The sequence below is a fragment of the Polaromonas jejuensis NBRC 106434 genome (assembly GCF_001598235.1).
Lineage (GTDB): Bacteria > Pseudomonadota > Gammaproteobacteria > Burkholderiales > Burkholderiaceae_C > Polaromonas > Polaromonas jejuensis.
On record NZ_BCYO01000031.1, the window covers coordinates 1 to 42,278 of the forward strand.

Consider the following 42,278-nt stretch of genomic DNA (forward strand, 5'->3'; position numbering starts at 1 on the left):
AGTAGCTGAAATGGGTCGAGAAGAGCAGCTAGCAATCGTGAAATGCAGACGTTCAAGATGCCGCCCCGCTGCGAGGTGACGCCAACGGCGGCTGTAACTCCGAAAGCAGTCATGGGTCGGCTGAGGGCGTGGGCTTCCGCATGACCGCTAATGGAAAGAGACCGTGAGTTCATGCTGCCGCTCCGACCGGCAGCAACCGTTTAGGTTTGTTCACGCTGCGAAGCCGACGTCACAATGGACGCCTCTTTCAGGCTGACTGCGGCCAGTCAGTTGCGGAATCTGGCTGACAGCAACGGCTAATCGCAGACATTCAACGCAAAGGTAACCGGTGCTTTGTACCAGAAGCCGACAACACCGGTGGACACCGCGTGCTAGCTGACCGGTATGTATGCGGTATTTTCATCGCCGATCGAAGCGTCTGGAGGCCGCAAGTACGTCAAGGCCCACTTCAACACGCGACCGACACCAAGAAGCATCCTCGGCTGACCATCCAAGCTCTTCCATCAATAGCACCTGGAAAGAATCGAGATCAAAGCTCTTTCTCGTGTACCGTGAGATTGCGCAGGTAAAGGCATCCAGGCGCTGAATATCCAAGGGATGATGACTGAGCGGATGTAATGCCAGGTAGCGTTGCAAAAGCTTCCATGTAACCTTACCTGTCACTACATCCGCGAGACGAATATCAGCTTTTGATAGCACAACCTTGATACGGGTACCGTGAAGTCGACTACGCGCACGAAGAGCACGAGCGAACGACACCAGCACAGCGTTATATTCAGCAACGCTGAGGCGGGAGGCAGAGAGCGGGATGATGTTGGCGACCGTGAGTGACCGTTTGCCTTCTCTTGGAACAGTCAAGTGAATGGCAGCATGAGGAAGAGCGCTGGAGGCAGTAACAATGCAGCACGACGGCGCGCCGCACAATTTCTCGTATTCGGCACTTTTTTCGGCCAGAAGTGCCCACTTAGAGGATGCCTCCGCAAAGGACTCGATGTAGCGAGCGAGTGCCGAAGCATCGTGCGTTTCGGAAGCTACGGTGGCGTCACGGTAGCGGTTCATGTGGCATAAAACTTAATGTAGGAAGTGGCTTGCGCGGTGGCGCAAGATGTCTCCTCAACCGATAGGGTGGAATCACATGTTTGTTTACGCGAGATTGGCGCACTGGTCTTCATTGCCGTAGGGATCAGGTCTTCATTTAGTTGAGCGTCTGCCTCGCAAACGGCGATCCCCAATCGAAATCCGCAGTGTTTATTGCTGCGCTGGAACGGCTCGGAGTCGGGAGTGCGAGTCCAGAATTTTGGCAAGCGGTCATGGGCATAGTCTTTTGAATCCGCCGCGCCTGTACGCGAAGAGCAGGCTCAAAGAGAAAATTATGACTTCGAAGGCCTTGATATTCTGTAGCGGCCTTTCCCAGCTTTCGTAAGAAGCTCTTGGGTATAGCTACGGCCCAACGCGAGAGCAATTCTGTTGCGCCACAAGGCAGCTGTCACGCCAGGTGGCAAGACATACCGCCCAGTGGCTTCCGCGAGCCGGTCAAGAACTAGCAGCGTTCCCTCGCTCAAAAGGCTTATGCGCGCGTATACGAAAGCCATTGCAGCACGAAAGACTATAGTCCCGGTTGGAAGCATTTCTAGTTGGGTACATTGGTAGCCAGCGTTTTTTCGCGCCAACCGGCGCGCGCCAAGCGCGGCCAGACTCAAGGGCAAACGTACCAGTTCATCCTTGTTCTCTGTCGTCCCGGAACACAGCAACTGGTCGTATTCACGCAGTAGATCAAAGAGCTGGGACGTCGGCTCACCTCGATCCTCACTCTTCGCTACGCAGGCCTGGCAATGCCACGTGTCTGAAAGCGCCTCACGCTGAAATGGCACTACTGCATCGCAATCCTCACAAGATCCGAGTCTGTGAGGAGAGCCGCCATTTCCGCGATCTGCATCATCAACAGGCATTGAGAACTGAACCTCTCGGCGCGACTTGTCGGTCCAAGCGTATACAGGCCAGCGATGATGGCACACCAAGTAGTCGATCCAAAGTTCAGCAGCCTCATCATTATCTTGACGGTCTACGAGCCAGGCCCCCCAGTCTGGGCACCAGCGTATGCTTGCGGACTGCAGCGAAAGCGGTACAGACTGCACGTGATTCGCCATGATGAATCGTGTCGAAGCCTGCTCGCTCGTTTCCTGGGCCAGTTCAGCATTGCGAGGCTCTGCAAGTATCAATTCATGAAAGCGGCCACTGGGAGCCCGAAATCCGAGACTCTCCGCGTCATATAGGGCCACGCACACCGTGGTGGCACGGGAGTACGCACAAAACAACTCCACGTCATCCATCGTTTCGGCCCAAGCGATAACTATGGCTGGCGACTCCAAGCCTCTGAAGCGAGATACTGTTTCATATCGCTCATGGCCTTGGTATTCAGCTACAGCAGCATACTTCGACAGAACAACGACATCTTCACGGCGAAGGCCCTGTGCCTCGAGTTCCGCGAGCACCAAATCGACCGCTTTGCCGACGTCGGTAACGACCCTCTCTTGAAGTGCCTCTGGCTCCAAATCTCGCGGACTGAACACTTGATAAGTGGGCGTTTTGATCCTCAATAGGTGATCCGTGACGACCTTTGGAGAGCGCAATGGAATTGTTAGAGAGAAAGGTTCCTTCGTGCCAAAACACTTACAAAGATCCTGGACCGAAACACGCTCCTTCTCGAATGCGAAAAGCTGGGTTTCGTCACAGAAGGCCACGATCTTTTTTGCCTCAAAGTGACGCGCCAGCCAATCGCACCACATCGGCTTGAGGGTCTGTGCTTCATCGATGATCAACACGTCGAATTGGGGCACAAGCCCCTGGCGATCTGCCGCCAGAAGATCGTCCAAGCACCCTGTATCCATCCATTCCTGATTGCGTACAACATCGCCATGCAGTTTGCGCGAAGCAGCCGCACAGAAGCTGTGCCAAGTAGAAACCACACCACCGGTTATTTCGATCTCGGCTCGCCAATGTTTGGCAAGTAAGTTATTAAGTGTGAGACCCAGAACTCTTTGGCCGCCCATCGCAAGCCGTCGGGCGAGCTCTATTCCAATGAGCGTCTTCCCTGTCCCCGGCCATCCACTGACAACAAGCCGAGCGCTTGACACTGCGGTGTCGACGACTCTTGATTGTTCTTGGGTCAAGCGAAGCCACATGCGGTTGTCATACTCGACACGTGACGCCCAGTTCGGTGTACCATCGAATTCAGGGCAAAGCGTTTGAACAAGCTTGGCCTTCCTCGCGCTGCCCAGTGGGCTAGAACTATTTGCAGCCCGCCAAAACCGCATGATGCGTTGAATGTGTAGGCCCAAGTCGGCCATGCCACTCCTGTCAACGAAGATTGACTCCCGCGGAGACACGGACGCATCGACCATAGCAGCGTCGATCACTTGATCGCCGAAGCTGCTGTCCGGAAAGATGAACCCGTAGCCGATGCGAAAACGCAGGCTGGGATCGTGGCCAAGCCATCGAGCAAGCCCGTGAGCATTTTTTCGTGCTTGCCTGACGGGATGACTACTGCGACCTGATTTAACGTGCACAAAGGTCGCCCCTTCCGTGCGATGCACTCCACCCTTAACTTCCACGGCCAGAATGCCGAGAGCCTCATGCACGATGAGGAAGTCGATTTCGCCAGTGGGGGGGTAGTCGCGGTCGATTGCCCTCACTGATGAGCACAACCAGGGAAGGCTGTGAATGACGACGAAATCGTTAGACAACCCCTTCTTGAGCAAATGGTAGATACGTCGCTCAGCCGCGCTGTCAGTCTCGGCTGGTCCAACTGACGGAATCATCTGTGCCACTGAAGTCCTCTCACACGCGGTATATGCCTCTGCATCGCGACGCAGAAAAAATTACCCACTGCTCATTGTCCCCCGGCGTCTAGATGTGTAAATCTAGTGAAAGAGTTTCGAGAGCGGATACTTTCAGTGTAGCTATCGTTCCAAGGGGGCGTGCGTCCACTGTCCTCAGCAACTGACGTTCGGCCGGCAGAACAAGTGACACGATGCAACCGCGTTTGCTAATCTCTGCAATTCATCCAAGATCAGCCGTCAATGCGGTCAACGCCTTCGCATGGAATGTCTGATATGTGCTCAAAAGCGTGAATACGGCACGTGGTTCGACTGACAGAACTCGCTGCGAAGCCGTCGTCCCAAGTCAAAAATTGACCACCAATTTGTGCTGAGAAGTGGCTCGCCTTGACCAGAAAAAGCATTTCGAAGAACGTCAGCAGGCATTTCTTTCAGGCCATCAACGTGCTCAGTACGGTGGTCAAAAGAAAAACCTCGCAAGATCTGTGATTTGCAAGGTTTCTTAGATTCAGGAACCGCCTTTTTAAGCGACGCGCAGATGTCGGAGGTGAGGGCGATCAAGCTGCAGCCGAGTGCTTGTTCATCGCCGCGATGCATGCTTCGATGTCCTCCTCCCTCCAGGCGACCGTCCGCTTTCCGATGCGCACCGGCTGGGGATAGAGCCCTGTTTGCATGCCCGCGTAGAGTGATGATCGACTGATGGGAAGGCGCTGAAGCACTTCTTGGATACGGAGGAGGATCGAGCGCTTCGATTTGGCGGGTGCATTGCTGCTCATCGGATTTCCTTTCATAGAGATGACACATCTGCGTTCTTGCATCCACCACGGGCCGCGGTGGACTTCTGACGAGATGAAAGGATTCTTCCGAAAAAAAGCCCCTTTGTGGGCCGAGGGACCGAGTTAACACCCAGTTCATTTTGGCGTTTTTGGAGCCGCCCCTGATTCGCCAAATTCGTTCGTTTCGTTGGCTTCGTTTATGTTGGTAAAGTGGTTTTTGAGGCGCGCTGCTTGCGCTCAAGAGTCACTACTTTGCAGCCCCAAGAAAGGCAGTTAAACTGCCTCCACGACCGGCTTTTGGAACTGAAAAATTGGCAAAGTGTTACTTACGCAGTGCCTTTTTTCCGGAGAACGGAATTTGTAGATGGAAAGCGGCTTTTTCGGGGTGGTGTTTTCCGCCCCAGGCCACCAATTAAGCCCTTACAGGCATAAAAACCCTGCTATTTAAAAGATAGCGGGGTTTTTTGTTTTGGGCTCGCGGGATCGTCTGTGGGCAATGGCGTCGTCCCTGCCGGGCGAAAGACGTTTCGTTAGAGACTTGCGCCATGAAAAAAACAGAAATCCTTGATGTTCAAACCGGTCTGTCGTTTGTCTCGATGAAAACCTGTGGCAAAATATTGGCAGTGGGTTCTTAGCTCAGTTGGTAGAGCAGCGGACTCTTAATCCGTAGGTCGAGTGTTCGAGTCACTCAGGACCCACCACCAACAAGCCTTGTAGGCACTGGCTCCGTCGCTATCAAATAGATAGTGCGGGGCTTTTTTCTTTGGCCTGGGGTTACGCGGGGGTTACATTTCCCTCGGAATCACGCCCCGCCATCACGCTACCTGTTCAATGCGCTTCATCGCCACGATAGCGCCGGACCTGCACAAGCACATCGCAGCAGTGGGGCTCTTTCTTGGCAGTCGTCTGTTCCCTCATGGATGGGCGTAGCACCCTTGTGCTTGTGCCGGACTACGTCAAGGAGTTTCGCGGGAAAGCGCTCCAAACTGCACCGACAGTACGGATACCCCAATTTAGACTTGGCCCTCAATCTCAAGCCCCAAAAACTAGCGCTTCTTGGTGGGGGGCGGTCTTGGTGGCGTTCACAGCGGTGGCGGCAACAGTGTTGAAGTTGGCATCGGCGACTTCGCCGGCCTGCTTCACGGCCTTTTGCACGGACTCGACAGCGGTGTTGGCGGCGGTGACAGCGCTTTTCCACGCAGCCACGACCGCTTCAGAACCGGCGGGAGCATTCTTGGCGGCGTTGTCCACCATGTTAATCAAGGTCTTCTGGCCGTCAGCGACCTCAGGCTCATAATCCTTGCCGAACTCGGCACCCGTGCCCGAAGCGATCTCATACACGTGACGGCTGTAGGCGGCGGTTTTCTCAACCAGCAGCTGGAACAGGCCGGCTTGCAGGGCCAGCAGATCTTGTGCATCCTTCGCGCTCAGCAGGGCTTGCGTGTGGGCTTCGGACAGGGAGGCCTTGGTCGCGGTCACGTTCAGTTCAACCAGTTTCGCAACGTCTTCAAACGCCTTATTGGTCAGACCAAACAGGGTTTCGATATTGGCTTTCTGGGCGGCCAGGATTTGTTCTGCAGTCAGCATTGCTCTATCTCCAGTCAAGATGGCGCGCTAAAAGAATCCATCCCAGACCGTGGCAGAAGCCGGTTGATGGCTGGGTGGTTGCTCTCAATGCGGTAGTCGGCGGAAACCGTGCTAAGCCTTTTCACGTCAAGGCACTGAGGCGATGTTGGAGCGCGACCGTTGCAACCCAATGACTGTCGGTGGTTTTTATGAGGAATTCGGCGTCTTGCTTTGCAACATCGCTCACTCCGTCCGGGCAACCAAAGATACCTCAGTAATCGCCTCTTTTTCCCCCATGGAAAACCCTAGCTGATTACCACCATTTTGTAGGTCACTGTGACCTTGCCCATGTTGTCCGCACTCCATACTTGCTCATGCCCTAATAATTTCATTTCCCGTTGTACTGGCATCTACGCCTGAACAGGGGGTGGGGGGCGGGAAAATCGATGCGCTTGGGCGATGACATAATGCGGTCCATTAAGCCGCTATTTCGCCTACAGTGCTTGTAAGTGATCTCTGCCGCAGAGGTGGGCAGGCCTTGGTTGCCAAGGGCCTGTGTGCCCGAATGAGGCAGAAAAATGGAGAACCGAAATGGATGACGAAACTTTCAATCTCAGCATTCGCAAGTTCTTGAAAACGGTCGGCGTCAAATCACAGCACGAAATCGAGCAAGCCGTGGCTCGCGCCATCGCGGCAGGCAGTATCGCAGGCACGGAGTCTTTCCCGGCAACCATGACGCTGGACATCGCCGGAGTGACTTTGAACGTCAAGTTTGAAGGGCAAATCAGCCTGCAGTAATGTATCAGCTGTCGCGTGCGCTGAACAGGCGCTCAAGCAGTCTTGATTGAGTAGTCCCACATAGCATCTGATTGTCAGGCGCAGAGGAAACCGGTGTTGCTCTGGCGGTGCCCTCCTACTGTGCCAGTGCCCCCGCTTCAGCGGCACCACGTCCACCTTGGGCGCCAGCCCTGCCGCCGCAAGCATTGCGGTAGTCGCCCGCTCGACCGATTGGCGCACCGGGTCCTGATCCAGCCGCGCATAGATCGCGGTCGTCTGAGGGCTCTTGTGGCTCAGTGATTTGCCAATGATCGCCATCGATGCGCCGGTCTTGGCCTGCCAGCTCCCGAGCGTGCGACGCAGGTCGTGAATGCGCAGATCGCCCAACTCGAAATGGGCGGCCTCAATGCCAAGCGCCTTCGCCTGCGCTGCGTACCGTTCAATGGTTTCGTTTGGACAGGCAATTGCTGCCCCTCGCGCTTCCTCAATGGTGCTGGCGTCCCACCAGGCTGCCTGGCCAAGAGCGTTGATGAAACCGATGGCCTTGGCGCGCTCCAGAACGCGCTTCCAGCCTTTTTTCGGCTCGACCAGATGCCCTGCCTTGCCCTCGCCGGGAAAAACAAATTCAGCCGATTTCGTGGGCTTGCGGCTCCGCAAAATCTCGACCGCTTCGGGACTCAGGGTCACGGTCTGCGGATCGTCATTCTTGGTCCGGGTGATGCGCCACTCGGCCCGCTCGAAGGAAATCTCGCTCCAGCGCATGACAAGCACATTCGCCCGGCGCGCACCCGTCAGCAGCGACAGCAGTATGTAATCCTGGATGGTCTCATTGGGCTCCGCTGCCAGGGCAGAGAAGAAGCGGGGGAGCTCGTCAGACTGGATGAATCGGTCCCTGCTTTTCTCTGCGTTGCGTCTGATGCCCTTCACTGGATTGGACTCCCACAGCCCGCAGAGATTGCCCAGCCGTACACGCTGGATACCAGGGCCAGTACGCGATTGACGGTGGTTGGATGCCTGGCACTGGAGATGCTGCTATGGATCGCCGCCACTTCGCGCCGGGTGATGGCGGATAGCTTCTTGGTTGCCAGCGGCCTGGCAAGATACTGGCGGTATTTGACTTGATCTTCCGGCCATGTCCGCTTGCGCATCTGCGCCGCAATTTCTTTTTAGGCCAGCCATAGGTCATCTGCCGAATATTTGTGCGCCCGATAGCTGTCAACCGCAAGTTGAACATAGGCGCGGCAGTTTATGGGCGCCCCGCTTTCTTTTGCATCAACAGGCTTGTCGTTGCCATGCGGTACTTTTCGTCATTATTCGTCCATACGGAGGTCTTCCTGGGCCGGGCTGACAAGAACAAGCTCCCTCGGAGGTGGGGAAATCCATGGCAGGAACTTCCGGAAAAAAGTTCGCCGGCAGGCATGGCCAAAAGCCTGCTCGACCGTCTTGATGTCAGCAGCGAAATACCAGACGGGGACTCCGTCCAGCGTTGCTGTGACCAGATAGCCACTTCCTTGCCTGGACCGCCAGCCCGTCTGAAATCCCCACAGACTAAATATTTTGGTCACCATGGCGCATACCTCTTGATAGATAAAACGAGTTCAGTTTTGACAAAACCAAGCCTGTCGTTTTTCAATCTTGGAACTGCTGATGGGTAGATGCAATAAATAGGAGCGTTTGCGCCGGGCTTCCGTTGCGTGGTTGCACAAGGCCAAGTCTTTTCAGTAATGAGTTGTGTGCGGACTCGGTGTTTGCGTAAATTGAGTGGTGCCGTAGTAATGTCTGTGGCCATTGCTGCCCATCACCAAAAGGCGTTCATGGACGGAGTTGCCGTGCCGGAACCTGACGTACTGCTCGCCGACATCACGGCCCTGGAAACTTGGCGTGCGCAGGTCGAGAAGCGCAGCGAAGAGACGGCCAAGAAGCGCAAAGCTGGAGTGAGGGGTCTTCCCTTGCGACAAGGCAAGAGGTCACTGCTGCGATCCCAACGGCCTGCTCGCCTTGAACCACGCAAGCAGGCACTCCAAGGTAGAGGGGGCGCTCAATATCGCCTGAGCGCTGCACGGTAGGTGTTGCCGATGTTCACGGTGTAGCCCTCGCGCTGCGCTTGCTGCAGTTCGGCACGCACTTGCGCACGTGTTTTCGTGCTGGTCACGTTCAGCTGGTCCGACAGGCCGGGGCGGGGATGTAGCCCTCGGCAAAGCTGCTTGCAGAGCCGAGCGCGGCGATGGCAAGAATGGAGGCCGAGCAATTGATAAATATCCGGCCGGACAAGCTTGATGGCCCGTGGGTCCTTCGTCGGTGAGCCGCCGTGGTGTCAGCCCCGCGGCGTTTCCATTTTTTTGATCACGGCCCGCGTGTGCTCGGTCATGAACTCCAGGAAGACGCTGGTTCTTGCGGGAATGAACTTGCGGCTGGGCAGCGCCGCATACAGCGTGTTTCTTCCCGTGATCCAGGGCGACAGAACCCGCTGCAGGTCGCCGTTCTGGAGGTATTTCGCCACCAGGTCGATCGGTAGGTTGCTGATGCCGGCGCTGTCGACGCAGGCCCGTATCAGCGTGACCGTGTTGTTGACCAGCAGGGCAGGTTCGATCTGCACTTCCAGTTCGCGCTGCTGCTCTTCCGGGTTGATAAGGCGCCAGCTGCGGTGCCGGTTCGCCGGGAGCTTGATGCGCAGGCAGCGGTGCTGGGCGAGATCTTCGGGCTGCTGCGGGATGCCGTGCTCGCGCAGGTAGTCGGGCGAGGCGCACAGGATGCCGTCCGAAGAGGCAATGGGCCGCGCGATGATGTTGGCATCGAAGGTGTCGGCGGCACCCAGCAAGGTCAGGTCGTAGTCTTCAATGGGCGGCACCAGCGGCGAGTCCGCATGAATGTCGAGCACGACCTTGGGGTAGCGCCGTCCAAACTCGGCCACCAGCGGCGCCAGCACATGCGTAGCGAACACCGGCGGCGTCAGTATGCGGATGACGCCCGACATTTCCTGGGCATGCGCCTGCGCCGCCGCATGGGCTTCGTCAATGTCATTGAGGATGTGGCGCACGCGGGCCAAGTAAGCCTCGCCGGCATCCGTCAGGGCCAGGCGCCGGGTGGTGCGCTGCAGCAGCCGCACGCCCAGGTGGTCTTCCAGGTCGCCGACCAGCCGGGTCACCACGGCCGCCGACATGTCGAATTTGCGCGCGGCGGCGGCAAAACTGCCGTCATCCACCACCTGCTGAAACACGCGCATTGATTGAAGCCGGTCCATGGTTTACCCCTGTATAACGGCCATATTATTGCTGTTTTAGCAGCAATGCATTGTTTGATTTGCTGTTTTTTGTTTGATTTGATTGGAATAAAGTTCATACATCGATGAGCCGAAGCCCCTGCAAGGCGACTCACCGAGGCTGGACAGACGGGAGACGATGAGCCCGCCATGCCCGGAATGTCACTTTAACTTTGAGAGGATATTCATCATGAAATCGAACCTGATCGCCGCTGCCGTTGTTGCCGTCGCCGCCCTGACTTCCGTGGCTGCATCCGCCGAAACCTTCAATTCCTACCTTTTCGACCAGATGCAGGCGCCGGCCACCCGGACCCGCGCCGAAGTCAAGGCCGAAGTGCTGCAGGCCCAGCGTGAAGGCAGCGTGGCCGGTGCCGGTTATCTGGGCGCCACGGGCCAGCAAAAGGCCAGCGCTCCGCGTGTCGAAAAGGCCGGTGTCGCCCCCCAGGCCGCGGCCGAGCTCGTGAAAACCAGCCAGCAATAAGTGCCCGGGCGGCCACGCTGGCGTCAGGCCGGCCGCGCCGCAGCCAGCGCTGCAAAAGCCAACGCCCCAGCGCCCTTTCGGGTTCTGGGGCGTTGGCGTAGGGCCACTTCCCCTTTTAGGGCCGCAGTTTCACCCGTTCCCACGCGCCTTGCTGTGGGCCAATCGCTCAAGAAGGAAAGGCTCAGGCGGTTTCGGCCAGCGCATCGCCCAGCGCGTTGATCAGCCGGTCGATCTCGGCCTTCTCGCTGATGAAGGGCGGCGCTAGCTGGATGGTGTCGCCGCCGTAGCGCACGTAAAAACCCTTGTTCCAGCAGTTCATGGCGATCTCGTAGGGCCGGCGTGCCGGCTCGCCTGGCAGTGCGGCAATCGTGAAGCCGGCGGCGAGGCCGTAGTTGCGGATGTCGGTCACATGCTTGCTGCCCTTGAGGCTGTGCACGGCGTTTTCGAAATACGGCGCCAGCGCCTTGACGCGGCCGGGCATGTCTTCCTTTTGCAGCACCTCGAGCGCGGCCACGCCGGCGGCGCAGGCCACCGGATGCGCCGAATAGGTGTAGCCGTGCGGGAATTCGATCATGTAGTCGGGGCCGCCGGCATCCATGAAGGTGTCGTAGATGTCTTTTTTCGCGACCACGGCGCCCAGCGGCTGCGCGCCATTGGTCACCTGCTTGGCGATGTTCATGATGTCGGGCACCACGCCAAAGGCCTCGGCGCCGGTCCAGGCACCGCAGCGGCCAAAGCCGGTGATGACCTCGTCAAAAATCAGCAGGATGTTGTGGGCAGTGCAGATCTCGCGCAGGCGCTGCAAATAGCCCTGCGGCGGAATCACCACGCCGGCCGAGCCCGAGAAGGGCTCGACGATGACGGCGGCGATGTTGGAGGCGTCGTGCAGCGCGATCACATCCAGCAGGCGGTCGGCCAACTCTGCACCGGTGGGCGGCATGCCGCGGTGAAAGGCGCCGGACGGCGGCTGGGTATGCGGCAGGTGGTCGGCCTCGACACCCTGGCCAAACAGCTTGCGGTTGGCCGCAATGCCGCCCACCGAAATGCCGCCGAAGTTGACGCCGTGGTAGCCCTTTTCGCGGCCTATCAGGCGCGTCTTGCCGGCCTGGCCCTTGGCGCGCCAGTAAGCCCGCGCCATCTTGAGCGAGGTGTCGGCCGCCTCGGAGCCGGAGCCGGTGAAGAACACGTAGTCGAGCCCGTCCGGCGTCAGTTCCTTGATCTTGTTGGCCAGCTCAAAGGCCAGCGGGTGGCCGAACTGGAAGGCCGGTGCGTAGTCGAGCTTGCCGACCTGGCGGCTCACGGCCTCGGTGATTTCGCGCCGGCCATGGCCCAGGCCAGAGCACCACAGGCCCGACAGGCCATCAAAAATCTTGCGGCCCCCGGCATCCGTCAGGTAGGCGCCGCTGGCCTCCACGACCATGCGCGGCTTGGCCTTGAAGTTGCGGTTGGCGGTGTAGGGCATCCAGTGGGCGTCCAGCCAGGCGGCATCCAGGCGAGGGCCGGTGGCTGTTGTAGCTTGGTCAAGGTCAGCGAAGCGCATGGGCTTTCTCCGGAGTGGGGGATCAGGAAAGGTGGTGATGGCATTCTGGAGCCTTCTGTTAACCTCTAAAAGTATGCGATATCAATGTTTACTTGAGGTTTTATGCAAGTGAATCCACCCGATGCCCTGAATGCCAAAAAGCGCGCCGTGCTGGGGCAGTTGAGCGACATGGACCTGCGGTTGCTGCAGGTGTTCAAGAGCGTGGTCGATTGCGGCGGCATGGCAGCGGCTGAGCTGGAACTCAATATTGGCACTTCCACGGTGAGCCGCCACGTGAAGGACCTGGAAACGCGGCTGGGCCTGGTGCTGTGCCGCCGCGGCCGGGCCGGTTTCGCCCTCACGCCCGAGGGGCAGCGGGTCTATGAAGAGACCTTGCGCCTGCTGGCTTCGGTGGCGGGGTTTCGCAACAGCATCGACGACATTCACTCGCGCATGGGCGGGCAACTGGCGGTCGCGGTGTTCGACAAGACCGCCAGCAATCCCCAGGCCCGCATTGGGGCGGCGATTGCCGAGTTCACCGAACAGGCGCCCGACGTGCACCTGCAGCTGCATGTGGCGTCGATCAACGCCATCGAGCGTGGCGTGATTGATGGCACCTACCAGGTGGGCATCATTCCGGCTCACCGCAATTCGCACAGCCTGCGGTATGCCGAGCTGTTCAGCGAGACCATGCTGCTGTACTGCGGCGCGCAGCATCCGCTGTTTGGCGCCGACTGCGCTGCGCTGACCTGGGACGGCCTGCAGGCCTATCATTTCGCCGGCCTGGGCTACCACTCGCCCAACATGGCCTTGAGCCACCGCGCTGGCCTGTCGCGCAAGGCCACGGGCTTTGAGCAGGAGGCCATTGCCACGCTCATCCTCTCGGGGAAATTTCTCGGCTTCCTGCCGGACCATTACGCCGAGGGCTTTGAGCGGCGCGGGCAGATGCAGGCGGTGCAGCCCGCCCTGTTCCGCTACCCCTGCAGTTTTGTGAGCCTGCTCAGGCGCTCGCCCCAGCCCTCGCGCGCGGTACAGGCCTTTCACGACTGCCTGGTGCGGGCGCACGGCCCGACCGGGACGCCCTAAAGCGAAGGACTGCGAAGGACCGCAGCCGGCTACCAGTCCACCAGGCTCACGCCCACGCTCAGCACATTGCGCCTGCGGTTGTAGTCCAGCAGGCTGTCGCCGTAGCCGCTGAACCACTGAAGGTGCAAGCGTAGGCCGGTGTAGTTGGGCGACGAGGCGGGCGCCATCATCCAGTCGATGCGGGTCGAGCCGCGGGCCTCCCGGCGCAGCGAATGCCTCAGCGTGATGCCCAGGGTATTGGCCTTGTTGATCCGCCAGGTGCCGGCCAGTTCGGCCCGGCCCACGTAATTCTCGATGTCGGGGTTGTCGTCGTCGGCCGCGGCTTCGTGCTGCCGCTGCCAAATCCGGCCCTGCAGCCTCAGGCTGGAGTCCGGCCCGAGTGTTTTCTCGGCCGCGCCCATCAGGTAGATGCGGTTCCAGCTGCGTGACAGCGGCAGCGACTGTCCGTTGGACTGGTGCACCAGCCCCAGGCCCGAGAGCCGGTAATTCCAGCCGCCGGCCAGCGGGATCTGGTGCGGGTAGATGTAGATGAGTTCGGGCTCGTGGTCGGTGTTGCGAAACGGCCGCGACAGCTCGCCATTGAACAGCTGCCAGTAGCTCTGCTGGGTGTAGCCAAACCACAGCGAGTCGTGGTCGTCAGCGTCGCCATCGCCGCTCTTGAACAGGCCCTTGGCGAGCTTGGTGCGAACCGACAGCTGGATCTTGTTTTCGGTGCGCTGGTAGGGCTGCGCCGTCAGCGGCGTGTGGCCGGGAGACGGCGTGGACGGCTGCATGTTGACGCTGTCCGACAGGGTCACGGCCAGCGAGATGGGCCGGTAGCCGCGGATGGCAAAGGTGTCGCAGTCGGTGCCGCGCTGCAGTTCCCAGAAGCGGGAAAGCTCGGAGTATTGGGTGTTCCGGCAGCCTATGGGTTTGCCGTCCGGCGCCTCGGTGTTGAGCGTGGGCAGCCCCAGGATCTGGGCCTGGGGCTGGCCGGTCGCCGGATCGGCTGGCGCCGTGGTCAGCGCCGGCGGCGGCGCGCTGGCGCTGGTTTGCGAATCCGCCCATTGCTGGAAGCATGCCAGCTGCGCGCCCGGGTCCTGCCTGAGGGACTGGCAGAGTTGCCAGCCCGCAGGGGATGACGGGGCGGGCGGGCTGGACGGCCCGCTTTGCGCCGCCTGCGCCAGGCCGCCGGCCAGCAGGCCGGCACCGAGCACCAGGGCGCCCAGCGGCGATGGCTTCAAGGTCATGGATCGGCGGTCGCTCAACACTCCTTGGTTCAGGGCAACTTGGTCAGGGTGAAGGCCACGTCGGGCGCGTTGGGCGCGGCGCTGCTGCTGGTGTCTTTCCACTGGCCCTGAAACACCTTGCCGCAGGAGCCTGGCACCATTTCACCGTTCCAGGTGCCGGTGATGCTGAGGTGGTCGGAGGACTCATCGAGCAGCAGCATGCCGTCCTCCAGGTCGCCGGCCAGCGCGGCCTTGGCGGCATGGCCGGCAATGGCCTTGGCGCCGGTGGCGCTGCCCAGATCGCGGCTGACCGTGCCGGCCAGGCTTTCCGTGAATTCGGCATGGCGCTGCAGCTGCACGGTGGCCTGGCTGGGCAGGCCGGCCGGCGGGTTGCTAAAGCGCGCGGTCCACAGGCCATACAGCTGCTCGGCCTTCAGGGCGGTGGCCGTGGGGCACCCGGTTTCTGTATTGTTTTGGGCTCTGGCCCCCGAAAATAATGCGCAGGACGCTATTAAAAAAAGAGCAATTCGGCGGAAGTTTGAAGTCATGGATCAAGAACGGCCTGAACCGATTCGGTCAAGGCGAGGGCTGTCAGGAGTGTGGGGGCCGGCCGCAAAGGGCCGTCCATCGCGAGCCGCCCATATTAGCCGAAAGCACGTGCGCGAACCCCGCCAGGGGCGGGCGCGCCGGCGCCGGTGCCGTGGCGTTCGGCGGCCTGTGCGCCCGGCCTGCCGTGGGTGGCGGCGCTGAAACCGCGCGCTTGGCGGCCGAAGGTAAATGACTGTAAAAATCGTGCGCTGGCCGCACCACCGCCCGCTCCGGCTATCGGCCTTGGGAAGCCGCCGCGGCCGCTGCGGCATCGGCGGCTTTCTTGGCAAACTCGGCGCGCAGCGCCTTGAGTTTTTCGCGCGGGTCTTCGCGGATGGTGGTTTTGTCCAGCCCCATCTCGGCAATGAAGCGGCTGGGCACGCCGGGGATCATGTCGCGGCCTTTTTTGCGCTTGCGCAGCCAGTTCACGGCCAGCGTGCGCTGGGCGCGCGTGATGCCCACATACATCAGGCGGCGCTCTTCCTGCAGCCGCACTTCGATGCTGCCGGTGTTGCTGCCGTCGTCGTCATCGAGCTTGAAGGGCAGCAGGCCTTCATTCACGCCGGCCAGCACCACATGCGGCCATTCCAGGCCCTTGGACGCATGCAGCGTGGACAGCGTCACCACGTCCTGGTCGCCCTCGCGCTCGCTGATGGTGGACAGCAGGGCAATCGTCTGCACCACTTCGAGCATGGTTTTCGTGGGCTTTTCGAGCGTGGCGCCCGAGGCGTCGTCGATCTGGCCACCGCAGCGCTGCGCCATCCAGTCGCAGAAATCCATCACATTGCTCCAGCGCGCGGCGGCGACTTTTTCACTGTCTTCGCCGTCGTAGAGGTGTTTTTCGTAGTCGATTTCCTTGAGCCAGTCGTTCAGGAAGGCGCGCGCGTCTTCGGCGCCCACGGTGCGTTTGGCGCGGTACTCCAGGTCGTTGAGGTAGCGGCCAAATTCCTGCAGCGAGCCCACCGCCTTGGCTGGCAGCACCGAGCTCAGGGAGTTGCTGAACAGCGATTCAAACAGGCTGAGCTTGTACTGGTCGCCAAACTTGCCCAGCGCCGCCAGCGTGGTGTGGCCAATGCCGCGCTTGGGCGTTGTCACCGACCGTATGAAGGCCTGGTTGTTGTCGTTGTTGACCAGCAGGACCATCCAGCTGCACAAGTCCTTGATCTCGGCGCGGTCGAAAAAGCTCTGCCCGCCCGACACCTTGTAGGGAATCTGCGCCTTGCGAAAGGCCTTTTCAAAGGGCTTGGCCATGTGGTTGGCGCGGTACAGCACGCAGAAGTCCTTCCACTCCTTGTGCTGGCTGCCCACGGGCTGCAGTTCGGCGCCGGCGCGCAGGCTCTGGATGCGCGCCACCACGCGCTCGGCCTCGTGCTCCTCGCTGTCGCAGTCGAGCACGCGCACCGGCTCGCCTTCGCCCAGTTCACTGAACAGGGTCTTGGGAAACAGCTTGGGATTGGGGCCAATCACGTTGTTGGCGGCGCGCAGGATGGCGCTGGTGGAGCGGTAGTTCTGCTCCAGTTTGACGACCTTGAGGTTGGGGTAGTCCTGCGGCAGCTTCTTCAGGTTGTCCAGGGTCGCGCCGCGCCAGCCGTAAATCGACTGGTCGTCGTCGCCCACGGCGGTGAAGCGGCCGCGCTCGCCCACCAGCAGCTTGAGCACTTCGTACTGCGTGGCATTGGTGTCCTGGTACTCGTCCACCAGCACATGGCCCAGCGCGGCCTGCCATTTGCTGCGCACGGCTTCGTGTTCTCTGAGCAGCTTGAGCGGCAGGCTCACCAGGTCGTCGAAGTCCACGCTCTGGTAGGCCGCAAGGCGCTCCTCGTAGCGTGCCATGACCAGTGCGATTTGTCGTTCTTCATCGCCATTGGCCTGGGCGGCGGCCTGGGCGGCATTGAGGCCCATGTTTTTCCAGCCGCTGATGGTCCACTGCCATTGGCGCGCGGTGGCCGCATCCACGCTGCCACCCGCGTCCTTGATGATGCTGGTGACGTCATCGCTGTCCAGGATGGAAAACTGCGGCTTCAGGCCCAGCACCTCGCCGTCCTGGCGCAGCATGCGCACGCCCAGCGCGTGAAAGGTGCAGATCAGCACGCCCTTGGCCTGCTTGCCAATCAGCGCCTTGGCGCGCTCGCGCATTTCGGCGGCGGCCTTGTTGGTGAAGGTGATGGCGGCAATCTGCTCGGGCTTGAGACCCGCCTGGATCAGCCGGGCGATCTTTTGCGTGATCACCCGGGTCTTGCCCGAGCCGGCCCCGGCCAACACCAGGCAGGGGCCATGCATGTAGTTGACCGCTTCCTGTTGGGCGAGGTTGAGTCCGGAGGTGGCGGATGAAACGGCAGAGGGTGAGGACATGCAGGCGGGAAAGACGGGCGAAATCGGAGTGTTCGGAGTATTGGACGTGGCCGGAGCCGTGCGGCATCAGGCCGGAAAGCTGGCCAGAGGCAGCGGCCATCATAGCCAGTCGCCGGAACGCCGGTCGGGCCGGTGACAATAGGCTTTGTGCTAAGCATCCTCCTCGTCACCTTTCCCTTCTTTGCGCTGGTGCTGTGTGGCTATGTCGCCACCCGCCGCAACCTGCTGCCGCAGGCCGCGATTCCGGGGCTCAATGCCTTTGTGCTGTATTTCGCGCTGCCCTGCATGCTGTACCGCTTTGGCGCCGGCACGCCGATTGCGCAGCTGCTGGACGCCAGCCTGGTCGCGGTCTACCTGCTGTGCGCCCTGCTGATGGTGGCGCTTGCGGTGGTGGTCGCACGCCGGGGCCCGGGCCGCCGTCTGGGCTGGAACGACGCCTCGTTTGGCGCGCTGGTGGCCACCTTTCCCAATACCGGTTTCATGGGTGTGCCGCTGCTGGTGGCCCTGCTCGGCGCCCAGGCGGCGGGCCCGACGATTGTGACCATCGCGGTGGACATGCTGGTCACTTCCTCGCTGTGCATTGCGCTGTCGCGGCTGGATGGGGCCGACGAGCACGGCGCGGCCAGGGCCGCGCGCCTGGCGCTCAAGGGCGTGCTGGCCAATCCCTTGCCCTGGTCCATCGCCCTGGGCGCGCTGGCCTCGGCGCTGGGCTTTGCCCTGCCCAAACCGGTCATGGGCACGCTCAGCCTGCTCGCCGATGCGGCCTCGCCGGTGGCCCTGTTCACCATTGGCGCGGTGCTGGCGCGCTCACAAATGCATAGCGCCACGCGCACGCCCCTGGCGGATTACGTGCCTGTAGCGCTCATCAAGCTGGTGCTTCACCCGCTGCTGCTGGGGCTGATCGGCCTGGGCGCCATCGCGCTGGGCCTGCCGCTGGAGCGCTTTACCCTGACGGTGGTGGTGCTGGTGGCGGCCCTGCCCAGCGCCAGCAATGTGGCCATGCTGGCCGAGCGCTTTGGCGCCGACAACGGGCGCATCGCGCGCATCATCCTGCTGTCCACGGTGCTGGCGTTTTTCAGCTTCTCGGCGGCGGTGGCCTGGCTGACCTGAACGTTTATTACATCCTGGCCAGGTACGCTGCCAGGCGGTCCAGTGTCTGGTTGCCGCCTTCGATGGCGCCGTATTCCCTGACCACCCTGTCGCTCTTGGCGGCGGAGGCAGACAGGCGTGCCGGGTTGTCGATTTCCACCGCCCCCGATCGTCATACTGGTAGAGCGGGATGTTTTTCGGTCCGGACTGTCCGGGCATCCCGCTCCCCATCTGAAACGAAAAGGAGTCCGAAATGAAATTCATGGTCATGGTGAAAGCCGACAAAAACAGCGAAGCTGGCGTGATGCCCAGCGAACAACTGCTGGCCGACATGGGCAAGTTCAACGAATCGCTGGTCAAGGCCGGGGTGTTGCTCGCGGCCGAGGGCCTGCATCCCAGCTCCAAAGGCGCGCGCGTCAAATTCTCGGGCAGCAAGCGCACCGTGGTGGACGGGCCTTTTGCCGAAACCAAGGAACTGGTGGCCGGTTTCTGGATGCTGCAGGTGAAATCCAAAGAAGAAGCCATTGAGTGGATCAAGCGCTGTCCCAACCCCATGGAAGGCGAGTCCGAGATCGAGATCCGCCAGGTGTTTGAGGCCGAAGACTGTGGCGCCGGGTTCACGCCCGAGCTCCGTGAAGCCGAAGAACACATGCGCCGGCAAGTGCAAGCGCAGGCCGGCGCGCGGTCCTGAAAAAGTGCGGGCCTGCCGCCAGCCCCTGGTTTGAGGTACAAACCGGGGACGGCGGCGCGGGGCCGCCCACGGCCCACCCGATGGCCACCTTGAGGAGATCTCACGCATGCAATTCATGATCCTGCGCAAATCCGATGCCGCCACCGAGGCGGGCGAGCTGCCCAGCCAGGCACTGCTGGCCGCCATGGGCGCCTACAACGAAGAACTGATGAAGGCCGGCATGCTGCTGGGCGGCGAAGGCCTGCAGCCGAGTTCCAAGGGCGCGCGCATCCGGTTTTCCGGCGGCAAGCCCACGGTGACCGACGGCCCCTTCACCGAGTCCAAGGAACTGATCGCCGGGTTCACGCTGGTGGAGGCGGCTTCGCGGCAGGAGGTCATCGAATGGCTCAGGCGCTGGCCCCAGGAAGATGCCGACGGCAATACCTCGCTGGAAATACGCGAAGGTGGCTGCCCCGGCGGCCTGCGCGGCGTCGGCGCGCAGGCCGCACCGGCCCTGCCCGAAGGTTTCCGGCGCTTCATGATTCTGCTCAAGGCCAATGACAGGGCCGAGGCCGGCATCGTGCCCGGCAGCGACGGCTTAGGCGCCATGGCCAGGCACAACGACGATGCCGTCAAGGCCGGCGTGCTGCTGATGGGCGAAGGCCTCAAGCCTAGCGCCAGCGCCTCCCGCATGAAGTTCTCCCGCGGCAAGCCCAGCGTGATGGATGGGCCGTTTGCCGAAGCCAAGGAATTGCTGGCCGGTTTCTGGATCATCCAGGCACGCTCGCTGCAGGCGGCGGTCGACTGGGCGCTGGGCTACCCCTTTCCGTTCCGCGACACCGAGGAGGTCGAGGTGGAAATCCGGCTGCTGTATGAAGCCGCCGACTTCGGCGCGGCCTTCACGCCGGAACTGCGCGAGGCCGAGGCGCTTCAGCGGGCCCAGGTAGGAGCCGGCAAGCCGCGATAAGAGCCGATCAAAGGACGCGGCGGGGGCCGGTGAAAATATTTTTGAATTTTTTGGCAAAACGTGTCGATTTCGGGTTTTCCGTTCGTCGTACCGGTGAGCGGAAGGTTTTTGGGGTGGCAGGGCCCCGGCTGACCCGGCGCTCGTCCATTCACACTCAGAACACCAACCGAGGGGATTCCCATGTTCAAGACCGTTGCCATCGTCATTGCCGTCGTCGCCGTCGTTTTTATCGCGGCCGTGTTGGCGCTTGCCTCCGCCAAGTCCGACACCTTCCGCGTCCAGCGCCAAACCGCCATCCAGGCGCCGCCCGAAAAAATCTTCCCGCTGATCAACGACTACAGGAACTGGGGCGCCTGGTCGCCCTATGAGAAGAAGGACCCGGCGATGAAGCGCAGCTTCAGCGGGCCGGCCGCCGGCAAGGGCGCGGCCTATGGCTGGGAAAGCACAGGCGGCGGCGTCGGCATGGGCGACATGCTGATCACCGAATCCGTGCCGTCCTCCCTCATCAAGATAGACCTGAACTTCACCAAGCCCTTCGAGGCCCACAACAAGGTGGTGTTCAGCATCCAGCCGCAGGCCGGCGGCAGCACCGTGAGCTGGGAGATGCAGGGCCCCGCGCCCCTGATGTCCAGGGTCATGCAGGTTTTCTTCAACATGGACCAGATGGTGGGCAAGGACTTCGAAGACGGCCTGGTCGCCATGAAGGCCGCCGCCGAGAAATAGGCAGCAGGCGCAGCGGCGCATGGCCGCGGTGCGCATGCCGACGCTGGTGGCCAGCGGCGAGAAAAGCCCCGAGGTCCTGCGGCTGGCCGCGCGCGCCATTGCGAACGGCGTGCCGGGGGCGCAGCACCGCACGCTCAAAGGCCAGACCCACAACGTGTCGCTGCAAGTGCTGGCGCCGGTGCTGCGGGAATTTTTCAAGGCCTGAGAGCGTGAGAGTTTTTCTATTTCACTCCCTCTCCCTCTGGGAGAGGGCGGGGGTGAGGGCCGGCGAGTGGACACGACAGGGGCGCGCAGCCCCTCACCCCAACCCTCTCCCCAAAGGGGCGAGGGAGGAAATACCGTCGCTTCGAAAAACTCTCAGCCTCTGAGCCGGTGAAGGCGTGCAGTTGTCTTGAATATTTTTGAACGGGTTGTCGATTCTGCAAAGCCCGGTTCGTCATACAGTTAGAGCCATGCGCTGAACGGTTGAAACCCTGAAGCCCGGCTCCCCAACCTCAAACTCAAGGAGTGATTGACCATGCGATTCATGATGCTGATGATCCCCAAGGGCTACGAAACTGCAACGCCGGGCACCCTGCCCGACGCGGAGGCCGTCGCCGCAATGATGAAGTACAACGAGTCCCTGCAAAAGGCCGGTGTGCTGATCTCGCTGGAGGGCCTGCACCCGCCCTCCATGGGCGCCCGCGTGACCTTTCCGGGCGGCAAGCCGCGCGTCACCGACGGACCGTTCGCCGAAGCCAGGGAAGTGCTGGGCGGCTACTGGATGATCGACGTGGCTTCGCGTGCAGAAGCCATCCAGTGGGCGTCACGCTGTCCGGCGGGTGAAAATGAAATCATCGAGGTGCGCCAGGTGCAGGAAATGTCGGACTTTCCGCCTGACGTGCAGAAGGCTGCCGCCGGCTTTACCGACATGCAGGACAAGGCCGCCAAAGGACGGCAAGCGTAGCGCAGAAACGCATGGCGGCAGAGGAAACCCACCGCGCGATCGATGCCGTCTGGCGCATCGAGTCGGCCAAGCTCATCGCCAAGGTCGCGCGCATGGTGCGCGACGTCGGCCTGGCCGAGGAGATCGCGCAGGACGCATTGGTTACTGCGCTGGAGCGCTGGCCGCAGTCGGGCGTGCCGGACAATCCGGGCGCCTGGCTGATGGCCGTCGCCAAGAACAGCGCACTCGACCACCTGCGCCGGGGAAAACTCCTGGCGCGCAAGCATGAAGAGTTGGGGAACGAACTGGCACTGGCGCAGGAAATGGCGCTGGCCGACGCCGACGTCGTTGCCAGCGATGACTACGACTATGGCGATGACCTCTTGCGCCTGATCTTCACCGCCTGCCACCCGGTGCTTTCCACCGAGGCCCGCATTGCGCTGACGCTGCGCCTGCTCGGCGGCCTGACCACCGACGAAATTGCGCGTGCTTTTCTGGTGCCGGAGCCCACGATGGCGCAGCGCATCGTGCGGGCCAAACGCACCCTGACCGAGGCGCGCGTTCCCTTTGAAGTGCCCGACGCCAGCCAGCGCGAAGCGCGCCTGGCCTCGGTGCTGGAGGTGCTCTACCTGGTGTTCAACGAGGGCTACTCCGCCACCTCGGGGGGCGACTGGATGCGGCCCGCGCTCTGCGAAGAGGCGCTGCGCATGGGGCGTATCCTGGCCGAACTCGCGTCCGAAGAGCCGGAGGTTCATGGCCTCGTGGCGCTCATGGAAATCCAGGCTTCGCGGGCCAATGCGCGCACCGGCCCTTCCGGCGAGCCTATCCTGCTGCTGGACCAGAACCGGGCACGCTGGGACCACCTGCTGATACGCCGCGGCATGGCCGCCCTGGAGCGTGCGCAGGCGCTGGGCGGTGCGCTGGGCCCTTACGCGCTGCAGGCTGCGATTGCCGCCTGCCATGCGCGCGCCCGCACTGGTGCTGAAACCGACTGGCCGCGCATCGCGGCACTCTACGATGCGCTGGCCCAACTGGCGCCTTCGCCGGTGGTGGAACTCAACCGGGCGGTGGCGCTGTCCATGGCCTTTGGCCCGGCCGTGGGGCTGGAGGTGGCCGACGCGTTGCTATCGGAGCCGCTGATGAAGAACTACCACCTGCTGCCCAGTGTGCGCGCCGACTTCCTGTCCAAGTTAGGCCGCTTCGATGAAGCCCATGCGGAATTCGAGCGGGCCGCTTCGCTGACGCGCAACCTGCGGGAACGCGAACTGCTGCTGGCGCGGGCCGCCGCGTGCGTGCGGGGATCAACGCCGCCGCAGCTGCCGTGAGCCGAATCAAATCGCGATCGGGTCCACATCAATCGCCCAGCGCACCAGGCTCTTGAATTCGGCTTGCCTGCGGGTGTCAAACAGCAGCGGCTGCCAGGCCGCCAGAAAGCGCTGCAGCGCGGCGCGTGAGGGGCTTTCGACCAGCATCTGCGCGCGCTCTATGTTGGCCACGCGCTGTATCGTCATGGGCACGGCCGGGTAGGGCGTGACGGCGTCGTGGCCGGGCAGCTGGCGCAACTGTGCGGCGGCCGCGGCGGCGTTCAAAAAGCCCTGGGCGACCGACTGCTCTTTGGCCTCGGCGCGCACCAGTGCCGAATAACCGAAGGGTGACATGCCAGCAGCCTGGCGCTCGGCCAGTTCCCGGGCCGCAAACACCGGATAGTCGTGCCGCTTGAGGGCTTCAAACAGCGGGTGCGCCGGGTGAAAGGTTTGCACCCACATTTCGCTGGCCTGGCTGTGCCGGGCGTCGCGGCCGGCCCGGCCGCCGGCCTGCATGAGCAGGCTGAACAGGCGCTCGGGCGCGCGGAAGTCGCTGGAGAACAGCGCGCCGTCGGGGTTGACGGCCGCCACCAGCGTGATGTGGCGAAAGTCATGGCCCTTGGCAATCATTTGCGTGCCGACCAGCACGTCGACCTCGCCGGCATGCACGCTGGCCAGCTGCGATTCCAGCGCGCCTTTGAGGCGCGTGGTGTCGGCGTCTATGCGGGCGATGCGCACGGCCTCGCCGTCGGGCCGCCGCACGCCGGCCAGCAGCTCGGCCAGGTGCTCTTCCAGCCGTTCGGTGCCGCGGCCCACGGGGGCGATGTCGATGTTGCCGCAACTCGGGCAGGCGCGCGGCACGCGCTCGGTAAAGCCGCAGTGGTGGCAGCGCAACGTGCGGTCTATCTTGTGGAACACCCGGTAGGCGCTGCAGTGCGGGCACTCGCTCTTCCAGCCGCAGTCGTGGCAGGCCAGCACGGGCGCATAGCCGCGCCGGTTCAGGAAAATCAGCGACTGCTCGCCGCGCGCCACCCGCTGCGCAATCGCGTCCAGCAGCGGCGGGGCAATGGTGCAGTGCTTGGGCTGGTGGTTCATGTCCACGCGCCGCACTAGCGGTAGGCCCCCACGTTCGCCCACTGCGTGTGGCTCTCTGCCCCCCGGGGGGGCTAATTTTCCTTGGGGCGGCCCGGCGGAAAGCGGTAGGCCCCCACGTTCGCTCACTGCGTGTAGCTCGCTGCCCCCCGGGGGGGCTAATTTTCCTAGGGGCGGCCCGTCGGAAAATTGCGTCGCTTCTGTGTCTATCGCTGATGGAACACCGATACGCTCGCTCATGTTCAGGCGCTGGTAGCGGCCGGTGAGCGTGGCCTGCCAGCTTTCCAGCGAGGGCGTGGCCGAACCCAGCAGCACGCGGCAGTCGCCGTGCGGGTGGTCGGTGTCAGCGCTTTCCAGCTTGGCGCGATAGACCGCCAGGTCGCGCGCCGAGTAGCGTGCGCCCTCCTGCTGCTTGTAGCTGGGGTCATGTTCTTCATCCACCACCAGCAGCCGCAGATGGGGCAGGGACGCCAGCACCGCCATGCGCGTGCCCAGCACCAGCCGCGCCTGGCCCGCATGGGCGGCCAGCCAGCTTTTCAGCCGTTGTGCCGGCGTGAGCCCGCTGTGCAGGGCCACCACCCGTTCCTTGCCGAGGTGGGCAAAGCGCTCCTCAAAGCGCGCCTGCAGCTGCGGCGTGAGATTGATTTCGGGCACCATGACCAGCACCTGCGCGGCCGGGTCCTGGGCCAGCACCTTGGCCGCGGCACGCAGGTAGACCTCGGTTTTGCCGCTGCCGGTCGCGCCGAACAGCAGAGCGGGCCGGGTATCTGCATCAAATTCGGCCAAAGCCCTTTCCTGCTGGGCACTAAGCGCTATCAAATCGCTAGTGTCTTGCGCGCGGCTGGTATCCACCACGGGCCGCTTGAGGCGGCGCGTCAGCTGCACCGCATTGAGTTCGCGCAACTGCGGCGGCAGCGCCGCCAGCGCCACTTCACCCAGCGAGCGCTGGTAATAGCCGGCGGTGAAGCTGACCAGTTTTCGCCAGGTGGCGGACAGCGGGGCCAGCCCTTCCAGCACGCCGGCGACCAGGCGTATATTTTCCGCCTGCAGCGCGCCGCCGTCCGGCAACAGGTCCCACACCACACCCAGTACCTCCCGCCTGCCCAGGGGAACGCGTACCAGAGCCCCTACGGCGAGTGGAGACTCACTTCGGTAAGTCAGTGGCCCGGCGATGGCGCTGTGGGCCGGCGTGGCGACGACGACCTGGAGCCAGTAACTCATGGGGAACAATCCGACACATGTGTTTCTGGAACAACACATGCAGACAACGCGCTAAGTCCTTGATTTTTCACCGCTTTAGAGATGTCCAGATTTTCTGTGGATAACTTTGTTGATAGCTTGTCTGATAACCCGTCCAAGCCTTGTAAATCAAGGCTTTCCTTAGAATGCCCGGAAAAATGGCAAATAAAATTCCCCATATGAATCAATGACTTGCGTGCGCTATGGCTTTGATAGCGCCCTGCCGCCAGCAAGCACTGCAATGCGGCACCACAGCACGGGTTTTGTGCATAAGTCGAAACGCCAGCGCCCGATTTTGTGCTAGCCATGCCCGAAATGCCGCAGAAATCAGCGGTTTCCGGCCCTGGCGGCGGTGTGCTCAGGCCTGCGCCTTGCGCATGCTGCGAGAGTGAGCATGCACTGCGTGAACCAGGACTTCGACGCTTTCGGGCGGCGTGTGCTGGCTGATGCCGTGGCCCAGGTTGAAGATATGGGTCGGCCCGGCCTGGTTGGCATCGGTATGCGGCTGGCCAAAGCTGCTTAGCACCGCCGCGACCTCGGCCTCTATCTGCGCCGGCCTGGCAAACAGCACATTGGGGTCCAGGTTGCCCTGCAGGGCCTTGGCGTGCGGGCCGTTCTCGCCGACGCGGGCCCGCGCCTGGGCCAGATTGACGGTCCAGTCCAGGCCCAGCACCTCGCAGTCCAGCGTCTTCATGCTTTCCAGCCACTGGCCGCCGCCCTTGGTGAACACCAGGCGCGGAATCTTCACGCCCTCATGCTCGCGCTTGAGCTGGGCCAGCACCCGCGCCGTGTAGGCCAGGCTGAAGCTGTGGAAGGCCGCATCGGCCAGCACGCCGCCCCAGCTGTCGAAGATCATCACGGCCTGGGCGCCGGCGTCTATCTGCGCATTCAGGTAGCTGGCCACGGCATCCGCATTGACCGCCAGGATCTGGTGCATCAGGTCGGGGCGCTGGTACAGCATGGTCTTGACGAGACGGTAGTCGTCCGAGCCCGCGCCTTCCACCATGTAGCAGGCCAGCGTCCAGGGGCTGCCGGAAAAGCCGATCAGCGGCACGCGGCCGTTCAGCGCCTTGCGGATGGAGGTGACGGCGTCAAACACGTAGCGCAGCTTGCTCATGTCCGGCACGGCCAGTCTGGCCACGGCGGCCTCGTCGCGCACCGGCGTGGCAAAGCGCGGGCCTTCGCCCAGCGCAAACGACAGGCCCAGGCCCATGGCGTCGGGCACGGTCAGGATGTCGCTGAACAGGATGGCGGCGTCCAGCGGGTAGCGCTCCAGCGGCTGCAAGGTGACTTCGGTGGCGTAGTCGGTGTTGGTTGCCAGGCCCATGAAGCTGCCGGCCCGGGCGCGCGTGGCGCGGTACTCGGGCAGATAACGGCCGGCCTGGCGCATCAGCCAGACGGGCGTGTGGTCCGTGGCCTGACGCAGGCAGGCACGCAGAAATGTGTCGTTTTGGAGAGGTGCAAACATGGCTGGATTGTCTCAGAGCCTGTTCCCGATCTACAGGGGGTCGTGTTGGCCTGTGGGCATTGTGCTCGCCTTTCGACGCGCTTGGGCTATCCGCCGCGCCGGTTCGGATTTACCATGGCTTCTAGAGCGTTCGCCCTGACACAAAAAGGACTCTGCCATGCGCATGACTGACCAGGAGTATTTCCGCAGCTGCATCGCCAAGGAGCGCCACCTGGCGCAACTGCTGGGCTACCACCATATCGAGGAATGCTACGAAAGCGCCGGCAAGCTGTGGGACAACAACCAGGAGCTGCCGCAGTGGACGCGCGACTGGCGGGCCTGCGGGCCCCTGATGAGCGGCTACGGCATCGCGGTGAGCTATGGCCATGACCACCCGGATGGCCAGGCCCAGGGGCAGACCGCCTGGGACTTTGCGCGCATGGGCGAGACGGTGGTTCATTTCTCGGACCATCCATCGCGCGACCGCGCGGTGATGTACGGCATCGTCAAGGAGCTGATTTTTCTGCTGGAGCATGGCAAGGTCGCCAGGCCGGCGTGAGCCCCTTACGCCGGCCCGCCCTCATGGCGGCAGCGCGGCCATGAAGTTTTGCAGCGCCTCAATCGGCAGGGGCTTGCAGAACAGATGGCCCTGGTAGCACTCGCAGCCGTGGTGCGCCAAAAAGGCGCGCTGCGCCTCGGTTTCGACGCCTTCGGCCAGAACCCCCAGCCCCAGGCTTTGCGCCAGGGCGATGATGGTGCGCGCAATCGCGGCGTCATTCGGGTCGCGCAGTATGTCATGCACAAAGGACTTGTCGATTTTCAGCTGGTCCAGCGGCAGGCGTTTGAGGCATGAGAGCGAGGAGTAGCCCATGCCGAAATCGTCGAGTGACAGGGTCACGCCCAGGTCCTTGAGCCTGGCGAGCTTGCGGATGCTGATGTCCATGTCGTCCGCGAACAGACTTTCGGTCAGTTCCAGTTTGAGCTTGTGGGGGCTGACCTTCGCAGCGTTCAGGGTGGCCATGACCCGATCGACGAATTCCGGCTGGCGGAACTGCCGCACGCTCACGTTGATCGCCATGCTGAGTCCGGCCGTGCTGGGCTGATGGGCCCAGGCCGCCAGCTGCTGGCAGGCCGTTTCGAGTGCCCACTGGCCCAGCGGAAGAATCAGCCCGCCTTCTTCGGCCGCGGCGATGAATTCTGCGGGGCGCACCAGCCCGCGGCGGGCGTGCTGCCAGCGCAGCAGCGCCTCCACGCCCGTCATGCGGCCATCGCGCCCGACCTGCGGCTGGTAGTGCAGCAGAAACTGGCCTTCGCGCAAGCCCTGGCGCAGGTCAGACTGCAGGGCCGCGCTGGCCGAGACCGCCGCCTGCATGGCCGGGTCGTAAAAACACAGGGTATTGCGCCCGGCCATTTTGGCCTGGTACATGGCCAGATCAGCCTGCTTCAGCAGGTCGGCGATGTTGTGGACTGGCTTCTGGTTGAAGGCCGTCACGCCAATGCTGCAGCTGCTGTAATGCTGGTCGCCCGCCAGGTGGTAGGACTCGCTCAGCGCGGCAAGAATCTGCTGGCCCACCGCTTCGGCCCGGTCCGCCGCCTGCCCGGGGTCATGGCCCAAGTCCTTCAGCATGACCACGAACTCGTCCCCGCCCAGGCGGGCGACCGTGTCGGTCTGGCGCACGCAGCCCATCAGGCGCGTCGCGACCTGCTGCAGCAGCAAGTCGCCCTTGTGGTGGCCCTGGGTGTCGTTGAGTGTCTTGAAGTTGTCCATGTCTATGAACATCAGCGCGCCTTCCTGCTGGTGCGGATCGCTCAAGGCCTGTTGCAGGCGCTCCATCAGCAGCTGGCGATTCGGCAAATGGGTGAGCGGGTCGTAGAAAGCCAGGTGCTTGATTTCGCTTTCCGCCACCTTGCGCCGGGTGATGTTGCGCCCCACCGCGACCCAATGGGTAAAAAAAGGGCCGGCCTCATTGGCCACGGGCACCATATCCACCTCCATCCAGAAATGCCGGCCGTTTTTTTTGTAGGTGATGAGTTCGGCCTGTACCGGTTTTCCCTGCTGGAGCGCCTCCTGTATGCGCTCCAGCTCGCTGCGCTGGGTCAGCGCGCCGCACAGCAAATGGCGCGGTGAGCGGCCCAGTGCCTCCTGGTGGCTGTAGCCCGTGTGTTGCTCGAAGGCCTTGTTGACAAAAATAATGCGCAGGCCGGGCTTGCCCGACGGCCGGATTTGCGCAATGAGCACGATGTCGTTCAGCCGCGAGATGCTGGTCTCCAGCAGCATGAGTTGCTCGCGGGCCTTGCGGCGCTCGCTGACATCGCGAAAGTAGATGGCCAGCCCATCGGCAAAGGGATAGGCCCGCACTTCCAGCCAGCGGTCCGGCGGGGCATGGAGCGCGTCAAACTCCACGGCGTGCCGGCTCGCGGCGGCTGCCCGCAGCTGCTCTGAAAAGGCGGCATTGAGGGCGCCGGGAAACGCCTGCCAGAAGCTGGCCCCCAGCAGCGCGCCGCCGGGTTGGTGCAGCAGCAGGCCGGCCTCCCGGTTGAGGTAGGTGAAACGCCAGTGGGGGTCCAGCGTGAAAAATCCCTCCGTGATGCTTTCCAGCGCGGTGCCCAGGCGCGCGGCCAGGTTTTGCGCATCTTCCCGGCTCTGCTGCATGGCCGTGCGCATCTGGTCGCGCTCTGACGCGATGGCATGGCCTTCCTCGCGCTGCTGCCGCTGCAGATCGAGCTGCCCGGCCAGCAGGGTGGCGAGCGTTTCCAGGTCTTCCTGCTGTGCGCGGCTCAGGCTGTGCCGCAGCCTGGCCGCGACCGCCAGGACGCCCAGCCATTCGCCATTTTTGCGGCGCAGCGGCAGGCCGCGGTAAAAGACGATGCCGGGCGCGCAGGCGGCGGGCAGCTGCTGCGGCGTCTGCTGGGCGGCGGCGCACAGCGTCATCAAGCCCAGGCGTTCATGCTCGGCGAAACCGGTGCCGGCAGCCAGAATGAGCTGCCCGTTCTCGGACAGCGCCACCAGGGCAATCGGGACGCCGCAGGTCCGGGCCGCGAGCCGCGCGATTCGGTCGGCATCCAGAAACAGCGGCCGGCTTGAATCTTCGCCCGCAGGCGAGGAATTCTTGCAGTCGGGGACGGAAGGCAGGGGAGACATCAGAGCAGGCATGGCACGACAGTGCATTGGGTGGCAGCTGCCAATGCTGCGACTTCAAGCGCTCTTTTTTGCCGGATTTTGCAAGCGTTCAGTGCAAAGCGTTGCAAAACGTTGCCTTGTTTACCGGCATGAGGTCCTGTCCTACGGCACCGTTCGTCGTTGGGCCACCCATGCCGTGCGCATCACCCCTGATGATGCCGTCGTGACCACGCCATACAGCCATTTACGGGAAGAGGACGATGAATAACGAGCTCGACAAACTGCAGCACTGCCCTGATCTGGCGAGCTTGCGCTTCACCCTGCACCGTGTGTGCTCCCGCTTCGGCTCCGTGGCCCAACTCAAGATACTGCCCGCCAGCTGTGCGGGCAAGCAGCAGGCCCTGTGTTTTTTCCGCATGGCGTCGGCTGAAGAAGAGCAGCAACTGATGTCTGGCCTGGGCGTTCGCCGCTTCGGCGGGGAGCTGGTCGTGGTGGTCGATATGAAACCATCCGGGCCCGCCATGGCCGACCTGTTCGGCTCGGCCGCCTGAGCGTGGCGCCGGGTTTCGGTGCGCGGCCTATGCCGCCAGGGCCGCGTCGGCGTCGGGATGCTTGAGCAGCAGGCGTTCCAGCGCATTCAGCGTTTCAAATGATTCGGCAAAGTCGGCGAACAGCGTCGCGTTGTCGGGGGCGGCCGCCTGGCCCCGCCAGTCAGTCCTGAAGCGCTCGAAGATTTCGCCAAAGCTTCTGCGGCCGTCGATCAGGCGCAGGATCTGGGGCGCATATCTGCCCGGGTTCACCATGACAGACACCCCGGAATGCTGGTGCCTGAGCATGAAAGGCTGGCCGCGGTTGCTGGCAAATACCTGAGCGGCGATCTCGCCGCTCAGGGGCTCGTGGTAGAAAAAAGGCACGTACTCGGCCTCGCCATAAGGGGCCGTGCAGCCGGCGTCGCGCGTGACATACAGCGAGTGCGTGATGATGTTGCCGATCATGAGTTCGGCCATTTCATACTGCCGCCGCAGCGGCATTTTCCGCAGCGCTGCCGTCATGGCGGGCGGCTTGCTGCCCAGCACCATGTGGGGCAGATAGGGCGAGCGGCCGCGCTGCACATCGCTGAACGCCAGGTGCATGCCGTGGCCTTGCGCCTGCCCGTCCCCCAGCCAGTCAAACAGTTCGCCGACCGTGTAGGAGCGGTCCTGCGAATGCAGCAGCAAATCGTAAATGCCGGCGTCGCCCATCTTGTGGTCGTGGTGCAGGTCTTCGCTGCGCAGAAACCAGTTGCTGGCCGGCAGGCTGGCCAGCAACTCGCGCGTGTTGGCAATCTTGCGGCTGTCATCGGCCTCGGGGCCGTTCACCAGACGCATCAAGGCCTGCATCTGGTAGACCCCGGTACGGCCGGCCGTGGCGTAGACCATCAGCCCGACGGCGCCGTCGGCCTTGAGCACGCTGCGCAAGGCCTTGAAGCCCGCATCGGGATCGGCCAGGTGGTGCAGCACGCCGCTGCAGTTGATGTAGTCGAACTGACCCAGCCGCGGCGCCAGCGCGGGCAGGTTCAGCAGCGAGTCGTGCAGCCAGCGGATGTTGCCCAGCCCGCGGATCTCGGCGCGCCTTTTGGCAATGGCAATGCTGGCCTCGCTCATGTCCAGGTGGACGATTTCGGCATCGGTGTGGCGCAGCTGCTCGGCCAGAAAAATTGTGGCGTCACCGGTGCCGCCGCCGGCCACCAGCGCCCTGAAGCCGTTTTGAAACGACTGCTTTCCGGCAAAGCAATAGTGGTTGATCATGGGCAGGTCTTCCAGCCATGTCAGCGCCAGGCGCTTGCGGTCGTCTTCCGGGTTGCAGGGCGGGTAGGGCAGGGCTTCGTACTGGCTTCGGACCTGGGGCAGGTAGTTGTCGTGCATGGGCGTCTCGAAAAAAGCTGAAAGGGGCCGGGCAGGCCGGACGGTCTGTTGGGCAGAGTATCCCCGCAACGAAGGCGGCGGGAATAAGGCCCGGCCTTTAAAGGAATGGCCGGCGCGGCGGCACAGTTGCCTACAGCAGGCCGCTGGACAGCAGCACCCGGTGGTCAACCTTGATGCAGTGGTCCTGTACGACCCGCAGGCCGGCGGCCTTGGCCTTGGCGGCTGCGGCCGGATGGGCAATGCCCAGCTGCATCCAGACCGCCTTGGCACCTATGGCGATGGCCTCATCGACGATGGGCGGTATGTCTTCGCTGTGGCGAAAGCAGTTCACCAGCTCGATCGATGCATGCCTGGCGGCGTCGGTCAGCGTCGCATAGGCCTTTTCGCCCAGCACCTCGGTGGCATTCGGGTTGACGGGAATGATGCGATAGCCCTGGGCCTGCAGATAACGCGCCACATCAAAACTGGCGCGGTGCGGTTTGGGCGACAGGCCGACCACGGCGATGGTGCGGCAGCCGCGCAGAATCTCCTGAATACGTTCGGATTCGGTCATGGCCCTCAGTTTAGTGCTTGTGGCCCCGGCTCGCCGGCATGGTCGGCGCGAAAGCGCAGGGTGACGACAAAGTGCTGGTCGCCGTTCCGGCCAAAGCGCATGTCGCCGCGGTGGGCGCGCATGACTTCCTCGACGATGGACAAACCCAGGCTGGCGCCGAGGCGGTTGCCGCCGCGCGCCGAAAACGGCTTGCGGATGCGCTCCCAGTCGGCCTCGGGGATGCCGGGGCCATCGTCTTCGACCCGCAGCTCCCAGGCCGCGTCGCTGCGGCTGATGTTGATGTGCAGCAGGGTCCTGGCGCCGTACTTCAGCGCGTTGTCGAGCACGTTCTTGAGGGCCTCGCGCAGGCTGACGGGATCGCCCTGGATCAGGCAGGGCTGCGCAGGCGCCTGCAGCGCCAGGTCGAGCTTGCGCTGCGCATGCTGCGAGAGCATGTCGGCCATTTCCTCGCGGGCCAGGCCGGCCAGGTCCATGGTTTCCAGCGGGGCCGAATCGGCCCGGTGCTGCACCATCGCGTGGTTGATCAGCTGGTTGACCAGTTCGCCCAGGTGGTGCGTCAGCTCGCGCAGCCGCGCCTGGTGCAGCGCCCGGCCCGCGTCATCGTGCTGCATGGACAGCAGTTCCATTTGCGACAGCAGCGCCGCCACGGGCGTGCGCAGCTGGTGCGCCGCGTCGCCAATCACCCGCCGCATGAGCGCGCGGTGCACGCCCAGGCGGCGCATGAATTCGTTGATGGAGGCCACCAGCGTGTGAATTTCGGCCGGCACCTCCTGCGTCAGCGGCGACAAATCGTTCAGGTCGCGGTGCTGGATGGCGGCACTGATCTGTTTCAGCGGTGCCAGCGCCTGGTGCAGCGTGAACAGCGCGGCGATCACCGTCAGCAGCCCCATCACGAGGATGACCAGCGAGGCGTTGCTGCCCAGGCTCTTGGCAAACGATTCGCGCGCATTGTTGGTCTGGGCCAGCATCACCACCGCCCAGGGGTTTCCCGCCACCGGCATGCGCCGGCCGACAAAGGCAATGCTGACCGGCAGGTCAAGGTAGCGGCCCTGAATCACCACAGGCCCCTCGGCCAGCCTTTCCCACGGGATGGCCGGGCGGAACTCGGGGTCGCCGGCGACCACGCGGCCTGCGGGGTCGAGCACGGCATAAAACACCTGGTCGTTGGCGGTCAGCATGGAAAAAGCCGAAACAGGCGTATCCACATTGACCGTGCCGTTCTGGTACCAGGTGTTTTCGGCGATCAGCAGCGCACTGCCCGTGAGGATGCGGTCGTAGGCGTCGCTGGCCGCGAGCCGGGTCGACAGCACGATGGCCACCAGCAATACCAGCCCGCTGATGGACAGGACCAGCCCCACCCTGAGCGCCAGCCGGGTGTAGAGCGAACGCCCCGCGGCCCTCACGGCAGCACGACCTGGTAGCCCAGCCCGCGCAGGGTGCGGATCTCGAAATGCGCCCCCGACAGCTTCTTGCGCAGGCGGGCGATGTACTGCTCCACCGTGTTCGCATTCGGGTTGTCGTCCAGGGTGAACAGCTTGTCGATCAGCTCTTCCTTGCCAAAAATGCGCCCGGGGCGGGAGATGATGATCTCCAGCAGCGTCACCTCGCGGCGCGTCAGCTCCAGCGGCTCATCATCGACGCGCACGGTGCGGCTCTTGCGGTCCAGCGTCAGGTTGGCGCAGCTCAGCAGATTGGTCGAATCGCCCCCGACCCGGCGCAGCAGCACGCGGATGCGCGCCTCCAGTTCGCGAAAGTCAAAGGGCTTGATCAGGTAGTCGTCGGCGCCCAGGTCCAGCGCCTTCACTCGCTCCTCGATTTCGGCGCAGGCCGTCAGCATCAGCACCTGGGTGCGCAGCGGCACGCTGCGCACGCGCTGCAGCAGGGCGTAGCCATCCAGCCCCGGCAGCATGACGTCCAGGATGAGGAGGTCGTAATGGTCCGCAACCACCATCGCGGCGGCCCTGGTGCCGTCGGCTTCCCAGTCCACCGTGTGGCCCAGCCGCGCCAGGTGCGCGCTGATGGCCTGCGCCACATCTACCGAGTCTTCGACCAACAGCACGCGCATGGGGGAGGCCTTTGGGGGTTCAGTTTCATTACAGGTTCGCCAGCTAGCATTGCCGCGCAGACCAAAAGCAGAATTTTAGGAGACATGCATGAGCCATGATGATCGCGCCGGCCAGGGCGCAGGTGCCGCCTTGAGCGCGCCCGCCCCCTTGCTGGAAATTGACAACGTCACCCTGCAGTACAAGACCAGCGAGCATCTGGTCACGGCGACCAAGCAGGTCAGCTTCAAGGTCTATCCCTCGGACCGCTACATTTTGCTCGGCCCCTCGGGCTGCGGCAAGTCCACGCTGCTCAAGGCCATAGGCGGCTACATGGCGCCGGTGCACGGGGCCATACGCCTCAAGGGCCAGACCATCACGCAGCCGGGCCCGGACCGCATGATGGTGTTCCAGGAGTTCGACCAGCTGCTGCCCTGGAAAACCGTGCGCCAGAACGTCGAGTTCGCGCTGCATGCCAGTGGCCGCCTCAAAGGCCGGGAAGCCGCCGAGCGCGCCGCCTACTACATTGAAAAGGTCGGGCTGATCAAGTTCATCGACAGCTACCCGCACACCCTCTCCGGCGGCATGAAGCAGCGCGTCTCGATCGCGCGCGGCATGGCCATGGAGCCCGATGTGCTGCTGATGGACGAGCCCTTTGCCGCGCTCGACGCGCTGACGCGCCGCAAGATGCAGGATGAGCTCCTGCGCCTGTGGGACGACACGCGTTTTACCGTGCTGTTCGTCACGCACTCCATCGAGGAAGCGATACGCATAGGCAACCGCATCCTGCTGCTGTCGCCCCATCCGGGCCAGGTCAAGGCTGAGCTCAACAGCGTTCCGGTCCACGAGATGGGCACGGCGAGCCAGGCCCAATTGGAAACCCGCATCAACGACATGCTGTTCGCGCACTGAGGCTTGACATGACCACATCCAACACCGTGACAACGCCCATCGAGCCCTACGCACGCCCCGAATTCGTGCTCGACACCCAGCGCCCCGAGACCACCGAAGTTTTGCGTCCGCTGTCGCTGTTCGAATCCCTGTACCGCCTGGGCTGGCTGCGCAAGACGGTCATCCTGGTCGTGCTTGCCGTCATCTGGGAAATCTACGGCCGCTGGCTCAACAACCCGCTGCTATTCCCCAGCTTTTCGGACACCGTGCACGCCTTCGGCTCGGGCATTTACAGCGGCGTGCTGCTGGAGCGCGCCGCCGTGTCGCTGCAGACCCTTTTGATCGGCTACGGCCTGGGCATTGCGCTGGCCGCGCTGCTGACCACGGTGGCGATCAGCTCGCGCATAGGCACGGACCTGCTGGAGACGTTGACCTCCATGTTCAATCCGCTGCCGGCCATTGCGCTGCTGCCGCTGGCCCTGATCTGGTTTGGCCTGGGCACCGGCAGCATCATCTTTGTGCTGGTGCACTCGGTGCTGTGGGCCGTGGCGCTGAACACGCACGGCGGCTTTCGCTCGGTCTCCACCACCCTGCGCATGGTCGGCCAGAATTACGGCCTGAAAGGCTTCTCGCTGGTCGGCGCCATCCTGATCCCCGCGGCCTTCCCCAGCATACTGACCGGCCTGAAAGTCGGCTGGGCCTTTGCCTGGCGCACCCTGATTGCCGCGGAACTGGTGTTTGGCGTGTCCTCGGGCGCCGGCGGTCTAGGCTGGTACATCTTTGAGAACCGCAACCAGCTGGAGACGGCCAACGTTTTTGCCGGCCTGTTCTTCGTGATCCTGATTGGCCTGTTCGTCGAGAACTTTATTTTCGCGACGATTGAAAAACGCACCATTCACCGCTGGGGCATGCAGCACTGAGCCTGGCCATGCCCGCCCCCTTTTGATAACGTAAAACAGGAGACTTGAGAATGAAACGACGTGTATTTACCACCGCAGTCGCCGCCGGGGCGCTGGCCCTGTCCGGCTTCGCGAGCGGCGCCCATGCGGAAGCATCGGCCATCCGCGTTTCGCACGGCTACGGCATTCTTTACCTGCCGCTGATGGTCATGCGCGACCAGCAGCTGATTGAAAAGCAGGCGAAGAAAATGGGCCTGGGCGAGGTCAAGACCACCTGGCTCACGCTCGATGGCGGCAATGTCATCAACGACGCGATGCTGGCCGGCAATCTGGACGTCGCCGGCACCGGCGCCCCCGGGTTCGTGACCTTGTGGTCCAAGGCGCAGGGCATACCGCGCTCGGAAGTCATAGGCCTGGGCGCGCTGAGCACCTCGTCGCTCTGGCTCAACACCAACAACCCCAACGTCAAGTCGCTCAAGGACTTCACGCCCAAGGACAAGATTGCCATTCCCGGCATCAAGACCTCGCTGTCAGCGGTGGTGCTGCAAATGGCCGCGGCCAAGGCCTTCGGCCCCGAGAACTATGCCAAGCTCGATCCGCTGACGGTCAGCCTGAGCCACCCCGATGCGGTCGGCGCGCTGCTGGGCGGCAAAACCGAGATCACGGCGCACTTCACCTCGCCGCCGTTTTCCTACCAGGAAGCCAAGGACCCCAAGATCACGCGCGTGCTGAACTCCTCGGAACTGCTGGGCAACATCACCCTCGACGTGGTGTTCGCGCCCAAGCATTTCACCGAGAGCAACCCCAAGCTGACGCAGGCCTTCATGGCCGCGCAGGAAGAGGCCAACGCCTACATCGCCGCCAACCGCAAGGGCGCGGCCGAGGCGTTTTTGCGCATTTCGAAAATCAAGATGACGCTGCCGGAAGTGGAGCAGATGCTGGCCGACAAGGACACCCAGTTCAGCACCACGCCCGATGGCCTGATGGAGTATGTGTCCTTCATGGACAAGGCCAAGACCATCAAGACACGGCCGGCCAAATGGTCGGACATGTTTGTGCCGGCCTTCCAGACCCGCAAGGGCAGCTGAGCCCGGCCCGCGACGCGCCGGCAGGGCCGGCCGTGACACGCGCTTGATGCCGCCGGGTCGCGGGTCAATCCCCCGGCTGCAAAAGCGCCCCTGTCCCGGGGGCGCTTTTGCGCTTTCAGGGCCCGTATTTGATCGCGCCGCCGCCGGCTCCGCCCGCCAGGCGTCAAAGTCTGGCGATGGCCGAACGAACTTCTTCCACGCTCAGCACTTCCGACAGCACCTGCGGGGCGCTGCCGGCCTTGTACATCACGTAGACCGGCACGCCGCTGCGGCCCAGCCGGCCAATGGCGGTGCTGATGGCCGGGTCGCGCCGCGTCCAGTCGGCGCGCAGCAGGGCGACGTTTTTGGCCTCCATATCGGCCAGCACCGCGGCGTTGGTCAGTGTGGTTTTCTTGTTGTACTGGCAGGTCACGCACCAGGCGGCGGTGAAATCGACAAACACGGGCTGGCCCCGGGCGGTGAGCTGCTCGACCCGGCCCGGCTCCCAGGCCTGCCAGCGCCCGGAGGCGGCGGCGAGCGGTGTCGCACCCAGGGGTTTTATGATATTTGGGCCGATAGCCCAGATGGCAAGGGCGCAGAGCGCTATTGAAATAGTAGCGATTACGGTGCGGGCCGGGCCGCGCAGGGTAAAGGCCCAGAGCGTCAGCGCCAGCAGCACCAGCAGCGCCAGCAGCGCGCCCGCACCGTCGATGCCGCTTTGCTGGCCCAGCACCCAGACCAGCCAGGCCACGGTGGCAAACATCGGGAAGGCCATCAGGCGGCGGAAGGTTTCCATCCAGGCGCCGGGGCGCGGCAGCAGGCGCGCCACCGCCGGCACCAGGCCGGCTGCCAGATAGGGTAGCGCCATGCCCAGGCCGATCGCGGCGAACACCGCCAGCGCCTGCGCGGCCGGCAGGCCCACGGCCAGGCCTAGCGAGGCGCCCATGAAGGGCGCGGTGCAGGGTGAGGCAATCGCCACCGCCAGCACGCCCGACAAAAACGAATTGACCACCGGGTGCCGGGCTTCCAGCGCCGCCACGCCCGAGGGCAGGAACTGCCCGAATTCGAACAGCCCGGCCAGGTTCAGGCCTATCACGGTGAAGAGCACCGCCAGCGCCGCCACGACGGCGGGCGACTGCAGCTGGAAGCCCCAGCCGAGCTGCTCGCCGGCCGCGCGCAGGCCCAGCATCAGCGCGCCCAGCGCCAGGAACGACAGCAGCACGCCTGCGGTGTAGGCCAGGCCGCTGATCCTGTGGGCCCGCCGGTCGTTGGCGTGGCGCGTGAAGCCGACCACCTTGATGGCCAGCACCGGGAACACGCAGGGCATCAGGTTCAGGATCAGCCCGCCCAGCAGCGCCCCCAGCAAGGCCGGCAGCAGGCCGAGGGCCGGGCCGGCGGCGTTGGCCTGCAGCGCGGCGGTCAGCGCCGCAGGGACCGCGGCCCGCGTGGCGCCCTGGGGCCATTCGCCGCTGACGGGCGCGTCGATACGGTAAGCGCGCTCATTCAGGCTCACCACCAGCGGCATGCGGGCCGGGCTTTCGGTCCGCTCGCTGGACAGCGGCACTTGCGCGGTCCACAGCCAGCCTTGACCGGTTTGCTGCCAGGCCTGCTGCCAGGCGCCGGCGGGCTGGGTCACGCCCGCGGTTTCCGGAAACAGCGCCAGGGTCTGGCCTTGCAGGGCGGGCGGCAGTCCGTCCAGCGAGACCTTGAGGGTCTGGCCGCTGACCTCGATCTGGCTGCGGCCGGTCGGCAATGGTCGGGGGGTGGCGTCGAAAGTGGCCTGGAATGCCTTGCCGTTGAGGGCCGTGGAGCTTTTGACCGGCAGGCTTAGCGAAAACTCGCCTTCCTGCGGAATGCACTCCTGGCGGCAGACCAGCCAGCTGGCCTTGAGCTTGATGTCGGCTTGCGAGGCCTGGAAGCCGGGCGCCACCGTGAGCGGCACCGGCAACAGCACGGTGCCTTCATAGCCATAGTTGGCCAGCGTGCCCACCGGGATTTTTTTGGGCGTGGGCCAGGCAATTTCGCCGGCCGTGATGCCGGCGGGCAGTTGCCAGTCCAGCTGCGTCGGCAGCCCGGAATCACCGGAATTCTTCCAGTAGGTGTGCCATTCGGGCCGGTGCGTGAGCTGCAGGCCCAGCCAGACCGGCTTGCCGGCTTCCACGCCCTCGGGCGCCCAGGCCAGCAGTTCGGCGCGCACCTGCTCGGTGCTGACAACCGCGCCCCTGGTGCCGATTGGAAAGGGGTTTTGAGCACCGGCCAGTGTGGATATTGCGCTGGCAGCTATAAAAACCGTAGCTAAAAGAAGGCGGGAAATAGTCATTGCAAGGTGGGAGCCTGGGTGGCGGGATAAGTTCCGGCTGGGCCGCGCCTGGGCATCGCGGTCAAGGTGCAAAGCCCAGCACCACCCGGCGGGTGGAGGCACTCTTTTTTTCGATTTTGGTGACCACGACCGCACCGATCTCGGCGGTATTGGCCACATGCGTGCCGCCGCAGGGCTGGAAATCGATGGTTTGCGTGGCGCCAATGCGAATGGTGCGGATGCGCCCGGTGCCCCGGGGCGGCTGGACGCTCATGCTTTTGACCAGCGCCGGGTTGGCGTCGAGTTCTGCATCGGTGATGGCGCCCACCGTGACCGGATGGGCGGCGGCCACCAGGCGGGCAATGCCCTCGGTCAGCGCTTCCTTGTCCAGCGCATCGGTCATGTTGAAGTCGAGCCGGGCATAGTCGGGCGTGATGGAGCAGCCGTTGACCAGCTGCGGCACCAGGTGGCACAGCAGGTGGGTGGCGGTGTGAAAGCGCATCAGCCGGTGCCGGCGCGCCCAGTTGATGCGGGCCGTGACGGTATCCCCGGGCTTCAAGCCGGCGCGCAGGCGTTGCTCCGGGACGGAGGCGTCCCCGGGTCCGTCCAGCGCCGGAAGGTGGCAGATGTCATCGGTGAACTGCCCCCCGTCGTCCTTGCCTTTGCGGGTGTCGGCAATGGCAATCTGCGCGCCGTCGGCCAGGATGAACCATCCTGCGTCACCCGCTTGGCCGCCGCCCAAGGGGTAAAACACCGTGCGGTCCAGCACAATGCCCTGCGCCGTGATGGCGGCCACGATGGCGGTGCATTCGGCAAGGTAAGCGTCTTCGCGAAACAGGTCTTGGGTCATGGTTTGATAATACCGGCATGAACCGCCCCGCGCTCAACCCGGCACCCAGCCCCGTGCCTTCCCGGCCGCGCCTCGCCAGCCCCATCGTATTGGCGACCTTGAACGCCAAATACATCCACGCCTCGCTGGGCCTGCGTTACCTGCTGGCCAATATGGATGCGCATGGCGGCGCGGGCCTGCGCGAGCAGACGCAGCTGCGTGAATTCGTCATCCAGCAGCGCCCCACGCAGATCGTCGAAGAGCTGCTGGCGCTGCAGCCCGAGGTGATAGGCCTGGGCATCTACATCTGGAATGTGGTGGAGACCACCCAGGTGGTGCGCCTGCTCAAAACTTTGCGGCCCGACATCAAGGTGGTGCTGGGCGGGCCCGAGGTCAGTTTTGAGACCGGCGAGCAGGAGATCTGCCGGCTGGCCGATCATGTGATCACCGGCTGGGGCGATGTGAGCTTTCCCAAGCTCTGCCGCGCGCTGCTCGATGGCCCCAAGCCGCTCATGAAGGTGATCGCCGGCGAGCAGCCCGCGCTGGCCGAACTGGCCTTGCCCTACCACGAGTACACCGATCAAGACCTGGCCAAACGCCTGCTGTATGTGGAAGCCTCGCGCGGCTGCCCGTTCAAGTGCGAGTTCTGCCTGAGCTCGCTCGACAAGACCGCCTGGGCCTTTGAGCTGGATCTGTTCATGGCCGAGATGGACGCGCTCTACCAGCGCGGCGCGCGCAACTTCAAGTTTGTCGATCGCACCTTCAATTTGAAGGTGGGCCACTCGGTACGCATCCTGCAGTTTTTCCTGGACCGGATGGCGCCTGACTTGTTCGTTCATTTTGAAGTCGTGCCCGACAGCCTGCCGGACCGCCTGAAAGCGCTGATAGCCCAGTTCCCGGCCGGCTCGCTGCAGTTTGAAGTCGGCATCCAGAGCTTCAACCCCGAAGTGCAGCAGCGCATCTCGCGCAAGCAGGACAACCTCAAGACCGCCGACAACCTGCGCTGGCTGGTCACTGAAAGCCAGGCCCATGTGCATGCCGACCTGATTTTTGGCCTGCCCGGTGAAACCCTGGAAAGTTTTGCCCAGGGTTTTGACAGGCTTCATGAACTGGCGCCGCACGAAATCCAGTTCGGCATTTTGAAGCGCCTGCGCGGCACGCCCATCACCCGGCACACCGCCGACTACGCGATGGCCTACGACCCGCAAACGCCCTACACGATTTTGCAGAACTCGACGATTGACTTTGCCACCATGCAGCGCATCAACCGCTTTGCGCGCTACTGGGAGATGGTGGCGAATTCGGGGCGCTTTGCGTTGGGACTGAAGCTGCTTTTGGGGCCGGGTTCGGCCTTCAACCATTTCCTGGCCTTCAGCGACTGGCTGTGGCAGACCACGGGCAAGACGCATGAGTTTGCGCTGGAGAAGCTGGTGGATTTGTTGTTTGAGCATCTGACGGCCGTGCGTGGACTGGCTGAGCACGAGGTGCATGCTGCGTTGCTGGCGGATTACCGGGCCAGTGGAGCGCGGGGGCGGCCTCAATGCCTGGCTGAACTGCTGAGTGCCGAGCGGCTTGCCGTGCCCGTCGCGTCCGGCAAGCTGAGGGCTGAGCGGCAAAGCCGGCATGTCAATCAGCTGGCGCATCGCGAGGAGATTCAGAAGGCTGCGGCGGCTGCTTGAGCCTTTTGACGCCTTGTGTGAGGTCATCGCCGCGCCCTTCACTACCAAGCCGGGGGTAGCCCGGCAGCTAGTCACTTTCTTTTGCTTCGC

39 protein-coding genes, 1 tRNA gene and 1 pseudogene are annotated in these 42,278 nt (G+C 63.3%); 18 read left to right on the forward strand and 23 right to left on the reverse strand.

All coding sequences use genetic code 11. The features are described 5' to 3' along the window. Window positions 1-399: 399 nt before the first annotated feature. The 4 genes from PJE01S_RS25370 to PJE01S_RS21210 all read right to left on the reverse strand — a co-directional run bounded on the left by PJE01S_RS25370 (window position 400) and on the right by PJE01S_RS21210 (window position 4,612). Window positions 400-1,059, reverse strand: coding sequence for a hypothetical protein (locus tag PJE01S_RS25370; RefSeq protein ID WP_157090429.1), 660 nt, complete (start codon window positions 1,057-1,059; stop codon window positions 400-402). A gap of 311 nt (window positions 1,060-1,370) precedes the next feature. Beyond that, the gene (locus tag PJE01S_RS21205) at window positions 1,371-3,818 is read right to left on the reverse strand and encodes an AAA family ATPase (protein WP_068835688.1); all 2,448 of its coding nucleotides are present in this window, start codon (window positions 3,816-3,818) and stop codon (window positions 1,371-1,373) included. 300 nt (window positions 3,819-4,118) lie between these two features. Next, entirely contained in the window at window positions 4,119-4,433 is a 315-nt protein-coding gene (locus PJE01S_RS25375; RefSeq protein ID WP_169804413.1) for a hypothetical protein, read from the reverse strand. Continuing rightward, window positions 4,394-4,612, reverse strand: coding sequence for a helix-turn-helix transcriptional regulator (locus tag PJE01S_RS21210; protein WP_068835689.1), 219 nt, complete (start codon window positions 4,610-4,612; stop codon window positions 4,394-4,396). Before PJE01S_RS21210 ends, PJE01S_RS25375 begins: the two co-directional genes overlap by 40 nt. Before the next feature lie 625 nt (window positions 4,613-5,237). Here PJE01S_RS21210 and PJE01S_RS21215 point away from each other — a divergent pair. Continuing rightward, window positions 5,238-5,313 (forward strand) — tRNA-Lys (locus PJE01S_RS21215). 331 nt (window positions 5,314-5,644) lie between these two features. Here the strand turns inward: PJE01S_RS21215 and PJE01S_RS21220 are convergent. After that, window positions 5,645-6,199, reverse strand: coding sequence for a phasin family protein (locus tag PJE01S_RS21220; RefSeq protein ID WP_068835691.1), 555 nt, complete (start codon window positions 6,197-6,199; stop codon window positions 5,645-5,647). Window positions 6,200-6,769: 570 nt separating this feature from the next. Here PJE01S_RS21220 and PJE01S_RS26080 point away from each other — a divergent pair. Next, window positions 6,770-6,976 (forward strand): DUF6494 family protein, encoded by a 207-nt coding sequence (locus PJE01S_RS26080; protein WP_084389686.1) that lies wholly within the window; start codon window positions 6,770-6,772, stop codon window positions 6,974-6,976. A 645-nt stretch (window positions 6,977-7,621) separates the two neighbouring features. Here the strand turns inward: PJE01S_RS26080 and PJE01S_RS26345 are convergent. From PJE01S_RS26345 to PJE01S_RS21240, 3 genes and pseudogenes are all read right to left on the reverse strand, one after another. Beyond that, window positions 7,622-7,882 (reverse strand): annotated as a pseudogene (locus PJE01S_RS26345) (tyrosine-type recombinase/integrase); the annotation flags it as partial. A 1,111-nt stretch (window positions 7,883-8,993) separates the two neighbouring features. Next, the gene (locus tag PJE01S_RS25615) at window positions 8,994-9,107 is read right to left on the reverse strand and encodes a DUF4148 domain-containing protein (RefSeq protein ID WP_169804414.1); all 114 of its coding nucleotides are present in this window, start codon (window positions 9,105-9,107) and stop codon (window positions 8,994-8,996) included. Window positions 9,108-9,269: 162 nt separating this feature from the next. Further along, window positions 9,270-10,196, reverse strand: coding sequence for a LysR family transcriptional regulator (locus tag PJE01S_RS21240; RefSeq protein ID WP_068835700.1), 927 nt, complete (start codon window positions 10,194-10,196; stop codon window positions 9,270-9,272). A gap of 208 nt (window positions 10,197-10,404) precedes the next feature. Between PJE01S_RS21240 and PJE01S_RS21245 the strand changes: the two genes are divergently transcribed. Continuing rightward, window positions 10,405-10,695 (forward strand): DUF4148 domain-containing protein, encoded by a 291-nt coding sequence (locus PJE01S_RS21245; protein WP_068835701.1) that lies wholly within the window; start codon window positions 10,405-10,407, stop codon window positions 10,693-10,695. A 181-nt stretch (window positions 10,696-10,876) separates the two neighbouring features. Here PJE01S_RS21245 and aptA read toward each other — a convergent pair whose 3' ends face one another. After that, on the reverse strand, window positions 10,877-12,235 hold the full coding sequence (gene aptA / locus PJE01S_RS21250; protein WP_068835703.1) for an omega-aminotransferase AptA: 1,359 nt from the start codon (window positions 12,233-12,235) through the stop codon (window positions 10,877-10,879). 102 nt (window positions 12,236-12,337) lie between these two features. Here aptA and PJE01S_RS21255 point away from each other — a divergent pair, with 102 nt between their 5' ends. After that, window positions 12,338-13,300: a LysR family transcriptional regulator gene (locus PJE01S_RS21255; RefSeq protein ID WP_068835705.1), complete on the forward strand. Its 963-nt coding sequence runs from the start codon at window positions 12,338-12,340 to the stop codon at window positions 13,298-13,300. A 29-nt stretch (window positions 13,301-13,329) separates the two neighbouring features. Here the strand turns inward: PJE01S_RS21255 and PJE01S_RS21260 are convergent, their stop codons facing one another. The 3 genes from PJE01S_RS21260 to PJE01S_RS21270 all read right to left on the reverse strand — a co-directional run bounded on the left by PJE01S_RS21260 (window position 13,330) and on the right by PJE01S_RS21270 (window position 17,448). After that, window positions 13,330-14,529, reverse strand: coding sequence for a phospholipase A (locus PJE01S_RS21260; protein ID WP_068835707.1), 1,200 nt, complete (start codon window positions 14,527-14,529; stop codon window positions 13,330-13,332). Window positions 14,530-14,558: 29 nt separating this feature from the next. Further along, the gene (locus PJE01S_RS21265; protein WP_174548571.1) at window positions 14,559-15,056 is read right to left on the reverse strand and encodes a hypothetical protein; all 498 of its coding nucleotides are present in this window, start codon (window positions 15,054-15,056) and stop codon (window positions 14,559-14,561) included. A 274-nt stretch (window positions 15,057-15,330) separates the two neighbouring features. Then, window positions 15,331-17,448, reverse strand: a complete 2,118-nt coding sequence (locus PJE01S_RS21270; protein WP_068835709.1) for an ATP-dependent helicase — start codon at window positions 17,446-17,448, stop codon at window positions 15,331-15,333. 147 nt (window positions 17,449-17,595) lie between these two features. Between PJE01S_RS21270 and PJE01S_RS21275 the strand changes: the two genes are divergently transcribed. Further along, entirely contained in the window at window positions 17,596-18,558 is a 963-nt protein-coding gene (locus PJE01S_RS21275) for an AEC family transporter (protein ID WP_068835738.1), read from the forward strand. A 7-nt stretch (window positions 18,559-18,565) separates the two neighbouring features. Here PJE01S_RS21275 and PJE01S_RS26220 read toward each other — a convergent pair whose 3' ends face one another. Beyond that, window positions 18,566-18,697: a hypothetical protein gene (locus PJE01S_RS26220; RefSeq protein ID WP_281178633.1), complete on the reverse strand. Its 132-nt coding sequence runs from the start codon at window positions 18,695-18,697 to the stop codon at window positions 18,566-18,568. 93 nt (window positions 18,698-18,790) lie between these two features. Here PJE01S_RS26220 and PJE01S_RS21280 point away from each other — a divergent pair, with 93 nt between their 5' ends. From PJE01S_RS21280 to PJE01S_RS21305, 6 genes are all read left to right on the forward strand, one after another. After that, window positions 18,791-19,228 carry a YciI family protein gene (locus PJE01S_RS21280; RefSeq protein WP_068835710.1) on the forward strand — a complete coding sequence of 146 codons (438 nt, stop codon included), beginning with the start codon at window positions 18,791-18,793 and terminating at the stop codon, window positions 19,226-19,228. A 106-nt stretch (window positions 19,229-19,334) separates the two neighbouring features. After that, window positions 19,335-20,174, forward strand: coding sequence for a YciI family protein (locus tag PJE01S_RS26350; RefSeq protein WP_084389688.1), 840 nt, complete (start codon window positions 19,335-19,337; stop codon window positions 20,172-20,174). Window positions 20,175-20,354: 180 nt separating this feature from the next. Then, window positions 20,355-20,897 (forward strand): SRPBCC family protein, encoded by a 543-nt coding sequence (locus tag PJE01S_RS21290; protein ID WP_068835711.1) that lies wholly within the window; start codon window positions 20,355-20,357, stop codon window positions 20,895-20,897. Between the two features lie 19 nt (window positions 20,898-20,916). Continuing rightward, a complete protein-coding gene (locus PJE01S_RS21295) occupies window positions 20,917-21,102 on the forward strand; it encodes an alpha/beta fold hydrolase (protein ID WP_068835713.1) in 186 nt (61 codons plus the stop codon). Between the two features lie 312 nt (window positions 21,103-21,414). Further along, window positions 21,415-21,843 (forward strand): YciI family protein, encoded by a 429-nt coding sequence (locus PJE01S_RS21300; RefSeq protein ID WP_068835714.1) that lies wholly within the window; start codon window positions 21,415-21,417, stop codon window positions 21,841-21,843. Between the two features lie 11 nt (window positions 21,844-21,854). Next, entirely contained in the window at window positions 21,855-23,147 is a 1,293-nt protein-coding gene (locus PJE01S_RS21305) for an RNA polymerase sigma factor (protein WP_068835716.1), read from the forward strand. Window positions 23,148-23,153: 6 nt separating this feature from the next. On the opposite strand, the gene priA is transcribed toward PJE01S_RS21305, so the two are convergent. From priA to hemE, 3 genes are read right to left on the reverse strand one after another with little or no spacing between them, the layout of a single operon-like run. Beyond that, window positions 23,154-25,439 carry a replication restart helicase PriA gene (gene priA / locus PJE01S_RS21310; protein ID WP_068835717.1) on the reverse strand — a complete coding sequence of 762 codons (2,286 nt, stop codon included), beginning with the start codon at window positions 25,437-25,439 and terminating at the stop codon, window positions 23,154-23,156. Then, window positions 25,436-25,765: a hypothetical protein gene (locus tag PJE01S_RS25380; RefSeq protein WP_157090432.1), complete on the reverse strand. Its 330-nt coding sequence runs from the start codon at window positions 25,763-25,765 to the stop codon at window positions 25,436-25,438. The genes priA and PJE01S_RS25380 overlap by 4 nt, the downstream gene beginning before the upstream one ends. A 50-nt stretch (window positions 25,766-25,815) precedes the next feature. Next, window positions 25,816-26,925, reverse strand: a complete 1,110-nt coding sequence (gene hemE / locus PJE01S_RS21315; RefSeq protein WP_068835718.1) for a uroporphyrinogen decarboxylase — start codon at window positions 26,923-26,925, stop codon at window positions 25,816-25,818. Between the two features lie 157 nt (window positions 26,926-27,082). Between hemE and PJE01S_RS21320 the strand changes: the two genes are divergently transcribed. After that, on the forward strand, window positions 27,083-27,463 hold the full coding sequence (locus PJE01S_RS21320) for an aminoacyl-tRNA synthetase (RefSeq protein WP_068835720.1): 381 nt from the start codon (window positions 27,083-27,085) through the stop codon (window positions 27,461-27,463). Between the two features lie 21 nt (window positions 27,464-27,484). Here PJE01S_RS21320 and PJE01S_RS21325 read toward each other — a convergent pair whose 3' ends face one another. After that, a complete protein-coding gene (locus PJE01S_RS21325; RefSeq protein ID WP_245660907.1) occupies window positions 27,485-30,058 on the reverse strand; it encodes an EAL domain-containing protein in 2,574 nt (857 codons plus the stop codon). Between the two features lie 31 nt (window positions 30,059-30,089). Here PJE01S_RS21325 and PJE01S_RS25385 point away from each other — a divergent pair, with 31 nt between their 5' ends. Both PJE01S_RS25385 and PJE01S_RS21330 read left to right on the forward strand, forming a co-directional pair. After that, complete coding sequence (locus PJE01S_RS25385; protein ID WP_157090433.1) at window positions 30,090-30,293, forward strand: hypothetical protein; 204 nt, start codon at window positions 30,090-30,092, stop codon at window positions 30,291-30,293. Next, window positions 30,286-30,576 carry a hypothetical protein gene (locus tag PJE01S_RS21330; protein ID WP_068835721.1) on the forward strand — a complete coding sequence of 97 codons (291 nt, stop codon included), beginning with the start codon at window positions 30,286-30,288 and terminating at the stop codon, window positions 30,574-30,576. Before PJE01S_RS25385 ends, PJE01S_RS21330 begins: the two co-directional genes overlap by 8 nt. Before the next feature lie 27 nt (window positions 30,577-30,603). On the opposite strand, the gene PJE01S_RS21335 is transcribed toward PJE01S_RS21330, so the two are convergent. The 4 genes from PJE01S_RS21335 to PJE01S_RS21350 form a co-directional block, all read right to left on the reverse strand. Next, window positions 30,604-31,929 carry a class I SAM-dependent methyltransferase gene (locus PJE01S_RS21335; RefSeq protein ID WP_068835723.1) on the reverse strand — a complete coding sequence of 442 codons (1,326 nt, stop codon included), beginning with the start codon at window positions 31,927-31,929 and terminating at the stop codon, window positions 30,604-30,606. A gap of 130 nt (window positions 31,930-32,059) precedes the next feature. Continuing rightward, on the reverse strand, window positions 32,060-32,482 hold the full coding sequence (locus tag PJE01S_RS21340; RefSeq protein ID WP_068835725.1) for a CoA-binding protein: 423 nt from the start codon (window positions 32,480-32,482) through the stop codon (window positions 32,060-32,062). A gap of 5 nt (window positions 32,483-32,487) precedes the next feature. After that, window positions 32,488-33,885 (reverse strand): sensor histidine kinase, encoded by a 1,398-nt coding sequence (locus PJE01S_RS21345; RefSeq protein WP_068835726.1) that lies wholly within the window; start codon window positions 33,883-33,885, stop codon window positions 32,488-32,490. After that, complete coding sequence (locus PJE01S_RS21350) at window positions 33,882-34,547, reverse strand: response regulator transcription factor (RefSeq protein ID WP_068835728.1); 666 nt, start codon at window positions 34,545-34,547, stop codon at window positions 33,882-33,884. The genes PJE01S_RS21345 and PJE01S_RS21350 overlap by 4 nt, the downstream gene beginning before the upstream one ends. Before the next feature lie 88 nt (window positions 34,548-34,635). Between PJE01S_RS21350 and PJE01S_RS21355 the strand changes: the two genes are divergently transcribed. The 3 genes from PJE01S_RS21355 to PJE01S_RS21365 are packed head-to-tail and all read left to right on the forward strand — an operon-like array spanning window position 34,636 to window position 37,402. Next, window positions 34,636-35,436, forward strand: coding sequence for an ABC transporter ATP-binding protein (locus PJE01S_RS21355; RefSeq protein WP_068835730.1), 801 nt, complete (start codon window positions 34,636-34,638; stop codon window positions 35,434-35,436). An 8-nt stretch (window positions 35,437-35,444) separates the two neighbouring features. Further along, window positions 35,445-36,335 (forward strand): ABC transporter permease, encoded by an 891-nt coding sequence (locus PJE01S_RS21360; RefSeq protein ID WP_068835731.1) that lies wholly within the window; start codon window positions 35,445-35,447, stop codon window positions 36,333-36,335. Between the two features lie 50 nt (window positions 36,336-36,385). Continuing rightward, window positions 36,386-37,402: an ABC transporter substrate-binding protein gene (locus tag PJE01S_RS21365; RefSeq protein WP_068835733.1), complete on the forward strand. Its 1,017-nt coding sequence runs from the start codon at window positions 36,386-36,388 to the stop codon at window positions 37,400-37,402. Between the two features lie 163 nt (window positions 37,403-37,565). Here the strand turns inward: PJE01S_RS21365 and PJE01S_RS21370 are convergent, their stop codons facing one another. Further along, entirely contained in the window at window positions 37,566-39,701 is a 2,136-nt protein-coding gene (locus PJE01S_RS21370; protein ID WP_068835736.1) for a protein-disulfide reductase DsbD family protein, read from the reverse strand. A 61-nt stretch (window positions 39,702-39,762) separates the two neighbouring features. Continuing rightward, window positions 39,763-40,530, reverse strand: a complete 768-nt coding sequence (locus PJE01S_RS21375) for an alanyl-tRNA editing protein (protein WP_068835737.1) — start codon at window positions 40,528-40,530, stop codon at window positions 39,763-39,765. 17 nt (window positions 40,531-40,547) lie between these two features. Here PJE01S_RS21375 and PJE01S_RS21380 point away from each other — a divergent pair, with 17 nt between their 5' ends. Further along, window positions 40,548-42,188 carry a B12-binding domain-containing radical SAM protein gene (locus PJE01S_RS21380; protein WP_245660908.1) on the forward strand — a complete coding sequence of 547 codons (1,641 nt, stop codon included), beginning with the start codon at window positions 40,548-40,550 and terminating at the stop codon, window positions 42,186-42,188. The last annotated feature ends 90 nt before the right edge of the window (window positions 42,189-42,278 follow it).

Bases quoted from the DNA above. Each gene is read 5' to 3' on its own strand.
- PJE01S_RS25385 (WP_157090433.1), top strand. From the start codon at position 30,090: ATGCTGCGACTTCAAGCGCTCTTTTTTGCCGGATTTTGCAAGCGTTCA.
- PJE01S_RS25370 (WP_157090429.1), bottom strand. From the start codon at position 1,059: ATGAACCGCTACCGTGACGCCACCGTAGCTTCCGAAACGCACGATGCT.
- PJE01S_RS21265 (WP_174548571.1), bottom strand. From the start codon at position 15,056: ATGACTTCAAACTTCCGCCGAATTGCTCTTTTTTTAATAGCGTCCTGC.
- PJE01S_RS21220 (WP_068835691.1), bottom strand. From the start codon at position 6,199: ATGCTGACTGCAGAACAAATCCTGGCCGCCCAGAAAGCCAATATCGAA.
- PJE01S_RS25380 (WP_157090432.1), bottom strand. From the start codon at position 25,765: ATGGCTAGCACAAAATCGGGCGCTGGCGTTTCGACTTATGCACAAAAC.
- PJE01S_RS21380 (WP_245660908.1), top strand. From the start codon at position 40,548: ATGAACCGCCCCGCGCTCAACCCGGCACCCAGCCCCGTGCCTTCCCGG.
- PJE01S_RS21355 (WP_068835730.1), top strand. From the start codon at position 34,636: ATGAGCCATGATGATCGCGCCGGCCAGGGCGCAGGTGCCGCCTTGAGC.
- aptA (WP_068835703.1), bottom strand. From the start codon at position 12,235: ATGCGCTTCGCTGACCTTGACCAAGCTACAACAGCCACCGGCCCTCGC.
- PJE01S_RS21325 (WP_245660907.1), bottom strand. From the start codon at position 30,058: ATGCCTGCTCTGATGTCTCCCCTGCCTTCCGTCCCCGACTGCAAGAAT.
- PJE01S_RS21305 (WP_068835716.1), top strand. From the start codon at position 21,855: ATGGCGGCAGAGGAAACCCACCGCGCGATCGATGCCGTCTGGCGCATC.
- PJE01S_RS21205 (WP_068835688.1), bottom strand. From the start codon at position 3,818: ATGATTCCGTCAGTTGGACCAGCCGAGACTGACAGCGCGGCTGAGCGA.
- PJE01S_RS21260 (WP_068835707.1), bottom strand. From the start codon at position 14,529: ATGACCTTGAAGCCATCGCCGCTGGGCGCCCTGGTGCTCGGTGCCGGC.
- PJE01S_RS21360 (WP_068835731.1), top strand. From the start codon at position 35,445: ATGACCACATCCAACACCGTGACAACGCCCATCGAGCCCTACGCACGC.
- PJE01S_RS21335 (WP_068835723.1), bottom strand. From the start codon at position 31,929: ATGCACGACAACTACCTGCCCCAGGTCCGAAGCCAGTACGAAGCCCTG.
- PJE01S_RS26080 (WP_084389686.1), top strand. From the start codon at position 6,770: ATGGATGACGAAACTTTCAATCTCAGCATTCGCAAGTTCTTGAAAACG.
- priA (WP_068835717.1), bottom strand. From the start codon at position 25,439: ATGAGTTACTGGCTCCAGGTCGTCGTCGCCACGCCGGCCCACAGCGCC.
- PJE01S_RS21255 (WP_068835705.1), top strand. From the start codon at position 12,338: ATGCAAGTGAATCCACCCGATGCCCTGAATGCCAAAAAGCGCGCCGTG.
- PJE01S_RS21290 (WP_068835711.1), top strand. From the start codon at position 20,355: ATGTTCAAGACCGTTGCCATCGTCATTGCCGTCGTCGCCGTCGTTTTT.
- PJE01S_RS21280 (WP_068835710.1), top strand. From the start codon at position 18,791: ATGAAATTCATGGTCATGGTGAAAGCCGACAAAAACAGCGAAGCTGGC.
- PJE01S_RS26350 (WP_084389688.1), top strand. From the start codon at position 19,335: ATGCAATTCATGATCCTGCGCAAATCCGATGCCGCCACCGAGGCGGGC.
- PJE01S_RS21350 (WP_068835728.1), bottom strand. From the start codon at position 34,547: ATGCGCGTGCTGTTGGTCGAAGACTCGGTAGATGTGGCGCAGGCCATC.
- PJE01S_RS21240 (WP_068835700.1), bottom strand. From the start codon at position 10,196: ATGGACCGGCTTCAATCAATGCGCGTGTTTCAGCAGGTGGTGGATGAC.
- PJE01S_RS21320 (WP_068835720.1), top strand. From the start codon at position 27,083: ATGCGCATGACTGACCAGGAGTATTTCCGCAGCTGCATCGCCAAGGAG.
- PJE01S_RS21365 (WP_068835733.1), top strand. From the start codon at position 36,386: ATGAAACGACGTGTATTTACCACCGCAGTCGCCGCCGGGGCGCTGGCC.
- PJE01S_RS25375 (WP_169804413.1), bottom strand. From the start codon at position 4,433: ATGCATCGCGGCGATGAACAAGCACTCGGCTGCAGCTTGATCGCCCTC.
- PJE01S_RS21370 (WP_068835736.1), bottom strand. From the start codon at position 39,701: ATGACTATTTCCCGCCTTCTTTTAGCTACGGTTTTTATAGCTGCCAGC.
- PJE01S_RS21330 (WP_068835721.1), top strand. From the start codon at position 30,286: ATGAATAACGAGCTCGACAAACTGCAGCACTGCCCTGATCTGGCGAGC.
- PJE01S_RS21340 (WP_068835725.1), bottom strand. From the start codon at position 32,482: ATGACCGAATCCGAACGTATTCAGGAGATTCTGCGCGGCTGCCGCACC.
- PJE01S_RS21270 (WP_068835709.1), bottom strand. From the start codon at position 17,448: ATGTCCTCACCCTCTGCCGTTTCATCCGCCACCTCCGGACTCAACCTC.
- PJE01S_RS21300 (WP_068835714.1), top strand. From the start codon at position 21,415: ATGCGATTCATGATGCTGATGATCCCCAAGGGCTACGAAACTGCAACG.
- PJE01S_RS21375 (WP_068835737.1), bottom strand. From the start codon at position 40,530: ATGACCCAAGACCTGTTTCGCGAAGACGCTTACCTTGCCGAATGCACC.
- PJE01S_RS21210 (WP_068835689.1), bottom strand. From the start codon at position 4,612: ATGAGCAGCAATGCACCCGCCAAATCGAAGCGCTCGATCCTCCTCCGT.
- PJE01S_RS21245 (WP_068835701.1), top strand. From the start codon at position 10,405: ATGAAATCGAACCTGATCGCCGCTGCCGTTGTTGCCGTCGCCGCCCTG.
- hemE (WP_068835718.1), bottom strand. From the start codon at position 26,925: ATGTTTGCACCTCTCCAAAACGACACATTTCTGCGTGCCTGCCTGCGT.
- PJE01S_RS21295 (WP_068835713.1), top strand. From the start codon at position 20,917: ATGGCCGCGGTGCGCATGCCGACGCTGGTGGCCAGCGGCGAGAAAAGC.